The organism is Psychroserpens sp. (assembly GCF_036960315.1).
In the GTDB taxonomy this organism is placed as follows: Bacteria; Bacteroidota; Bacteroidia; order Flavobacteriales; family Flavobacteriaceae; genus Psychroserpens.
The window spans coordinates 115,344-161,024 of the sequence record NZ_JBALVR010000009.1 but is presented as its reverse complement, the minus strand read 5'-3'; the positions used below and the strand labels follow the sequence as shown (position 1 = coordinate 161,024).

The 45,681-nt window shown below is 32.0% G+C and carries 41 protein-coding genes (1 of these 41 cut by a window edge); 17 read left to right on the top strand and 24 right to left on the bottom strand.

The features are described 5' to 3' along the window. The 22 genes from V7719_RS14970 to V7719_RS14865 all read right to left on the bottom strand — a co-directional run. The coding region (locus V7719_RS14970; protein ID WP_335730745.1) for a hypothetical protein at positions 1-408 on the bottom strand (408 nt) is incomplete at its 3' end. Between the two features lie 327 nt (positions 409-735). After that, entirely contained in the window at positions 736-1,401 is a 666-nt protein-coding gene (locus V7719_RS14965; protein WP_335730744.1) for a hypothetical protein, read from the bottom strand. A gap of 603 nt (positions 1,402-2,004) precedes the next feature. Continuing rightward, complete coding sequence (locus V7719_RS14960) at positions 2,005-2,973, bottom strand: DUF6371 domain-containing protein (protein WP_335730743.1); 969 nt, start codon at positions 2,971-2,973, stop codon at positions 2,005-2,007. 229 nt (positions 2,974-3,202) lie between these two features. Beyond that, entirely contained in the window at positions 3,203-4,453 is a 1,251-nt protein-coding gene (locus V7719_RS14955) for a VapE domain-containing protein (RefSeq protein WP_335730742.1), read from the bottom strand. A gap of 73 nt (positions 4,454-4,526) precedes the next feature. Continuing rightward, positions 4,527-4,814, bottom strand: coding sequence for a helix-turn-helix domain-containing protein (locus V7719_RS14950; RefSeq protein ID WP_335730741.1), 288 nt, complete (start codon positions 4,812-4,814; stop codon positions 4,527-4,529). Between the two features lie 107 nt (positions 4,815-4,921). Continuing rightward, the gene (locus V7719_RS14945) at positions 4,922-5,830 is read right to left on the bottom strand and encodes a hypothetical protein (protein ID WP_335730740.1); all 909 of its coding nucleotides are present in this window, start codon (positions 5,828-5,830) and stop codon (positions 4,922-4,924) included. 12 nt (positions 5,831-5,842) lie between these two features. Further along, positions 5,843-7,102 carry a tyrosine-type recombinase/integrase gene (locus tag V7719_RS14940; protein WP_335730739.1) on the bottom strand — a complete coding sequence of 420 codons (1,260 nt, stop codon included), beginning with the start codon at positions 7,100-7,102 and terminating at the stop codon, positions 5,843-5,845. A gap of 572 nt (positions 7,103-7,674) precedes the next feature. Next, positions 7,675-10,488, bottom strand: a complete 2,814-nt coding sequence (locus V7719_RS14935) for a M16 family metallopeptidase (protein WP_335730738.1) — start codon at positions 10,486-10,488, stop codon at positions 7,675-7,677. A gap of 158 nt (positions 10,489-10,646) precedes the next feature. Next, on the bottom strand, positions 10,647-12,071 hold the full coding sequence (locus tag V7719_RS14930) for a T9SS type A sorting domain-containing protein (RefSeq protein ID WP_335730737.1): 1,425 nt from the start codon (positions 12,069-12,071) through the stop codon (positions 10,647-10,649). 28 nt (positions 12,072-12,099) lie between these two features. Beyond that, positions 12,100-13,245 (bottom strand): cytochrome-c peroxidase, encoded by a 1,146-nt coding sequence (locus V7719_RS14925; RefSeq protein WP_335730736.1) that lies wholly within the window; start codon positions 13,243-13,245, stop codon positions 12,100-12,102. Positions 13,246-13,250: 5 nt separating this feature from the next. Beyond that, positions 13,251-14,732 carry a hypothetical protein gene (locus V7719_RS14920; protein ID WP_335730735.1) on the bottom strand — a complete coding sequence of 494 codons (1,482 nt, stop codon included), beginning with the start codon at positions 14,730-14,732 and terminating at the stop codon, positions 13,251-13,253. After that, entirely contained in the window at positions 14,719-16,167 is a 1,449-nt protein-coding gene (locus V7719_RS14915) for a RagB/SusD family nutrient uptake outer membrane protein (RefSeq protein ID WP_335730734.1), read from the bottom strand. Before V7719_RS14915 ends, V7719_RS14920 begins: the two co-directional genes overlap by 14 nt. Positions 16,168-16,170: 3 nt before the next feature. After that, complete coding sequence (locus V7719_RS14910; RefSeq protein WP_335730733.1) at positions 16,171-19,458, bottom strand: SusC/RagA family TonB-linked outer membrane protein; 3,288 nt, start codon at positions 19,456-19,458, stop codon at positions 16,171-16,173. A 22-nt stretch (positions 19,459-19,480) separates the two neighbouring features. Then, positions 19,481-20,599: a FecR family protein gene (locus V7719_RS14905; RefSeq protein WP_335730732.1), complete on the bottom strand. Its 1,119-nt coding sequence runs from the start codon at positions 20,597-20,599 to the stop codon at positions 19,481-19,483. Positions 20,600-20,614: 15 nt separating this feature from the next. Next, complete coding sequence (locus tag V7719_RS14900) at positions 20,615-21,082, bottom strand: doxx family protein (RefSeq protein ID WP_335730731.1); 468 nt, start codon at positions 21,080-21,082, stop codon at positions 20,615-20,617. Positions 21,083-21,182: 100 nt separating this feature from the next. Further along, positions 21,183-21,782 carry an RNA polymerase sigma-70 factor gene (locus V7719_RS14895; protein WP_335730730.1) on the bottom strand — a complete coding sequence of 200 codons (600 nt, stop codon included), beginning with the start codon at positions 21,780-21,782 and terminating at the stop codon, positions 21,183-21,185. 730 nt (positions 21,783-22,512) lie between these two features. Continuing rightward, positions 22,513-23,313, bottom strand: coding sequence for a CPBP family intramembrane glutamic endopeptidase (locus V7719_RS14890; RefSeq protein WP_335730729.1), 801 nt, complete (start codon positions 23,311-23,313; stop codon positions 22,513-22,515). Between the two features lie 533 nt (positions 23,314-23,846). Next, complete coding sequence (locus V7719_RS14885; RefSeq protein WP_335730728.1) at positions 23,847-24,620, bottom strand: formylglycine-generating enzyme family protein; 774 nt, start codon at positions 24,618-24,620, stop codon at positions 23,847-23,849. A gap of 39 nt (positions 24,621-24,659) precedes the next feature. Next, positions 24,660-25,559 (bottom strand): hypothetical protein, encoded by a 900-nt coding sequence (locus V7719_RS14880; RefSeq protein WP_335730727.1) that lies wholly within the window; start codon positions 25,557-25,559, stop codon positions 24,660-24,662. 84 nt (positions 25,560-25,643) lie between these two features. Next, positions 25,644-26,309 carry a hypothetical protein gene (locus V7719_RS14875; RefSeq protein ID WP_335730726.1) on the bottom strand — a complete coding sequence of 222 codons (666 nt, stop codon included), beginning with the start codon at positions 26,307-26,309 and terminating at the stop codon, positions 25,644-25,646. A gap of 82 nt (positions 26,310-26,391) precedes the next feature. Further along, the gene (locus V7719_RS14870; RefSeq protein WP_335730725.1) at positions 26,392-27,438 is read right to left on the bottom strand and encodes a DUF2911 domain-containing protein; all 1,047 of its coding nucleotides are present in this window, start codon (positions 27,436-27,438) and stop codon (positions 26,392-26,394) included. 222 nt (positions 27,439-27,660) lie between these two features. Beyond that, on the bottom strand, positions 27,661-28,149 hold the full coding sequence (locus V7719_RS14865; protein ID WP_335730724.1) for a hypothetical protein: 489 nt from the start codon (positions 28,147-28,149) through the stop codon (positions 27,661-27,663). Positions 28,150-28,237: 88 nt separating this feature from the next. On the opposite strand from V7719_RS14865, the gene V7719_RS14860 reads away from it, so the two are divergent. The 8 genes from V7719_RS14860 (at position 28,238) to V7719_RS14825 (ending at position 35,895) form a co-directional block, all read left to right on the top strand. After that, complete coding sequence (locus V7719_RS14860) at positions 28,238-29,344, top strand: sensor histidine kinase (protein WP_335730723.1); 1,107 nt, start codon at positions 28,238-28,240, stop codon at positions 29,342-29,344. A gap of 2 nt (positions 29,345-29,346) precedes the next feature. Next, positions 29,347-30,111 (top strand): LytR/AlgR family response regulator transcription factor, encoded by a 765-nt coding sequence (locus tag V7719_RS14855; protein ID WP_335730722.1) that lies wholly within the window; start codon positions 29,347-29,349, stop codon positions 30,109-30,111. Between the two features lie 155 nt (positions 30,112-30,266). Beyond that, positions 30,267-31,112 carry a helix-turn-helix transcriptional regulator gene (locus V7719_RS14850; RefSeq protein ID WP_335730721.1) on the top strand — a complete coding sequence of 282 codons (846 nt, stop codon included), beginning with the start codon at positions 30,267-30,269 and terminating at the stop codon, positions 31,110-31,112. A 123-nt stretch (positions 31,113-31,235) separates the two neighbouring features. Continuing rightward, positions 31,236-32,018, top strand: a complete 783-nt coding sequence (locus V7719_RS14845) for a CPBP family intramembrane glutamic endopeptidase (RefSeq protein WP_335730720.1) — start codon at positions 31,236-31,238, stop codon at positions 32,016-32,018. Between the two features lie 46 nt (positions 32,019-32,064). Next, positions 32,065-32,949, top strand: coding sequence for an NmrA family NAD(P)-binding protein (locus tag V7719_RS14840; protein WP_335730719.1), 885 nt, complete (start codon positions 32,065-32,067; stop codon positions 32,947-32,949). A 231-nt stretch (positions 32,950-33,180) separates the two neighbouring features. Beyond that, entirely contained in the window at positions 33,181-34,323 is a 1,143-nt protein-coding gene (locus V7719_RS14835) for an NmrA family NAD(P)-binding protein (protein ID WP_335730718.1), read from the top strand. 7 nt (positions 34,324-34,330) lie between these two features. Next, positions 34,331-35,155, top strand: coding sequence for a class I SAM-dependent methyltransferase (locus V7719_RS14830; protein ID WP_335730717.1), 825 nt, complete (start codon positions 34,331-34,333; stop codon positions 35,153-35,155). Positions 35,156-35,202: 47 nt separating this feature from the next. Beyond that, a complete protein-coding gene (locus V7719_RS14825; protein ID WP_335730716.1) occupies positions 35,203-35,895 on the top strand; it encodes a hypothetical protein in 693 nt (230 codons plus the stop codon). Between the two features lie 180 nt (positions 35,896-36,075). Here V7719_RS14825 and V7719_RS14820 read toward each other — a convergent pair whose 3' ends face one another. Next, complete coding sequence (locus V7719_RS14820) at positions 36,076-36,846, bottom strand: hypothetical protein (RefSeq protein ID WP_335730715.1); 771 nt, start codon at positions 36,844-36,846, stop codon at positions 36,076-36,078. 506 nt (positions 36,847-37,352) lie between these two features. Between V7719_RS14820 and glgA the strand changes: the two genes are divergently transcribed. Next, positions 37,353-38,558: a glycogen synthase gene (gene glgA / locus V7719_RS14815; RefSeq protein WP_335730714.1), complete on the top strand. Its 1,206-nt coding sequence runs from the start codon at positions 37,353-37,355 to the stop codon at positions 38,556-38,558. A gap of 3 nt (positions 38,559-38,561) precedes the next feature. Then, positions 38,562-39,827 carry a glucose-1-phosphate adenylyltransferase gene (locus V7719_RS14810; RefSeq protein ID WP_335730713.1) on the top strand — a complete coding sequence of 422 codons (1,266 nt, stop codon included), beginning with the start codon at positions 38,562-38,564 and terminating at the stop codon, positions 39,825-39,827. Positions 39,828-39,844: 17 nt separating this feature from the next. On the opposite strand, the gene V7719_RS14805 is transcribed toward V7719_RS14810, so the two are convergent. After that, the gene (locus V7719_RS14805; protein WP_335730712.1) at positions 39,845-42,154 is read right to left on the bottom strand and encodes a transglycosylase domain-containing protein; all 2,310 of its coding nucleotides are present in this window, start codon (positions 42,152-42,154) and stop codon (positions 39,845-39,847) included. 478 nt (positions 42,155-42,632) lie between these two features. Here V7719_RS14805 and msrB point away from each other — a divergent pair, with 478 nt between their 5' ends. The 7 genes from msrB to V7719_RS14770 all read left to right on the top strand — a co-directional run. After that, on the top strand, positions 42,633-43,097 hold the full coding sequence (gene msrB / locus V7719_RS14800) for a peptide-methionine (R)-S-oxide reductase MsrB (RefSeq protein ID WP_335730711.1): 465 nt from the start codon (positions 42,633-42,635) through the stop codon (positions 43,095-43,097). Next, positions 43,094-43,645: a peptide-methionine (S)-S-oxide reductase MsrA gene (gene msrA / locus V7719_RS14795; protein WP_335730710.1), complete on the top strand. Its 552-nt coding sequence runs from the start codon at positions 43,094-43,096 to the stop codon at positions 43,643-43,645. Before msrB ends, msrA begins: the two co-directional genes overlap by 4 nt. A 104-nt stretch (positions 43,646-43,749) precedes the next feature. Beyond that, a complete protein-coding gene (locus tag V7719_RS14790; protein ID WP_335730709.1) occupies positions 43,750-44,235 on the top strand; it encodes a peroxiredoxin family protein in 486 nt (161 codons plus the stop codon). A 5-nt stretch (positions 44,236-44,240) separates the two neighbouring features. After that, on the top strand, positions 44,241-44,504 hold the full coding sequence (locus V7719_RS14785; RefSeq protein WP_335730708.1) for a glutaredoxin family protein: 264 nt from the start codon (positions 44,241-44,243) through the stop codon (positions 44,502-44,504). A 9-nt stretch (positions 44,505-44,513) separates the two neighbouring features. Further along, positions 44,514-45,365: an alpha/beta fold hydrolase gene (locus tag V7719_RS14780; protein WP_335730707.1), complete on the top strand. Its 852-nt coding sequence runs from the start codon at positions 44,514-44,516 to the stop codon at positions 45,363-45,365. 5 nt (positions 45,366-45,370) lie between these two features. Continuing rightward, a complete protein-coding gene (locus V7719_RS14775; RefSeq protein WP_335730706.1) occupies positions 45,371-45,649 on the top strand; it encodes a hypothetical protein in 279 nt (92 codons plus the stop codon). Next, on the top strand, positions 45,650-45,681 hold the 5' end (the start) of the coding sequence (locus V7719_RS14770) for an aldo/keto reductase (RefSeq protein WP_335730705.1). 907 nt of this gene lie beyond the right edge of the window; only the first 32 of its 939 coding nucleotides appear in the window; it begins with the start codon at positions 45,650-45,652; its stop codon lies off the right edge, out of view. It abuts the gene before it with no gap.

The following is a 45,681-nucleotide window of genomic DNA, read 5'->3' as shown; positions in this document are numbered from 1 at the left end:
GTCAAAATAATAATCCAAGTGTTTAGCTTCGTATCCATTTTTAGCAATTACGCTATATGCTCCAGCTTTAGCACGAACTCTATTTTTTGCTTGATTATTTTCGACTAATTTTAAAATCTCTTTTTCGTACAATTCCGTTTTCTTTAGATATTCAGTTCCTTTATCGGAATGCTTACCATTGGTAAAAAAAGGATTAACATTATTTTCAGCGTACTGCTTTTCAATTCCGCTCAAATACTTTAAATAATCTTTCGTGAGTTTATCGTATTTCTGAATTTTAACTAAACTTAAACTGTCATAATCATTTCGCAATATTTTTGCGTGAATATCATCCAATAGAAATCCAATAGATTGATCGGATTTCGAGCTTAAAACTCCAAACATTCCATCAACAGCTTTTTCAGGCATTGAGTTAGATTTCGTTTTTTGATTTGAATTACAGGAAGTGATTATAATTAATAAAAGAAAGATTGTAATGTATCTCATAGGTTTTCTCATCTTACTGCCAACTTGTTATATAGTAAACAAACATACTTATATCTTATTCTAATATCTGGATAAGCAAACTTATCGTGCTTTTTTATAATTTCTAAAATTACTAAAACCTATGCAGTCATATATACGTAGTTCTACGTATATTTTAATAAAAATAAGATAGTCAGAATAGCTGAAAATATGGTTTCCTGAGTACACACAGAACCATCAATTGATTATACACCTTGTTGTACAAAGGGCTTATAAGTTATGAAAAATCCAATTTATCTTTTGTTCTTCCTGTTTCTTGCGTTTTTCGATCTTATCGATAAATGCCCTTCTATGCCCTGAACCAACAAAAAGAAGAGCTTGTTTATATGGATGTTTCTTGCTGTAATTATATATGTTATTTAATATTTCGTTTTCACGTTTTTCAATCACATCTTTTTCCAATTGAGCAATATTATACAGTTTTTCATTATTAATTTTCTTCAACAATTTATCTTTAAGAATGTCTATTTGCTCAAAGATTTTATTGTTGATATCGCTATTTAAAAAAGGGAAACCGTTTGAGTAAATTAATGACGAATGTTTGTCTATTAAATTTTTTAATTCAAATGACTCTTGTAACATGAAACCATGGAGCAATTTGTCAAGCATATAATCTATATTATCATAATAATGATTAGGCATATCGAAGGTATCAACTGGAATATGCACTATGTCTTTATTCTTTAAGTGCTTTTTTATTGCCGTTGTTTCTAATGTAATTAAAGTCTTTGCATTATAGACTTTATCATAATTAGCATGAGAGAGTTCTTCGAATATTATATCTGGACTTATTATCTCTATAATTTCATACAATGCATCTGGGTTACATTCACCATTCGGTTTATGTGTTGTAAAAATCAGATTTAAATTACGCATAGTAATTGTTTTAACGCCTTACGCATAAGGTGTTCGTGTATGGCAAGTTAAATTAGTAAAAGAAAACGAACCAAGTACCTACAGACTTAACAATTAACTATACACGTCTTAAATTTCAATTCTCATTCTCATCAAAAAGGAATTTTATAAGTATTAATTAAACAACACATTGTTGCGAGTTGTTGTCTATTATTGTTTTTACACAATTACACTTTTTATAAGGTTAATATGAGTTTTACCCATTCAACAACAAACAACACGTTGTTGTCTATTGTTGTTTTTACACAATCACACTTTTTATAAGGTTAAAATGAGTTTTACCCATTAAACAACAAACAACAACTTGTTGTTTGTTGTTGTTTTCATACAATCGCCCTATTTAAATGGCTTCAAAGGAGTTTTATCTAGCAAAAAACAAGTTGTTGTCTATTGTTGTTTTCACACAATCACTCTTTTTATAAGGTTAAAAGGGGTTTTACCCATTAAACATATATCAAACAACACCGTGTTGTTTGTTGTTGTAATATCTATAACTGCATTGTTGCTACAATAATAATATTAAGGCTATTAGCATGTTCACACTCTAAATATACTGTCGTATGATTAAATTAAAATATCATTATATACTTCTGATGTCATATTCCTTAAGATATCCTCAATATCATCGTTATAGATGCCTTTATTTTTCCTTTCCTCATCTGTCATTCCATTTGTTAAGTCCCACATTTTAATGTCAACTCCTATGTTTCTATACTGATGTATATTTTTTTGCATTACATTTATAGCGTTACTGCTAAAGTCAGGTATAACAAGTACTTTTTTATATCCTTTCAGTACTTCTACTTTAGATCTAGTTAGACCATTTAAACCCCCATATGCTAACCAGGTATATTTAGGCAATACTATTGCGCCTACTAGCGCTGTTTTTTCACTTTCAACTAAAACTATTCTTTGGATATTCTTATACTTATCTTTTAATAAGTGCTCACCAAACAAGCAATAATGAAAACCATTTTCATTATTGTATGGTACCCCAAATTTGTTTTGTCTTTTACCATCTAAACCGTAATGGACCACTTTTAATTTCTGCACTTTAAAATCCTTATTGATAGTCCAGAACATTGTTCCAGAATCATCATAAGTTCCTAGTGCATACATTTCTTTTACTTCATTTACAATTTGATTACCATATGTCCTTCTTAAGTATGTCAGCAACTTGTTTTCAGGGTTAACATTGAAGTATTTCCATATGATCTTCTCATTAATAAAATTTTTTTTGGCTACGGGTTCATCCTTTTTTTGAAAGTTATCGCTAGACTTTAAATTGAACGCTTTGACTGAGTCAAAACTCTTCACATTTTGGTTCTTAGCACGATCATTACCATACTCATCTTGAAAAATCACTCTTGGTAGGGTAGTTTTTCCGCAATAGTTACAAAATCCGAACCGACTATCAATTCCTTTCCAATTCACAAAACCACCTGTTCTATTAATTTTACTACAGCAAGGTGTAATGAGTTTATAATCTCTTTTGTTATTAAAAATAAGATTACTTTCTATTTTTCTTAGCATTTGTTTTAGTTTTTTGCCTTTTTTAAAATACATCTTACCAACTTACCTAAACAATTGTTTATCAATTGATTATTGTCATTTTTATTTTACCCAAAAGTATTTTAATCCTACCCAAACAGAAGGAAGTTGAGTTTTGAGTATAACTTAGGTAAGTCTGATATTTTTCAACTTAGAATAGTCTATATACTTTAATATATGGTTATTGAATTGATTAGGGTAGTTTGGGTAATTAATAAACAATACTCTTCTTCATCATATAATAACCATATCTTCCATATGCTTTTTTTCTGGTATACTTACATGCCTTCAATGCTTTTCCCATTTGTATTTCATTTACATTTAAGGTTGAATAGATTTTTATATAATTCCTAATATCGGTTGATGTCATAAATTCATTCCCTTCCGTACTTGGGTTTTCAAAATATTTCTCAAGTAATTCCCTTTCGGTACTTAAGTATTGAAATTTATCATTTCTCCTTTCGTTTTCGGCAATATCTTCGCGCGATAACTCAGCTATGAAGTTATCGTCCTTTGAAAGAGCATAAGCCTGAGACCAAAGTTTATCCACATTAAACTCTTCCTTATATTTCCAATCAATTCCATCAATAACGAAGCATAGCCATCTTACACTACCAGTCTCGTCATGAAGAAATGTTGACATGTTTGTTGATCCTATAAAGGACGCTACTCTAGGTATAATTGTGTTTTTTGATGCGTATGGAAGTCTGTCATTAATCTGATCCTTAGAAAATAAAGACTTTAATTGATTAATTTCTTTCTTTGATAACGCTGCTAATTCATCCATATTGATTAAGAAATTTTTACAAATCAATATTCTCGTATCCTTGTCATTATTACTTATATCCTCTGCTATATACTCTGATAACGACTTAGGGCAAAGGTTTCTGCACCAAGTGGATTTACCAATATTTTGTCCTTTACCATCATCTGTTAGTACAAAAGCTTGCTTATTAAAGTAGTTTTTTATTAGAGCACATTTTACAGATCGAACACACCATTTTTTGAAGTGGTAGAGGAATTGATCTTTATTTTCCTTCGCTTCAAGTTTAATATAATTTGCATACTGAGATATATAGTCTGTTTTACGATCCCATTCTTGGATATTCTTAAAGTAACTTTCTAATGGATTGTAATTAGCCATGAAGTCACTTTTTAAGATAGCTTTTAAAGAATTTTGACCAATCCTAATCCCGCTTTTTTGCATTTCAACCCACAACGAATTTTCATTACAAGAGATCCATTGGTCACCTTCTAAAGTTTTGGATTCAATATCCAAAGACAAGGTGTTAAACCTTAAATTATACTTCGAGGATATATATTCTTCAGCTTGGTGAAATACAGTAGTAATATTTGTAGATTTATCCGAATCACCCACCATTTCGGAATCTAGATCATTAGTTGACAAGTGTTTACTGTCAATTACTTCTTCAATCTTTGATAAAATCGTTTTATTTTGCATCTGTTACTTGTTTAATGATATTACAATACTTATAACCCCATTAGATCGCTACAATCTAGAAGGGTTTATCTTTTTATGAACGTTGATATTTAAGGGATTTCACTTCTTTAAGTGCTGTATCTAAATCTGCTCTTTTTATGAAGACTCTTCTTCCTATTTTAAACGCTGGAAGTATTCCTTTCTTGATGTAATTATGTACTGTTAATTCTGCAACGCCTAATTCACCAGCAACTTCTTTAATTGAAAGTTTTTCGTTTACATCGATGTTCGTAAGAATAGACAATTTCTTATCTATTATGTTTTCTAAATGTTCAAAAAGCTCTGATTTAGAAATGTTTTGAAGTTGAATTATGTGTTTCATACAATATGTTTTTATTAAACGATACTGTAAAACTATAGAACTAGCCTAGTTTAATTATAACTTTTACTTTTACCAGTAAAGAAGTAAAACTAATCACTTAAAACAAACTATAAAAAGTTAGTGAATCCTAGAAATTTGTCATGATTGGGAGATTCTAATAGAGAGTAATAATTTTGTTTCGTGATATTGGAATTACAAAACAAATTATTAAGAGCATGAACTATATCTATATCATTACAAATTTTTAAGTAATTTTTGTTATGAAGATTATTTCCTATTGCACAAATAAATAACTGACGACCTCTTTTTTTATATTTATCAGGGATAATGACAATATAACCTTCATCTGAATCAGAAATAACTTCCTTTTGAATTAAAAGATCAATTACATCATCAAACTTATCATCCTTTTGGAATAATTCTTTTAACGTTTTTACATTTGAACTTAAACTATTCTTATTTGTTTCTTCTGAGGATTTTAAATTTTCAAATTCATTTAGTTTAGATTTCATCCAATCTAATCGATACTTTATTCCAGAATACCTGCCCCAAGTAGTTAATAAATCAGTAACATCGCTCAAATGTTCATAAATACTAGATTCTCTCAAATCTGAATAGAAATTATAAAATCGATAGAAGTTTTCAGAAATAAAAGGGTTTTTTTTCCCATTGGAGAAGGGCTTTATCCGTTCAAAAAATAAAACAACAAAATCTGGATTATTAATTAATAGAATTCCAAAAAATCTATCCCAAGTCTTAATTGCTGACCCTTCTCCTAAATAAGTAGAAAAGTGCGATAAATCATTTTCTTCTTTAGGGTATATTTCTGTGTATTTATTTTTTAAAAAATCAATTTTATCCTTAGTTTCTAGAAAAGAAGATAGTCTTTGATTTAGAGCCAAAACTCCTTTATCTGGATATTTATATTGAATTTCATTTTCTTCAAAATATAAATTGATAAACTTGTAAATAAGATCTAAATTATTAGTGTTCTTGAGGAAATCTGTATTGCTCATAATAATGATAAATTATGCTTTTTTAAGTTTAGGCAATTCCATCCCACTAAAAACTGCTTCAACTGCCTCTTTTCTTGCCTTATCATCCACTTTGTGGTACATATTGAATGTTTTTATGTCTCTATGTCCTGTGATGCTCATTATAGTTTTATCAGCAATCCCTTTGTTTCTCATAATAGTAATAAAAGTTCTTCGAGCCGTGTGTGTTGAAACTCGTTTGTAGAATGGCTTTATTATTAGTTTTTGCTCTACACCCTTAACTCTTGTGTATTCAACATCATCAGTGAACTCGGCATCCTTGAGCAGTACTTTAATTAACTCATTTTGCTTTTGGTTAGAGATCAAAGGTAATTTATAATCGTATTTTTTGAGAATGTAATTTGAAATTTCAAAAAGAGGCACTTCCCTTTCACTCTTATTCGAATCCTTTTCTTCTTTCAATAGTATTCGATTATTATCGACGTTTCGCTTGTTTATCTTTTTCATCTCGCCATACCTTAAACCCGTTAAACATTGAAAAACAAAAACATCTCTAACTCTTTCCTGACTTTCAGATTCACATTCAAAGTTAAAAATCACTTCTACATCTTCCAATGAAAGAGCAACCTCCTTAGTAATTGCTTTCTCAGGTTTTTTGAATTCTTTAAAGGTGTCCTTATAGGTGTAGTTGTTTTTATAAGCCCAAAACATAAAAGTCTTAAACAGACCAACGTTTCGTGCTAAAGTATTGGTATAATGATCTTGTGTCGTATAACAGAAATCAGTAAATAGGCTATAAAAATTTTCATTTATAGAACTGAACGTTAATTTATATGACTTATCCTCTTCAAATTTTATAAGATGATTTTTAATATTGTAATACCTTTTGACTGTAGCTGGCTTCCATAGTTTATGCATCTGTTTTTCTTGCATAAACTTATCATATGCTCCAAAAAATAAATTTTTCTTAGTTGATGATTTTTTAAACCTTGAATCAAATGAATCTTTTAAATAATTTGAAGTGAAATCTTCCTCCATCTTTTTACATTCAGATTCTATTGCCATAAAGGTTTCAACATAGCGACCTAATTGAATATTGATTGTTCCAGCATCATGAGCTTTTGAAGCCCCCTTCAACTTAGGTTGATTATTTTCTTTACTCCAATGGATAGGTTTTATCTTTTCTCCTGTTGAATACACAAATTTTTTATTTTCCTCTTTAAAATAGCATGAAAAATAAATAAGTGATTCTTTTAATGAGTTAGGCTGTTTTAAGTAAAATGTGCAAGTCATATTTGGGGTATTAATAGGTGACAATATCGGTGACAATTATCATATCATTAGATATGTTTTCATCTATAAACAAACATAAAAATAAATGTAGGAAAACCCCTTAAACTTGCGGTATAGTTATAAACAGCTGTAATGAGGAATAAAACTGATTATTCTCTCCGACTCCACAAAGTAGAACCCAAAACCAATTATGGTTTTGGGTTCTTTTATTTAATCTTATAATGCTTTAATTTGTACTATTTTAATAGTCTGTGATGGACCACCTTAAATTCGTTGAAACTCCTGTAAATAAAGAGGTTTTAAATCGCTAGTTTTTGACTTATCCAATCATTTAATTAGCTGTCGACACCAAATTCATTTGAAGCATTATGTGAGTGATCATCCTCATTACTTTTATCATTACAACTGAAGTATAAAAGCAAGAAATTAATTAATAGAAGCGCAACAATTAATGTTAACAAAATCATACTGTGATTATTGAGATAGAAAAATATGAATATTCACTAATTTGAAAAACCCCGTCATAGTTACTTCTGTAGTCATAGATTTGTAATTGTATAACTTTAAGATTTCTACTGTTCTGGTTTAAATACGATTTCAAAAGAGGCTGAATTGTTAGTCAATTCAGAAGCAAATTTCTGAATGTCCTTAGGGGTTATTGAATTCACAATATCTTCATAATTTTCAGGAGAATTCATGTTGTATCCTTTAAGAAAATAGTTGATTAAAAGACTCATATCATAAGAATTAAATTCTTTACTTTCTTTACGATTTTTTAAATAATTAGTGATGGTTTTGTCAATATCTTCCTGAGGTATCTCGCCTTTTTTAATCTTCTCTATTTCCTTATAAACAATTGGAATTAAATTCTCTACTTTTTTAGCATCACAATCGAAAGTAACACTCAGGACTCCTTTATTTACGGGCTTCTCGTTTATAGATGCATTTACACTAGCTCCATAGGTCCCACCTTCTTCTTCTCTTAAACTGGATGTATATCTTAATTTCAAAATATCGGCTAATGCTTTTGCTAAAATTGTATTCTTCAAACTATATGGCATCTCATTTACAAATTTTACGATAACCGTGCTTTTAGGAGTTTCCATTTTAACATGGATATCTTGATCAATTTTATCTGCAATCCAGTTCACTGTATTATCTTTCCAAGTTTCATTTCTAACTATATCAGGAATACTTGCAATGTATTTTTCCAACAGGGGCCTTAAGACATTAACCTTTACGTCTCCAACAATAAAAAATTCAAAGTCAGAAATGTCATTAAAACGATCTTTGTAGATATCTTTCATTTTATCAAAAGAAAGGTCATTTAAAAATGACTGGGTCATTAAGCGCCTTTTTGGATTTTGGTCTCCATAAACTTCAGTAATAAACTTATCTTGCATTATAGCATTGATGTTTTTACTTCTTTTTTCTAGATTATTTTGAAGGTCAATAAATAGTTTATCATACATTTTTTTATCGAAACGAGGGTGTGTGAATTTCAAATACACCATTTGGAGCATTGTTTCAATATCTTTTGTTACACTACTACCTTTTATTACTTCTGACAAACCATTTATTCTCATCGAAACGTTGGCTGTTTTTCCTGTATTAATTTTTCTTAAGTCAGTAGATGTAAACTCACTTATTCCTGACCTACTAGCCAAGCTAGTTGCATAACCTGCCGAAGGCAAATCTTTATCTGATAATATTGAAGTGCCTCCATAACTAATGGCATTCAGTGCTACCATGTTTTTATTTTTATTTGCATATTTATAATGCACTTTTACTCCATTGCTCAAGGTAAAAGTAGAACTTTCAAGAACCTTATTAGTCTCTTCAGACACAATGATTCCAGGCAAAATAGTTATATTAGACATTAAGGACTTTCCATCAAAACTATCGACGTAAGGGCTCAAATTTGGGTCATTTTCCGCTTTATTTATTATTTCTAAGGTTGCATCTCTTGTCAAATTTTCTTCACCCTCTACTCCAGTAACTAAAATGGTTCGGTTTTCAACGGTATATAAATCATTTAAAATTTCCTGAAGCAGTCTCGAATCTATCTCAGCAAAAATTATTTTGGCTAATTCAAACTCTTTTACTGGATCTGTCATGTGCTTGTTTTCCAAATAATTTGCCTTCACTACTTTAATGATTTCCCCATGTCTAATCTCTTCCAGTCTTTTTATGAGATTTTCATAAGATGAAGTATATTGAGTAATGGCCCTATTGATTTCTCCTTTAGAAAACCCAAACTTTTTTGCTCTGATAATTTCTTGTAATACAATTTTAAATGCTTCAGATTGCTTATTTGGTTTTGGGCTAACGACTACCCTAAAAACATTAGTCAATCTTGCCAATTTGGAATATCTTATACCACCATTATTAAATGGAGAATTCGAATCTTGAGTAAGTTCATGAATTCGAGAATTGACAATGCTTGTTGTGATTCCTGTTAATAATGACTTTCTTAAATCAGCTACTTTTTCGTCTTCCAATGAATTTGGATGTTTAATCGTAAAATCTATTTTTGAGTAAGGGACTTCTTTATCCATACTCAATTTGAATAAAGGGGTTTTGTTGTTCGGTACTTCAACTGTAAAACGTTCTCTTCTATTTATTTTCTCAATTGCAGGAATATCGGTAAACTTTGCTATTATTTTTTGTTCAATTTCATCAACATCCACATCTCCAACTATAGCTATAGCTTGTAAATCTGTCCTGTACCAATCATGGTAAAAATCTTTCAATGCTTTGTACTTAAAATTATCAACTACATCCATCTGTCCAATTGGCATTCTAGTGGCATATTTGGCATTGTTGTATTTAGTTGAATTAGATTCCATAAAGATTCTCATTCCACCATTTTGACGTGTTCTCCACTCTTCTTTAACCACTCCTCTTTCTGAGTCAATTTCATCATTCGATAGTGAAAGATAGTTTGACCAATCATGCAAGACCAATAAGCAAGTATCAATTAAGCCATCAACATTGGTAGGTATATTGTCTAAATTGTAAACAGTTTCATCAAAACTTGTATATGCGTTGATGTTTTTACCGAAAATAGCTCCGTGTTTTTCAAGTGTATTTAAAATGCTCTTTCCTGGAAAGTTCTTAGTCCCATTAAATGCCATATGCTCCAAAAAATGCGCCAAGCCTTGCTGGTCTTCATTCTCTAAAATTGAACCTACATTTTGTATAATATAATAACTTGCAGCATCTTTGATTACATCTGTTTTATAAATATAGTAAGTAATGCCGTTTTTCAAAACCCCTTTTCTAATACTGTTGTCTTGTGGTAAAGGCGTGTTTAACTCTAAAGTTTGAGCATTAGCTTTAACACATATAGCGAGAAGGCATACAAGTAATAAGATATTTTTCATTTTATGTTGTTTATATTTAATATAGGGCTGGTTTTAAAATATAATCCCTAATAAAGATTAAAAAAAAAGCCTCGAATAACGAGGCTTTCAATTTAGTATTTTGAATGTTTAATTTAAAAACCCTTCAAAAAAATTGCTATTAAAATAATAGGGATATATTATTTAATAATAATCTTTTTTGTTACTGTGCTTAATTCAGTTTCAACTTTGAATAAGTATAAGCCACTATTTAAATCTAAGTTAATTTTCTCAGAATTAATAGTACCTTGTTTTACTGTTTTTCCAGTAATATCATAAATAGCATAACTTGCATTCATTAAATTATTTGAAACTAGAATATAATCAGTAGCTGGATTTGGATATACACTAACAATTTCTAATTGATTCTCGCCTACAGATAAGGAAGCTGGATCAAATTTATAAAGCTCGTTACCTGTTGTTCCATTATCTCCTTCAAAATATAAAACGTTACTTAATACTGCTAAATCATCTATATCTTTAATTGAGCTATCTAGTCTAGTAGATGTTGTTCCATCAGTTCTAAATAAATATTGTACCGTCTCATCCGAAACTTCACCAGCATAATAAAGAAAACCATCTAATTCAGCATAATCTGAAGGGTCATGGTTATTACCTCCGGTAGCAACGCTTCCTGTTATGTTACTCACATTAGTTATAGTATCTCCTAAAGGGTCGTATGACCACAATTGGTCATTAGAAGTACCGTTATCACCTTCAAATAAGACTTTTCCATTAAATGCAACTAAATTCCCTACTCCACCAAGAGATACTGCTGCTGCTACCGCTACAGTTCCAACTTCAGTTCCATCTGTTTTCCAAAGTGCTCCTAAAGCTTCAAAGTATAATTCACTACCCATAACAGTAAAGTTACTAATACCTGAATTCGCATCATCACCTGTAATATCTTTTATAAGCGTGAAAACATCTGTTGTAGGTTCATAACTATAAAGCTCATTACCGATGGTAACATCGTCGGTTGAATAGTTCATATAACAAAATATCTTGCCATTGAAAACCGTCAATACTGCACCACTTAGGTTTTCAGCACCAGCGCCTGCGTCTGTTACATTAACTTGGGTTGTTCCATCAAATTCCCATAAGCCATTAGAATCTGTTGTATTTACATAATATATTAACCCATTTAATTCAATAGGGTTAAAAACAAAGCCACCACCTGTAGATGTTGTTCCAACTGCTGTTCCATCTGTGGAATGTAATACATTTCCAGCGCCAGTATTTGCTGAGAAATATAGTGTGCTGTTATATTCAAAAAAGAAAGAAGGTGAGGACGAAGCCGATCCTGTTCTTAAATCCTTAACAAAAGTGGTTCCTCCACCAGTACCATCTGTAATCCAAAGTTCTTTCCCTAGATCTGCGCCTCCAGGTGTATTAGAGCCATTGGAATCATCGGCACCAAAGTAAATTATTCCACCAAACTCTGTAAGATTCGCGGGTAAGGAACTTGAGGTTCCATTGTCGTTAATTTCTTTGACAAGGGTCACTTGAGCATTCATCGCAAAAGCGCTTATTAATGCTGTTAAAATTAGTAATTGTGTTTTCATAATTCTTAGTTTTAAAAATGTTAGTGATTTATTTTGGTAATTCTGGTAATAATATGCGTCGGTTTGCTGTACTCAAGGTTTCTATAAACGCCAGTATAGCGGCTATTTCTGGTTTATCTAAATGTAATTTTCTTGATAAAGGCGAAGGGTCTGGAATTAAAGAATCACGGGCTGTTCCTAAATACTTTTTCTGTATAACAACTGGGTTCCCTAAGTTATAAAACTCTACAATATCTAAAAGAGAAGGGAAGTGTCCATTATGCATCCAGGGCCCTGTTCTAGATACTTCTCTAATTGTGGGTGTTCTAAATTTTCCAATGTCTTCCATGTTTTTAGTAACATTGTAACGTCCAAAGTCTTCATTTTTGGATCCAAATAAGGTTTGGCCATCATTATGAAATTGGTTATCGCTAAAGTAGGGAGTATTATGACAATTAATACATTGTGCTTTGGTTCTAAACAAGTGTAATCCCAATACTTCTTGGTCGTTAAATTTGTCTGCTTTCCCACTGATGAATTTGTCAAATTTACTCTTAGGACTTTTTAATGTTCTTTCGAATGTTGCAATGGCATATTGAATACGTTTTAAAGAAATAGAATCGTTCCCAAATGCCTTTTCGAATAACGGTTTATAGCCCTCAATAGTTGCAATTTTATCTACTGCAATAGTTAAGTTTTCATTCATTTCTAAAGGGTCTCCAATAGGGAATTGCGCTTGATCTTCTAAACTGGAAGCACGGCCATCCCAAAATAAAGTATGGGCATAACCTGAATTTACAATGGTCATAGAATTACGACCACCTGTTTGACGGTCATGTCCAAAACTACGAGTCAAATTATCGGTCCATCCTAATTCTGGGTTATGGCATGATGCACACGCTATTTGTCCGCTAACTGAAAGTCTTGGGTCAAAGAACAACGTTTTTCCTAGTTTTGCTTTTTCTTTAGAATAGGCATTGTCTTCAGGATAGGTCATTGCTGGAAGTACACCAATATCTTCAAATGTACTTTTATCAATAAGGCTGTCTAATGTGGGTTCCGGCCATGTTGACGCATCTCCACTTGAATAGACCTGTCTTAAATTTTCAATACTTATGTACGCATCTTGTTTATCATTTTTACAAGACAAAAGGCATGATAGAACCGCTAATGGCACTAGGTGTTTGATTTTCATAGATATTATAATTCGATTTCAGTTATACAAGTATTAGTTGTTAAAGGTTCTGGTTCTGTATATGAGTTATTGCTGTATATTTTATATTCAGAGGTAACGGTGCCACCAAAAAGTGCATCATTGGTTAATTCTAATGCTATTGAAATCTCAAATAATCCAGCACTTATTTCCAGATAGGTTCCTTCGCCGGATATGGCAATGTTATAACTGTTTCCATTACTACTGGCAATGGTTAAGAATTGAGGAATAATGACCGCGATTCCGTTTGTGGTACTATTACCATTTTCAGGAAAAAACTCAATAGCAGAGGGAATATTAAAACCGGGTGAGTTGACCGAAGAGCCTGATTCGTTAGAAAAATACCTTTTTAAATCGAATGAATTTGTTGTAGCTGTCGGATTGGTAAAAGCATTAAAACCAATTTTAAATGCATGGTGATAGATATCATCTAAAGGATCTGAGGTTCCCATATCATCATAAAGTATAGCATTTTCATCATCGGCACTTACAACAACAGGGTAGGTAAAGGCAAAATATGCCTGCCAAGTACAAATGCCATCGTTATTAAAATCACTCCAATGTTCACCATAAGTTCTGTGAAATTGATCGGAAAGATCGTGAAAATTAAAAGCGGTATTTGTTGCCAATTCTCTAATCGTATTAATAGGCTTTACAAGTTGTAAAATAGTGTTTCCGGTGGCCGTATATGCATCGGTGTCTAATAAGGAAATAATTGTTTGATAAAGTACATCATCATTTTGAATGTCTTCATCTAATGTGATTTTATAGTTTATAGAGTTTTCATCGCTATCAAGATCATTTCGTGTGAGTGTATAATCAAAACCGTTTAAGAATTCAAAAATAGCATCATCATTTATTTCTTCAGGGAAGAATCCTAGAGGGAAATTAACCTTGAATTCAATTTCTTCACCTTGTTCACCAGTGATTTCTATTCTATTTGTTTCAAAAGTATATTGAAGTGAAGGTTCTAGAAAATCTATAAGTAATTCATCATTGGAATCTAGGTCATTTTGTATACCGATGGCAATATTAGGATCACTTACACTAATGAGTTTTAGTTTAAGTTGTTGTATTTGTGAAAAATCCCAACGACTATTTATCTTAACAGAAATGGTATCTATCAGTTTTTCTGGAGTAAAACTAAGGGTTTCTAGAGGCGAAATATCTAAATCAATATCTCCAATTAAACTGGTTTCAAAAGTGGCCGTCGTGTTTCCATCCAAAGAAGCCGATGTAATTGCTACAGGTATTTTAAGCGTTTTTACATCGTGTTTATCGTAAGCAGAAACGGCAACGAGTCCACCGCTTATTTCAGGAAATTCCAAGACTTCGTTATTGGAATCTACCAATAGAAAAAATCGTATAAATTGGCCTTCATTATTGCTGAAGAGTTTGCTATCGTCGTTATTACTGCACGATATTATTAAGAATAAACAGATAAGTGTTAATAGTTTAGTAGCCTTCATTTTGTTGTATGTTTTCGTTTAAATCTGTACTGCTTGCTGGTATTGGTAAAACAAAGAAATTTGACGGGTAACTAAGGTTACAAGTATTGGCTATACATCCCAAATCTCTATTAATATCTTTATTATATCGTACAATGTCAAATAATAAGTGTCCTTCAAAAGCGAGTTCTCTTCGGCGTTCTAAAAAGATACTTTCTAATACATTTGCAGTCATGTCTAAAGGCTGCAAATTAGAGCGTTCCCTAATGGTATTTAAATCTGTTAGCGCGCTGCCCATATTTGATAATCGGGCATTGGCTTCTGCACGGATTAAATACATTTCAGAAAGACGAATAAAGCTTGTACCTGCATCTCCTTGGAATTTTTTAGTAAAATAATAAGGCAAGTCCATTTCAATGCTATTAGTAATTGTTGGTAGATTAACTTCTAAAAACATGTTAGTTCTGATATCACCGGGCTCATAAAGATTTAATAAATCCCCAGATGCCACATATTTAGCATAACTGCTTAGTGAGTTATAAATAAAATGAGCAGAGATACTCGAAGACACATCGCCCTCTGATGTTCTTGGTGCTGAAAATTCTAATAGTATTTCGCTAATAGGTGCTTCATCCAATTCCCACTCATCTATATAATTTTCTTTAGAGGTCAGTGCAATTCCTGAAGTCGTTATTACCGAATTTGCAGCGATAAATGCTTGTTCCCAATCGTTCATTTGTAACGCCATTCTAGCATAGAGTGCCTGTGTGGTATTGGTGTTAAAATACGAATGGCTTGGGCCTGCTAGTGCCTGTGTGTTTGTGTATAAGTCTAAGGCTGTATTTATATCGGAGGTTATAAAATCATACGTTTCTTTAAGGGTTGACCTTGAAGGAAAATCAACTCCCGCTGTTAATGTTCTGGTATTATAAACAACACCTAAATGAGAGGCATTTGATGTGAAATTGTAAGGTTGTGCATAATGGATGGCTACCTGATAATGAGCAAAGGCCCTAATGGTTAGAAGTTCTGCTTGTAATTGATCTTGTTCATTTTCGGTGAAGAATGAAAAGCCATCAAAATTTGACAAAATAACGTTTGCTTGATTTATAATTTCATATAAGCTCTTGTAATAGCCTGCATAATCAGACTCATCTTCCCGATCAGAAAACTCATAACTATTTTCAATAGAACTTGGTGTTTCAATGAGCTTATCATTAGTGGCAGGGGTAAACGTCATATTGCCACCTTGTACATCGGCATAAATAACCTCTCTGGAAGAAAACAAAGCTTCGATATCTCTGTATATACCATTAAGAGCCAATAGAACACCATCTTTAGAGGCGAGTTGCTCGGTTATAGATATCTGTCGGTCAGGTTCCTGATCTAAAAAATCGCTGCATGTGTAGAATGTCATGCATAATAGTGATACTAGATATATTGTTGTTCTTTTCATAGCTTAAAATGTCGTGTTAATCCCAAGTGTAAATGTGCGCATTTGAGGGTATTGGTTTCTAAATTCGGCAACTCCGTTTTTCCCCTTAGGACTCTTGTCTTTAAACCAGTAATGTAAATTAGATCCGTTTAGGACAAAACTTAACGATTTTAAGGGTAGTTTATATTTGTTTACCGGAAGGTTATAAATTAAGCTAACCGACTTCAATTTAATATGTGAGGTGTCAAAAAGGTATTTACTGGAATTTGAAATAATTCGATTGCTATTTGCTATCACGGGGTGTATGGCATTATCACCTGCATTAAACCAGGCATCTTCAAAAACATTTACGCTTATATTTCTATTCGATAAAACACGGTAGTTATCATAAAGTGTACGGTCAACCAAAAAATCTGCTCCATAGGTATATGACATAATGATATTTAGATTAAAATCTTTATAGGAAATAGTATTTCGCATACCGCCATAAAAGTCGGGTTGTGAGTCACCTATAGGTGTCCAATCTGAATTATCAAATTGACTGGCAACAGTAGCGGAATCGTAGATTTGACCATCGATATTAAATAATTCACGTCCTGTAGCCGGGTCGATACCTATAAAATCATAACCCCAAAGTGCTGAAGTAGGATAACCAATAGTTTGAGAACGTGCCGACTCAGCACTTGAAAAATCTGAGCCTAAGCCCGTCAACGCTGTAACTTTGTTTTTAATTTTAGTGAAATTAAAACTGGTCTTCCATGAAAAATCTTCGTTTTTAAACCATTGTGATTGTAAACTAAACTCTACACCTTGGTTGTACATTTCTGCACCATTGATTTGTGCCGTACCAAAACCCGATTCTATAATAACATCTCTAGTTACAATTTGGTCTATAATCTCGTCTCTAAAAAAATCTGTAGTGAATTTAAATTTATTAAGAAAATTAAAATCTATCCCTACATTAAATTTCTTGTTGGTTTCCCAGCCTAAATTAGGGTTAGGAGCGGATGATAAATTGCCGTAATTTAATCCATTATACCCTGTTCCAGTATCACTTACTGTATATAATCCTAATGCACGGTAAGACCCAATTCTAGAGTTTCCTGTAGTACCATAACTAGTTCTTAAGCTTAAAAAGTCTACAAAATCACTATATTCTAAAAAAGACTCATTACTAATTTTCCAACTTGCTCCAATACCTCCATTAAAAGCGGTATCATTATCTGACCCAAAAGCAGAACTTTGGTCTATTCTAAAGTTTACTAATAAAAAATATTTTTTTGCAAAGTTATAATTTACCTGTGAAAAGAAGGATCTTCCAGTAGTTTCGGAACTATCACTTTCATAGTCTTGTTTTTCGGCAGTTTCAACAGGTTGAGGTATTGTGAAATTTGCAAAGCCATTACCTTTAGCATACGAGAAATCTACTTTTTCTTGACGTGTTTCAATACCAACCAAAGCATCAAAGGAATGATTTTCTGAAAATGTGTTATAATACAGGGAGGCATTCCAATTCCAACGTTGGGTGTCGCGGTCTCTTAAAAATCGTCTACCAAGTGTGCCGTCATTAAAATTACCAGAACCATTTAAACCAGAAAAGAACTTGTCTTCATCTTTATTAGAAAAATCCATTCCAAAAAGCGTTGAAAATTTTAAATTTTCTAAAATGTAATACTCTAGATTAATACTTCCTAAAACGGCAAAGGTTTCAGATTCTGATTTGTTTTGAGTGGCTACTGCCAATGGATTTCCGAAAGTATTAAAGAACGTGAAATCGCCATTTTCGTCATAAGGCGATATATTAGGAGGTAAAGCAAAAGCATATAGTTTGTTAGGATCGTTTTTTAATGCAATAGAAGGGGAAAAACGGAGACTTGCTTTAAGTTTATCGCCTCTATAATCTAAAGATAGAGATGAATTTAATTTTTCATAGGTGTTTTCTTTCTGTGCTTCGTCTGTAGATTGATAACTAATATTTGCTCTATATCCCCAATGTCCTGAACCACCAGAGGCCCCGAAATTATACCTATTAAATTGTCCCATTTCATTTAAAAGGTCAAACCAATCTGTATTAACACCATTCCAGTTTTGTACACTTCCTAAATTGCCATTATTAGTGTTGTATTCGTTTAAGACGGTTTGATATTGTTCGCCATTTAAGTATTTTAGACCGCTAAAAGATGTAGTTACACCAGTAGTAATAGATGCTTTATATCTAATAGGGCCTTTTTTTCCTGATTTGGTGGTGATAATAATAACGCCATTGGCTGCATCGGCACCATAAAGACCAACCGCTGCGGCATCTTTTAAAATATTAAAGCTTTCAATATCTTCTATACCAACTCGAGCTAACGGATTTAATATATTTTCTGAAAGATTTCCTTCTCCAACATCAAAAAAATTGTTACCATCTAAGCCTGTCTCTTCAGATAAAATAATGCCATCCACAATAATTAAGGGTTGTGTAGAAGTGCCGACCCCAGAGAGTGGTGTTAAAGAGCCTTGACCTCTAATATTTATTTTTACGGGTTCTCCAAGTTGCGGATTAGTTTCTATTAATACTCCTGAGATTTGGCCCTCTAATAATTCGTCAAAGGTTGTAACGGCTTGCTCTATTGCTATATCTTTAGGATTTACAGAGACAATGCTTCCAACTACTTCTTCTTTTAATTTCTTTGTGCCATAAGATGAATTAATAACTACTTCTTTTAATGCGGAAATGTCTTCTTCTAAAAATATTTCAAAACTGGATTTTGTTCCGACTTCAACATCAAGGGTTTTGTATCCCAAAAAAGATATTGCCAACGTGATTTTATTAATGTCTGGACCTTTCAATAAATAAACAAATACGCCATCAAAATCAGTAATAGCACCTGCTGATGTGCCTTTTACTAAAATAGTTGCTCCAGCGAGAGGAAAATTATCTACAGCGCTAAATACGAATCCTTTAATAAGTCGCTGCTGAGTTTGAGGAGCGGCATTTGTGGTTTTAGGAAGGCGTTTAGTGAGTAACACTTGATCATTTTTTATTACATAAGAAATGTTTGTTCCTTTTAATAACAAGTCAAATGTATTCTCCAATGTACCGTTGTTAATATTAATACTAACTTTTTTAGAATCATCGATTTTCGATGCATTATATACAATGCTATAAGTTGTTTGTTGTTCTATAGATTTAAGGACAAGGTTTAATGGTTGATTGTTAAAATTTAGTGTAATGGCTTTTGCCTGTGTAAATCCTATTAAACTACAAAGAAGTATAGATACAAATAGGAAAGCTTTTTTAAATTTTGGATGATCAATAAGCGTCATATGTTTTTAAGAGTTTTCTCTATTAATTAGAATTGGTTATTTTAATGGTGTTTTTGTGTTTTGAATACTTAAGTGGTGTATCTAATTTAAGTATGTCTAATATATTGTCTATGCTAGATTCTTTTACTTTTATAGTTCCTGTAAACTTTTGATTTGCTAAAGAATCATTATTATTAATGATCTTCACGTTATAAGAACGTTCTAGTTTTTTAGAAATAGCAGAAAATGTAGCATCTTTAAAAACAAGTTCTCCGTATAACCAGGCTGTATAAGCGCCTGCATCAACATTTTCTATGTCGAAACTTTTTGTTTTTTCATTCCATGTTGCTTTATAATTTGGAGCTAATAACGTATTACTTGATTTAGTTGATTTTTCTGAAATACTTACTAAACCTTCCACCAATACAGTATGCATGTTTTCATCTTCTGGATAGGCAGTAATATTAAATTTAGTTCCTAGAACTTCTACAGCCACGTTATTAGAATGCACTACAAAAGGACGTTTTTCGTCTTTTGTCACTTCAAAATAGGCTTCTCCAGTTAAGTATACATTTCTTTTAGTTTCGTTTCCAAATTGTTCTGGGTATTTAAGAGTTGTTCCAGAATTAAGATGAACAATACTACCATCTGATAGGGTTACTTTAAAGGTTTTACCCAAAGGAATTTTAAGAGTGTGAATTTCAGTAACTCTTTTAGTAGAACTAGCTTTATAGACAATTTCATTGTTATGCTGTTCTGCAATAATATCGCCTTTAATGTCTAAAAGGTTTTTTTCTTGTTCTTCGTTAATGTAATTAATGTTTCCGTTACTCGACTCCAAAACCACCTTATCATTATTAGTAATTTTATTAGGATTGTAAATTAGAGATATAGTCTTCCCGAACCCAATAAGAACAACTATAACCGCAGCATATTTCCATAACTTAGAACGCTTCTTTTGTTTAACTTTCGATAATTCTATTTCAATATTCTTCCAAGCTGAACGTTTAGCACTTTCGTCTGTTGCTGAGATTGCCCAGGTTTTTTTTAAAGCAATAAATTGATCTTTGTTTTCTTTGGAGTCTTCAATCCATTCAAAAATCGAAGCAACTTCATCTTCAGAAGCTTCATTATTTAGGTATTTATATATTAAGTCTAACATTTTATTTAATCAAAATTAATAAGTTGAATTTGTGGTTATAGTTTGATTTTGAGAGGATTTATACGTCCGAACTAATAGACTGATGATTACACTAATTATAATTATGTTTTTAACTATGTATTGACCTAATAGTGTTAGCGAAAAAGGTAAGTCATTAAAGGTTAGCTCTGGAAAAACAAAAAAAGGAGTAAACGTCAATGAAATATGGGCCAATGCGAAAAACAGTGCTAATTGCTGGTAATAATTAATGATAAGCAGTAGGCCAATACACGTTTCCCAAAAGGCTAATAAAGTTAAAGACCAGTTAGACGAAATAGTCTCAAGAAATAGTATACTTATGGTGTCCTTAGCAATGTCCTCGGCAGGACTCAAATGTGGATAAAATTTCAATAACCCAAACCATAAGTAAACAATTCCTAAAGAAATCGCCATAATGTTATTTCTATTTAGTCGCCTAGATAATAAAATAGAAGTTTTTGTCATACTTTGAGATTACTTAAAAAGAACAGCAAAATTTAGCAGCCCTTTAAGTAAGTACAATTCAAAATGGAAATACCCTATGTGATTATGTGTCTTTTTAAAATTAATACAAATAAATATTAATTAATATTGAAGGAAGATAGAGAGAAAGCTTATTTTTTAAAACCTTTAAAGCTGTAGTCATATGCGCTTCAACTGTTTTTATGCTAATTCCCATTTCTTTGGCGATGTCTTTATTTTTTTTATTTTCAAAACGTTTTTTAATAAAAATTTGCTTTGTTGTATCAGGGAGTTCTTCAATGGTTTTATCAATTAAATTTTCTAACTCGGTAAATTCCAGAGAATCAAATTTCATTTCTTTTAAAACTTGAATGTTTAAAAGTTTCTCTTTTTTGTTTAATGTATCGTTTGTGTATTTGTCTTTAACTTTTTTATGTTTTAAGACGTTAAGGCATTTTGATTTGGCATAGGTGTATAAAAACGACTTGATACCATTGATAGTTGAAATTTTTTCTTTATTTAGCCAAAGATTAATGAATGCTTCTTGGGTAACGCCAGTGGCTTCTTCTTTGTCATTAAGGAATTGAATGCAAAAACCTAATATATGTTTATAATAAGCATTAAAAAAAAACTCAAAGGCAAGTTCTTTTCCTTTTTTAAAGTTATTAAAAAAAACTAACTCAGTTTTTACGATTTTGCTCATTTAGAATTGTGCTGAATACTTTAACTTCTGAAGCAAACAAGTTTTTATCCACAAACAAATCTATATGTTACGGTTCCCTTAGCCAAATTAAAAGAGATTATATTGCTTAATTACAAAGAAAACCTCTTAATATACTAAATTGCTTCATGTTTTTATGAGAAAATACACACGCAATTATTACAAAAGTAATTAAAAGACCATTAAGAGATTGTGGGCAAGACATAAGATGAATTATAGCCATTTTATGTTTACAATCTCTAATTTTAGATACCCAATCCGAAAGAACAACGGGAAGATTATATAAATGAATAGATTGAATAATTTCAATTGGTGCTCAAACCTTTATACATCGATACTGCTCCATATTACTCTTCTCAATCAACCAAAAACTCCGTATTACTCCACAACAATCCATATTGCTATACAACATATAGGCACAAGTGGGGCCACTTTAAATACTTACAAAGTATTAATATGACACAAACACTCATCAAGATAGTTCGACTTTTGCCTCGTTGACTCCACAATTAACCCTTGTATTTACAGTAAATACAAGGGTTTTGTTTTTTAGTAGATATTTCCGTTGATATTTTTACTATTAAAATCGTTAAATTATGACAGCATAATTAACGACGAAGGAAATCTATATTAAAGCAAGTTTAAAAGAGCTACCAATAGATTAGCATATCGCTTTATTCGCCATTAGTATCTTTCCGCGGAATCGAAATATTTAATCTGTTGGTTTAGGGTTTTTTAATGAAATGTCTAATGTTTCGAGTTCTAATTTATTTACAAAAAAGCACAAAATAACACCGGTGATAATTATAAAAAGAACATAATATAGTTCCCAATCGAACCCTGCAAGATGAGGAAATATAAATTCGATGATCTCATCTCCACTGTTACTGGTTGCATGAAGGAATATAACAACCCATAAACTTTTAGTTTTTAAGAAAACGTACGTAAAAATAACACTCCAGGCCAAAACTGCCAATGTTAATACCGCGACTATTACAAAACCTTGTGAAATCCAAATAGGATAATGCCAAAGTGCCCAAAACACACCTATGATTAATGCTGCCTTCAAAGGCTTTATATGCTGTAAAAGTAAGGGAAGCAGATAACCTCGTAATCCAATTTCTTCTCCAAGACCACCTCTAAAAAACATATAAAATAAAATACCACTTGAAGATGAAAATCCAATAGTATAAATCCATTCTTGTAAAGAATTATCGTGGTTTAAGCTGAGAGACTCTGTTGGAACACTTAACAATGCAGACAATAAATAGGCCACTAAAGGCAGCAAGCCAATCCATAAAAACTTCAAGCTTTTAACACTATAAAAATAGGATAGGATTCTTCTAAAACTAACACGGTCTTTAGTTAAGACAAGCATAATAATACCACTTATGGTAAAACCAAATTTAATTAGATATCCAATAAATGTTCCTTCTGAAGATCCATATAAAAAGTACAATGACCATGAAATAAAGTAAGCTATGAAAAAGAATAATACGGTTTTTTTAATCATTATTTTAATTGGTTTGAGCGTTACTAAAGTTCAATTATTTTGAATAATCCTTACTCCTTACTTAACCATAAATATGTATAAATCATTTAACAACAACGTTGGCTGTGTAGATATTTCCATTTTGGGCTATTTTAATACTTTCGAGATTCAACTTTATATGAATTCGTCCATTAAATTCATCATACATAATAATATCGTTAACATTTTTTTCAAAACAGTCAACACATCTAAAAACTTAATAGAAGCAGAGGAAATACCTGCGCCAAAAGCCATAATTGAAATCTCTCTGAAAAAATTGTAAGTACTCCGATTATCCTTAGAACCGATATCAGGCTCATAAAACCAATCAAAAAGTAAAAAATCATTTAGTTACTAAAGATAATTATTTAACCTTTAGTAACCAAATACCATTGAGCGCCCAACATCGCTATTATCAATATTTTCAACTTAATTGATTTGTTTTGCATACAATACGTTTATTTATGTAGCGCTAACTTTCATAATACAGAATTCAGCATTGAGTTTTTATAAATTCAATTTTTTAATGGATCATGAGCTAATCGAAAACCAACCCAAAACAACCTTTTATTTGGAGACGACCACTGTCTGTTAGAGGCTTCGGTATGTATTATCCGACCTGTAAACTGTCCTCCCCGTTGTACGTGATATATTCCTGTTTCTGGACCAATAGGATCTGTTTGATCCTTTGTGGTATAAATATTTTCCTGATACCAATCAGAACACGATTCTAATATATTGCCTTGCATATCATAAAAGCCCCATGGGTTAGGACGTTTTTGTTTTACCTCATGCGATTGTCTACCTGAATTACCACTATGCCATACAGAGAGATCGCGATCACCGTAATAGGTTCCTTTCGTGCCTGCTCTGCAGGCGTATTCCCATTCGGCTTCAGTAGGTAATCGAAATTCTCCTCCTTGTTCATTTAGTCTTTCAATAAACTTCATAATATCTATAAATGAGACCTGATCAACTGGTAAATCATTGCCCTCATGATAGCTTGGATTCCTTTTCATTACACTCTCCCACTGTACTTGTGTTAACTCTGTTTCTGCTAACCAAAATCCCTTAGTAATATTAATTTCAGACTGTTGATCCATGAGAGAATTACCCATCATAAAAGATCCAGGTTCCACCCAAATCATTTTTATCCTAACGCCTTCTGTTAGGTTAAATTCTTTTACATTTTGCACTTGGTCTACTTCGTATTTGTCTTTAGCAGGCAATACCAAACAAATTGGTATAACGAAAAATGCTACAACTTTAATAATTATGGTCGTCTTCATTTTCTACTGAATTTATTTTCTTTTATTAATCTACTAATTCTACCATGTAGGCATAGCATCAAAATCCGAATTCTTAGTTAACTGAATTTCAGTTTTATTCTTCAAATTTATCTTAAACAGCTCTTGATTGCCATTAACCATACCTGCAAACAGTATCTCGTTTCCATATTTTGACCAAGATGAAGCAGAATATGAAATCACATTTTTCGCTATTGTTTCTATAGAATCACCAGTTGGAGACATTACAATTAAATCATATCCTTTATCCTTTTCTATTTTCCTATTAACTGCAATCTGAGTGCCATCTTTTGAAAAAGCGGGTTGTGCATAAGAATGATTGGATGGAGATATTTGTGTTATTTTTTTAGTTTGCAAATTCATTGAATACAGAATTTTTTCTCTGATGTATGAATACAGAATTGATTTACCATTGGGATGATAACAGGAAACGGCTCCCCAAGTTGGTTGCTTTTCCTTTTTGAAGTTTTCAGAAATATTTTTTTCTTCATGACCATCGACCGATATGGTTAAGATTTCCCATATACCATTTCGTCTTCCGCTAAAAACAATACGTTTCCCATCTGGACTCCAATTGGCATATAATCCTTCTTTTTGAGTGATTCTAGTTTTATCACTTCCATCTATATTCATAGTCCAAATTACATATTTATCATGCCTATCAGGATCACTGTGAAAAACTATTTTTACACCATCTGGTGACAATTTAGGACTATTATGGTGCGGATAATGATTAGAACCATTGTTAGATGTTAATTTCGTCCTTGAACTTCCGTCTTCATTTATTCGTACAATGTCTCTCCCTTCAGAATTTGCTCCTGTTGTAAAATAAATATACTTGTTTTCCTGATTTTTAGTATTATAATTCCAAAAATTAGATGACATCCATGTAAACAAAAGAAAAATGAATACTGTTTTCATACGATTAGTTTATTGATCAACTCTAATTTAATATTTTGTTTTACATAAAATTTCATCAAAGCAAAATAGATTATGCATAATCAATTATTTTCTTAATCGTTCCGCTCTGTCTAAAAACCCTTTTCCAATTAGAGGTTTCATAACATGTTGTCCGTTTTTAATGATTTCTATAGTGCTTTCAACTCCCATATCCAGTAATAATTGATGACTTCGTTTTGCAGAGCCCATCCAATAGTTGTCTTTATCTCCAACAACAAACTGCACTTTCACGCCTTTTAATTGTTTTAGTTTTTCTTTATTATTTGCACTAGGGTTTCCTGCCATACCAGTGATACCCGCAAAGTATTCGGGCATCTCCATTACTAAATCAAAAATACTAGCACTATTAGCACTAAAACATACGGTATGAAATTTATCCCCTTCTACTTTATATTTAGATTTTAAATGATTTAATAGGGCTTTAATTTCATCAATGGATCCAGTAGCATTATAAATTTTATATCCGATAAGTATCCAACCTTGACTATCTTTAGTTCCTCTCCAATAAAAACTCTGATCACTAGCAGAAATGGTATCTGAAGGCCCTACCATAACAGGATAGGTTTTAGTAGAATCAAAATCTAAAGGTAAAAGAATGGTATAATTTAAACTCTTCCCGTTATAATTAAACGTATCCAAATTCTGTTGACCAAAAAGGTTTGTCACCCCAAGAGAGAATGTTATTACCAATATTATTATATATTTTATCATTATATGTTTTTTTTAGAAATAAGCATAGCATATATAAATACACTATGCCTAATTGGTTAAATTGATTGATGATACTATGTTATTATTTAATTCCAGCAATAACACCATCTAAATAACTATGCTGATTTTGTGGTGCCTTAGTTTTTGCTAATTTGTAGTATTTTAAAGCCATTTCTTTATTCCCATCCTTTAAATGAGCTTCACCTAAACTATCCATAAAACCCCAAATAAATTGATGGTCTTGATTTCTTTCTACATTTAAGGCAAATACCTCAACCGCTTTTTTAGTTTTTCCTAAGCCCAATAATTGATAACCATAATTATTTAATTGATTAGGACTACCTGTTGGAACAGCTTCATTCATGATTTTTTCGGAACCAGCAACATCTCCCTTTTTGAATAAAAGCCCAGCCTTTACCTGAAGATTACTAAACCCTTTAGAACTTGCAATAGATTTATCTGCCCATGTCATCGCTTCATCTAAGTTGATATCGTTTTGTAAGCAGAAACTAGCCGCTTGCATATGACCTCTCCATCCAAACCCAGCTACTCCTTTTAATTCATGACGAAAGTTGTCAACAACAATCTTATTAACATCATATTCAATTTTAAAAGGAATCTGTGTTTTTTCCCATTGTAATGTTGCCGTAATGCTTTTGCTTCCTCGATCTGTAAAATCATAACTCAGCCATTCCTGAAAAGGAATTGTTTCAGGTTTTACAGTAACCTTTATAGCTAAATCTATTTCATCTGGCACATTAGTTCCCCATGATTTATTATACTTTGAAAATAATAGTATTGCACTATCTTCCTTAGGCACAATATATAAACCATAAGTGCCAGCTGGAATTGTTTTTCCTTCAACTTTAGCATCGTGTGTAAATTGAATTGTTGTGTTTTCATTTGCTCCAGCTCTCCAAATTTGATCATAAGGAACAATGCCTCCAAAAACCTGACGCCCTTGTACACTTGGACTATGGTATGTAATTGTAACATCAGAAAGTCCCAATCTTTGCGTAATTACCGATTTCTGACTAACATTAGGTAAAGTAACATTTTGCGCAAAAGTTACTGTAGAAAGTAGTAGTGTAAATAACAGTACTGCCATTTTTGATTCTAGTTTTTTCATCTCTTAATTGATTTAAATTATTGAGACAAAATTAGACATGATCATCCTTAATTAAAATCAAATTGTGTTAGGCCGTTCGTTTTGTGATAACTGGTTTCTGAATGACTTAAAAACCCTTTAAAAAAGACTAAAAGACTAAATACTTAACCATTCATCACAAAGGAAACGAAACAACACATGACGCATTGTTAAAGGATACAAACCTTATAGATTTGCATAAATTTAATTGCTGTTAAAGCCTGCGGAAGTAATCTCTTTTTTTATGTTATATGCTTTACCATTATAACATAGTTTAGAATTACCAATAGAAATTTTTTCGCTTGGTGGTAATTGATAAGCCCTGAGCATTTCCTTGTTTGGATTGCCAGGGAAATTGAAACTTGACTTTAAAGCCAATGTTATACTATCTTTAGACGTATTAGATAAATACATTATGTTTCCACAAGAACTAGATTCTTCTGAAATAGACAAATATGAAACAGCATCTTGACCATACAAATCACCATGAGCATCAAACCCACCATTATTATCAACAAAAAGAGCGCGATAAATCTCAATATAAGACAACTCGCTTATATCTTTTAAATTGGTATCCGTTATATTTGACTCAATTACATTTGAATCTGTTTGATTTGAATCTGTTTTATCGTTCTTACATCCCAAAAATAAAATCGCAACAACTAAAAACAAATAATAATTATTTAATTTCATAAGGAAAAATTTAAATTTTAAATAGAAGATAAAGATATTAAATGTTAGAATTAAAACTTTAAAATAAATTACCTTCAGTTGAATTATAATGCTAAAAAAGATTCATTCATATTACTCTAATTTACCCATATCTGTCAATAAGATACTATTGGCGAGTCTATTAATTAGCCTATTTTTTATACTAAAAGCTTATACAAATCATTTAATAAATGACTATAATTATCCTTTTAGTTGGTTATTAACTACTCTAAAAATATGCATTACTTATTTACTTTGGGTTATTTTAACACCTCTGGTTTATTTTTTAACTAAAATTATTCAAAATCCAGTTTCACCTAAACTTTATACAATTTTTCAGTTTCTATTAGGCTGTATAATTCTAGCCTTGGTTCATCAACTAATCGCATCTAGATTAGATGATATTATTAATTATATAAATAGTGGGTATCTAAAATCCTTTATGGGACATAACAGTATGGTTGGTCTTGTTATTGGTAGCTTTTCAAGTTTTATAGAGCTTTTGGTTATTATCGCTGTCTTTCTTGCATTTGATTATCAAAAGAAATTCATAGCAAATCAAAAAGCATTAATTGCATCACAATTAAATGCATTACGTATGCAACTACAACCTCACTTCTTGTTTAATACCTTACATTCTATAGCAGCTATGATAGATATAGATACCAAGAATGCTCAAAAAATGCTGAGTAAATTAGGTGCTCTGCTAAGAAACTTGTTAGAATACGATGCGGAACAAATGGTTACTGTTAAAGATGAACTTCATTTCATAAAAGATTATTTAGATTTAGAACAGGTACGATATCAAGATCGAGTTACTATAACATATAGTGTTGCTGAAGAAGCTATGCTTTTAAAAATACCAAATATGATATTTCAACCATTGGTTGAAAATGCTGTTAAATATGGAATAATTCCTACCGTGGATGATGGTGAAATTAGAATAAGCATTCAATTAGAACATAACAAAATACTAAACGAAGACGCCTTAGTCCTTCAAATTTCGAATACCTTTAATAATCAAAGAAATTACATAAAACCTTTGGGTACGGGCACTGGCTTAGTAAATATTAAAAAAAGGCTTACACAGTTTTATAACAACAAATTTTTGTTTAACTCTGATTTTGAAACACCAAAACTGTATAAAGCAAAAATGATTTTACCAATTATTAAATAGCAATGAAATTAAGATGCCTTATTATAGATGATGAATTTTTAGCAAGACAACGTTTGCTCAAACTCTTAGAACCCTTTGAATCTATTGTCATCGTTGGCGAATGCAAAAATGGTAAAGACGCCTTAGAAAAAGTAAATATAAAAGAACCTGATTTAATTTTTTTAGATATTCAAATGCCCGATATGGATGGGTTTACTGTCTATGATAAACTTCAAAAAAAACCATATGTCATTTTCACAACTGCTTATGATACGTATGCATTAAATGCATTTAAAATCAATGCCGTAGATTACTTATTAAAACCATTTGATGAGGATCGCCTAGCTATTGCAATAGAAAGAATCTTAGAGATTAAAAAAACAAGTAAAGCTTCACTATTAGAAGAAAACATAAAGAAACTCTTACAAAACATTGAAGAAGAATCTAACCAGTTTTTGACCCAAATACCGTTATCTATAAAAGGAAGAGACTTTAGTATTAATGTTGATGATGTTATCTACTTTAAAAGTGATGGTAATTATGTTCAAATCATAACAAGTGAAAAGTCTCATTTACATAGACAGACAATGAATTTGATTCACGATAGATTAGATCCTTCACAATTTTTAAGAATCCACAGATCAATAATTTTAAACAAATTTTATATTGAGAACTGTATTTATATCAGTAATAATGTTTACAAATTCAAATTAAAAAATGGTATCGAAATTTCATCTTCAAGATCATTTAGCTCTCAAATAGCACACTATTTATCATCTAATAAATAATTATTTCAGAACCCATATCTTAAAATCCACGCCTTCATTGTTTCAAGACAACCAGCCACAAATGTGTTGTTATCGGTTTGTAAGATTAATCGGAATACATCAAACAGAGTAGACTTTGTGTCTGCTTAACTGATTTTATTTTGTAATTTAATCAAATGATATTAAAGCATCAGACCATTGATATTTTCGAAAAAATGATTTTCGAAACCGCTGTAGTTAAACCGCCATTTAAAAGTTTACATCAACTTGATAATGAAGCATGTTTTCTATATATCCTTGAAGGCAGTAACAATCATTATTCTGAAGAAGGACATATTAATCACAATAAAGACGAAGCAGTATTAATGAAATGTGGAAACTTCATTTTTGATGTAATTCCAAATGAAACAACTGGAAAAGGGGGTATTGTAGCGATTCATTTTTATCCAGAAGTATTAAAAAAGATATATGAAAATGATGTGCCTGATTTTTTAAAATCTAAGAAACAAATTCCTTTCCATTCCAATATGGCTCTAGTTAAGTCTAGTTTATTAATTAAAAAGTATATAGAAGGATTAATTTTTTATTTTGAAAACCCTACTCTAGTCACTGAAGAATTAATGATATTAAAACTTAAAGAAATCATTCTATTGCTGCTCAATACTGAAGATGCTCCGGCAATAATTGAGATAATGCATAACTTATTTTCTCCTAGAGAATACTCTTTTAAAGATATTATAGAATCACATATTTTTTCACCTATTTCTACCAGTAATCTTGCCGAGTTAACAAACTACAGTCTAGCTTCATTTAAACGTGAATTTAAAAAAATATATGACGATAGTCCTGCAAATTATATTAAAAACAAGCGTTTGGAAAAGGCAGCAAAACTATTGGTCGTTTCAAACATCCCAATCAGTTCTATTGCCTATGATTGCTTATTTAATGACGTAGCTCACTTTTCAAGTTCATTTAAAACAAAATACAAACAGACACCTTCACAATTTCGTTTGAGCCAATAATACAAATTATTGAGCTTTTTCTAAAATACAATCCTCTTCTTATAAGATAGTTTTGCATTGTAATCATTCAATATTTAAAATGAAGATTAATCTAAATATTGTAAAACTTAAATATTAGAAAAAATGAAATCAAAATTTATTGTATCGGTATTACTAATTTTTACATGCTATTTTATAATAGACGACATGTACTTTAATGATTTTAGAAGCTTTATTAATCAATATATAAACCAAAAAGGAATAAGTCATATTATTTCATATTTGGTTTTCGGAACACCTCTTATTATTGGAACTTTATTAATCCATCGCTTTAAAAATTTCTTTGGAAGCCTAGGGCTCAATAGTTCTATTTCAAAAGGTTTTTTAATTCCTTTATTGTGGACTATACCCATGCTAATTGGTTACGCATCATTATTCAGCTTTAATTCTGAAGTAACTTTAAATCAAATATTGTTCTCTGGAATTGCAGCCGCCTTTTTTGAAGAAGTTTACTTTAGAGGATTTCTCTTTGGACAATTATATCGCTATACAAAACTTGGATTCATACCATCTGTAATTGCCGGTGCATTATTGTTTGCAATTATCCATTTATATCAAAGTCAGGAGTTTTCAGAATTATTAGGCATTTTTCTTGTGACATTTGTGGGTGCATTGCTCTTTGCATGGTTGTATATAGAATGGAAAAATAATATCTGGATTCCAATATTTCTACATTTCTTCATGAACATATTCTGGCTATTCTTCTCTGTAGGAGACAACGCTTTAGGTGGGGTTTATGCAAATGTTATTAGAACACTTACAGTAGTATTAGTGATTGTATCGACAATCATTTATAAAAGACGGAAAGGTATTCCTCTTGAAATAAACAAACGTACACTTTGGTTGAAAAAAAGTAATAATATTTAATAAACCTCATATTAAAAAAACATATAAACTTAATAATTTTAATAAAATGAAGAAAAACATTTTAATTACCGGTGCAACCGGAACAACAAGTCAACATGCCATTAAACATTTATTAGACAAAGATGTAAATGTGAGAGCAATGGTTAGAACAATCGACACGCGCAGTAAAAAACTTGAAGACATGGGCGTGGAAATAATTCAAGCCGATTTTCTGGATATCAATTCGTTAAGACCAGCTTTAAAAGGTATTGATAGAGCCTATTTTTGCTATCCTTTTGATGATTATTTACCTAAAGCTACAGGATTTTTTGCTAAAGTAGCCCAAGAAGAGAACCTAGAAATGGTCGTATCCATGTCACATATGGGAGCCACTTTGCATTCACCAAGTGAATCAGCACAAGACCACGCCATCGCTGAACATATAATGGATTGGGCAAATATCGGTGCGGTGCATATAAATCCAAGCATATTTACTTGGAGCTATTTAATGTTTGCCGCACCCACAATAGCCGATCATAATAAATTTTATTTTCCAGAAACCAATACCAGGTTTTCTATTGTTCACCCTGAAGATGTAGGAGAGGTAGTTGCTGGAATTTTGGTGGATGAAGATAAGAAAAAACATATCGGTAAAAAATATTCACTTACCTCTGGAACTACACATTCTAATTCAGAAGTTTCTAAAGAAATTAGTGAAGTAATAAATGAAGACGTGGAGTATGTACCAATTACAGTAGAAGTATGGATGGAATCTATTAACAAGGATCCAAGAATTAACTCACTTTTGAAAAAACATTTGAGTAAATTTAATGAACAAGTAGCAGATGGTCGATTCAATAGTACTACCTCAATAGTTAAAGATATCACGGGGCATGAGCCTAGAACATTCAAACAATATATAGAAGAAAACATTGGTCATTTTAAAAACTAAACTATAGCAGTTTTTTTTTGAGCATATAGCTTCTGAAGTATAAACACCCTCCTATTATTAAGTAATGATAGAAGGGTGTTTTAATTGAGCCAATTTCACAACCAATTGAGCTTTTATTGAAATTGAAGCATCTAATTACAGAGTAGTTTTGACCTATGAATATTTAAAGAAAATAATTTCAGTTCAAATTAAATAATCATTCAAAACAATATAAACTTAAAATTAGAAAAAATGAACTTTTCAAAAAAAAATCATGAACACCTTAAAACAAATATGGATGAGGTGAGTAAAACTAAAATTTTAGTAACTGCAGCGAATGGGCACACAGGGTTTCCTGCTGCAAAAGAATTGTTGAATCTTGGATTCGACGTGAGAGCCATGGTTAGAAATCATAAAAGTAAAACCGCTCTAGAACTAAAAGAATTAGGTGCAGAAATCTTTATTGGCGACATGAACGATGTTAGAGATTATCGATTAGCTCTTAGAGATGTACAAAGAGCGTATTTCTGTTCACCTTTTGGAAAGAACACTTTATTTCAAACAGTAGCTTTTGTTTCAGCAGCCGAAGAAGCAAAACTAGAACATGTTGTTTATATAACAGAATGGCTAGGAACACAAGATCATCCAGCTATGAACACCAAAGAACATTGGTTATCTAAAGAAGTCATTAAATTACATAAAACTGTAAATTATACGTTTGTGAGCCCAGGGCTATTTGAATTTATTAATTATTTCACAATTGAAACAGCTGCACAATTAGGTCTAATGCCTTCTACAATAAAAGGATCAGCTACTTCAAATCAAGTAGGCTTAAATCCTTTCCCATCAGATTCAGATACGGGCAAAGTAATAGCACATATATTAAAAGATCCAGCGAAACATACTGGAAAAACGTATCGTCCAACTGGTCCAAAATCACTTTCCCCTATGGACATAGCCGAAGTTTTTGGAAAAATTCTTAAACGAAAAGTAAAAGTCATGGAGGTCTCAGAAAATATGTTGTTAAAATCTATGAAGCAAATGGGGTTCTCCATGTTTGATATGGCCAATGTAAAATACTACATACAAGAATTAGATAAAGGTGCTTTTGATGTTAATGGAGTAACAACAGTAGTAAAAGACATTACAGGAAATGATCCAGAAGATTTCGAAACTATGGCCAGAAAAGCACTGGTAAATATGCCAGAAGCCAAAAAATCGTTTAAAAACAAGTTAAAAGCAGTAAGCAATTTTATTGCAATGTTATTTACGCAATTACCAAAATTGGATAAATACGAAGCAGAACAAGAATTTCCTCAATTTAAAAATGGATTCAACCATGTACAGGAAAATAAAGAATGGCTAAGAACTCATGAAAACCAACCAAACAAATAATCTGATCATGCAAAAATTAAATATCCAAAAACAGTACAAGCAAGATAACCTCTATTTTAAAATTTTAGACGCAATGTCAAGATCAGGTTTGGAAACTAATAAACTTACTCGTGAAAACTTTTCAGAAATGGATGAATTTCATACTATGGGTCACCTAGGCACTAAATTATTAGCTCAGGCAGTTGAACTAAAAAGTGAAATGAAAGTTTTGGATCTAGGATGTGGTATTGGAGGTGCTAGCAGATTTATTGCTAACACCTTTAATGCTGATGTCACAGGAATTGATATTACAGCCGAATATGTGCAAACAGCAAAATTAATATCTAAAAAAGTAGGTATAAATAATGTAACATTCGAACAAGCAGATGCAACAGATTTACCTTTTGACGCCAATACTTTTGATGTGGTTTGGACACAACATGTACAAATGAACATTGCCGATAAAAAGACCTTATTTAAGGAAATTTCAAGAGTATTAAAACCTGGAGGGAAGATTGCCTATTTTGATATATTAAGTGCTTTTAATGACGAATTAATCTATCCATTACCTTGGGCGGAAAATGTTAATTTAAGCTACACCTGTTCTAGTATTGAATTGGATCAATTATTTAATACGACTGGGTTTTCTTTAGGTAATAAAATGAATTTAACACAAGAGGCCATAAGTTGGTTTAAAAAGTTTTTAAAAAATGCACAGTCTCAAGGAGGAATTCCTATACTGAGCCCAAAACTTTTAATGGGAGAGAACACACCAATAAAGCTTAAAAATCTATTTCGTAATTTAATTGAAGAAAAGTGTGAAGTTGAAATGGGAGTGTTCATTAAGAAATAATTAGCTAATTAATCTTTATTTTATATAACTAAATACATTCAAATATCATGATATCAGATCTACCGATTTATGTTTATGTTACTTTTTTTATAGCTCTATTTTTTGTATTAACGACGTTCTATTATGCTAGTAATAAAAATATAAAACTTATTATAGGAATTATTTTATGGGGAAGTCTTCATAGTGTAATTGCCTTTACAGGCTTTTATGAAAACACCAAAACAATTCCACCACGATTAATGCTGATAGTATTTCCTATCGTACTGATTATAATATCTTCCATATTTTCAACAAAAATAAAAAAATGGTTAGGTTCTTTAAAATTAAAACAACTCATGTACCTACATGCAGTACGTATTCCTGTGGAACTAACACTCTTTTGGTTATTTACAGCTATGTATGTCCCAGAAATAATAACCTTTGAAGGACGTAACTTTGATATTATTGCAGGAATTACAGCACCTCTGCTTACACTCATTGCGTTTAGAAAAAATAAAATCAGAAAAACGCTATTATGGATTTGGCATGTTATGTCTATTATTCTTTTAGGCAATATTGTAATACATGCTTTGCTGTCTACACCTACAGTATTTCAGCAGATTGCTTTTGAACAACCAAATGTGGCAATCTACAAGTTTCCTTTTCTCCTTTTACCAGCAATTATAGTTCCTCTTGTATTAATATCTAATATCGCCGGTTTTGTAATATTAAACAGACCGAGAAGTGAAACCTCTATATAATAATATGTATCATGGCATCTAATAAAACCGAATGTAACTGTACAAGTAGACACCTTTGTAAACAGTCATAAATTATTATTGTCATTCAAATCCTCAATAAAAAAGTTCGCCTTTTGTCCCGTTGAATCCACAAAAAAAACCGCTCATATAGAGCGGTTTTTTAATTTGATATATATAGGATTAATCGCCACTTAGGTTTTTATTATACTCCCAAACCTCATCCCATCGGTTACTAAATGTATCATCTCTTGTATCTAGAAAAGTATCCCACGAATTTTCACCATATAACTTTTCATAGGCATCTTTAAAACTTGGTCCATCTTTATCAAATTCGGCCCAATTTTTATAAAAACTAACTGTGGCCACATGACGACCTAAATCACCTTGTAAAAAATCATTGTAATATAAACCCCAAGGATTATCTCCTTCCATAGATTTAAGAGTTTCACTGACTTGCTTAAAGTGATTATTCATTGTATAGCCATGACCTTCTTCAATTTCAAAATACCTGATAAATAAAATTGGATGCGTAACTTCTTCACCAGCTAACATACTTACATTTGATTTTTTAGCATCTTCAGACCAGTACTCTACAGTATGTATCTTTTTAATATATGGCATTACATTATCACGCCAGTCTTCATCATGACCACCATCACTTGGACGTGTATCATTGTGTTTGAACATCATAGACCCCATTTGCCAAATCATTTTACCTGCATTTGGTCCTGTTGTAATATTGTAAACCATTGCGTTATAAGGACCTTCCTTATGATACGTTTCATTGTGTTTTCGCATGTTTGTACCCAAGGTCTTTAATTGTGTGTAATCTGGTGTAAACATCATGTCCTCCCACATATTGTAATCTTCAGATTCTTGAGCATTTACAGTAGTAGAAAACGCAAATACCATTGTGAGCATCAGTACTGATGCCATTGTTTTTGTCAACATAATTAATTGATTTTGTTTGGTTAGTTGTGCACTTTAATTCATAGAAGTGCGTTAAAGTAAAAAATTGAAATAGCCTATAATAAATGGAGCAACATGCTCACATTTAAGATGAAAGATCAGACTTGAAGGTGTATAAAAGTAATTAATAATTAAGCACTTAACAAATTTTAACAGGAAAAACCGCTAAAATAGAACTTGGCAAACTAAGTTATGAATCGTTCTAGAGTAAACATAAAAAAAATTACCAGGGTTACTCCAGATTTAGTGAAGATGACCAAATTATTTAATTAGAATAAATCGGCTCCAAAATAGATGGTTTTTTTAGTTCATAACATAATGGCGTAAAAACTATAGAATTTCAATAGAAAACTTTAGAAACTTCTCATAAAAATAACCTCGCTATTGATAAACTAATAAATATCAATCACTTTAGTCTATATTTTAATATAAACTAGATAATATTCCTTCAATTATTACGAACTTTGAAATAACTAAACTCACCAAATATGAAAGTCGTTTTTTACACTAGAGAATTCCCACCCTATGTTTACGGAGGTGCAGGAGTTCATGTAGAATATTTAGCTAGCGAATTAGCAAACTTAATGGACGTTGAAGTTAGATGTGTTGGAGATCAAGATGTCAATTCAGAACATCTAAGCGTTAAAGGCTTTTCGTCTGAGGTTCTTGATTTATCAAATACCAAAGAGAATTTAAAACCTATTTTCAAATTCATGGAAACCTGTATTAGAATGAACACAGGAGCTTTTGATGCCGATGTTGTACATTGTCATACATGGTACGCCCAATTTGCAGGTATTCTTTCTAAGCTTTGCTATGGAACTCCTTTGGTGGTGACAACGCATTCATTAGAACCGCTTAGACCATGGAAAAGAGAACAGCTAGGTAAAGGCTATGATGCGTCGTCATGGATAGAGAAAACGGCTATAGAAATGGCAGATGCTATTATTGCCGTTTCCGAAGAAACTAAAACAGATGTCCTGAATTATTTTGATGTACAAGAAGATAAAATCAAAGTCATCTACAACGGTATTAATCTGGATGAATATAAAGTCACTTCTGATACTTCTGCGCTAGAACAATATCAAGTAGACCTATCAAAACCTTACGTTCTTTTTGTTGGTAGAATAACACGGCAAAAAGGAATCATCCATTTAATTAATGCCATAAAACATATCGATAAAGACACTCAAGTTGTCTTATGTGCTGGTGCTCCTGACACAAAAGAAATAGAAAAGGAAATGCAAGAGTGTGTTGCAGACATACAAAAAGATAGGGACAACGTTATTTGGATTTCTGAAATGTTAAACAAAAAAGACATCATTCAGTTTTATTCTCATGCTGATGTATTTTGCTGTCCGTCAATTTATGAACCTTTTGGCATTATTAATATAGAAGCTATGGCGTGTGACACCGCAGTAGTTGCAAGTGCTGTTGGAGGCATTAAAGAGGTTGTTGTTCATAATGAAACTGGCTTACTCATTCCTGTAGAGCAACAACAAGAAGCGCCTTTTGAACCTGTAAATCCTGAGAAATTTTCTAAAGATTTAGCCGATGGTGTTAATCAATTAATTAGTAACTTAGCTTTAAGGAATTCAATGGCAAAAAAAGGACGTCAACGTGTTGAAGATCATTTTGATTGGAAAGCCATTGCCATTCAAGTAAAAGAATTATACCAATCCGTAATAAAATAACATATGATAAATAATGATGCTTTAGCAATAATTTTAGGTGGAGGACAGGGCTCAAGACTATATCCTTTAACAGCCGAACGTTCAAAACCAGCAGTTCCAATTGCCGGAAAATACAGGTTGGTCGATATTCCTATTTCGAATTGTATCAACTCAGAAATTAAAAGAATGTTTGTATTGACACAATTTAATTCTGCATCATTAAATCGCCATATAAAAAACACTTATCACTTTAGTTTTTTCAGTGCTGCTTTTGTAGACGTCTTGGCTGCTGAACAAACTCCAGGCAACAAAACATGGTTTCAAGGCACTGCTGATGCTGTACGCCAAAGTATGCATCATTTCTTAAGTCATGATTTTAAGTATTTCTTGATTCTTTCCGGTGATCAATTATACCAAATGGATTACCAGAAAATGATTAGAGCACACGAAGAAAGTAATGCCGAAATATCTATTGCAACCATACCAGTAAATGCTAAAGACGCTCCGGCATTTGGAATTTTGAAGTCAAACGATAATAACGAAATCACGTCATTTATAGAAAAACCTGAAACAAAATTACTTCCTGATTGGACTTCTGAAGTGAGTGACGAAATGAAAGATCAAGGCAGGCATTATCTTGCCTCTATGGGTATTTATATTTTCAATAAAGATTTACTTACTAAATTGATGGAAAACCCAGACACGAATGACTTCGGAAAAGAAATTATTCCACAAAGCATCACTGAACACAAAGTTATGAGCTATCAATATGAAGGCTATTGGACAGATATTGGAAATATCGACTCCTTTTTCGAAGCCAATATTGGACTCACTGAAGACATTCCTCAATTCGATTTATACGATAAGAAAAAACGAATTTACACTAGGGCTAGAATGCTCCCAACCACTAAAATTGCTGGTACCACAGTCGTAAAATCTGTGATAGCAGAAGGTTGCATTATTAGTGCTGCAAAAATTGAAAAATCAGTTATTGGAATCCGTTCAAGAATTGGCAAAGAGTCTACAGTGATTAACACTTATATGATGGGAACAGATCATTATGAAACACTTCAAGAAATTGAAAAGAACAAAATCAAAGTACTTCTAGGCATTGGCGAACGTTGCTTTATCAAAAACACCATCATCGATAAAAACTGTAGAATTGCTGATGATGTTCGTATCAATGGAGGAAAACATTTAGAAGATACAGAAACGGATACGTATTGCGTAAAAGACGGAATTGTGGTAATTAAAAAAGGAGTGACTATTCCAAAGGGATTTGTGATTTAAGAATTACAAATCCTTTATTAATTCTTTTTCTTCTTCTTCAAAAACCCAAACAAGCCTTTTTTCTTTTTGGTTTCTTGTTCTTCGGAAGGTGTATCGAATTCACGCTTTTTTAGGTCTTTTTTGAAGATACGCTTTAAAAAGCCATCTCGCTTTTCGGCTTCACACGCTAATGATTTTATGACGTCTTCGGAAGGGGTCTCAAATTTAGCAGTCGTAATCGAATTAAATTGCTGATCTTGATTCATTTGCTTTAAAAACAACGCCGCAATTGGCAATGCCGAATTCGCACCTTGACCAATAGAAGTATTGCTAAAACCAATGCGATGGTCATCGTTACCAACCCAGGATAACATCACTAATTTCGGACTAATGCCTAAAAACCAGCCGTCCTTGTTATTTTGCGTAGTTCCAGTTTTTCCGGCTAAATCATTTTGAAGTCCGTAACGCGAACGTATGCGTATTGCTGTACCAGAATTGATAGTAGATTTCATCATTTCAATCATGGCTTGTCTCGTATCTTTTGAAAAGGCTTCAGGTCTTGCTTTTGCTTTCAGACTTTCATAAATAACCTTACCCGTTTTATCAGTAATTTTTGTAATGTAAAACGGCTTTGAAACACGACCTTCATTAGCAAAACTAGTATATGCTTGAATAAGTTCGAGCATCGACAATTCAGCTGTACCTAAAGCTAAAGAAGGCACTTTTGGCAATGCTGTCGTAATCCCCATTTTTTGCGCTTGTTCGATAACAGTACCAATACCAACATCTTCCAACACTTTTACAGCAATAGTATTCACCGATTCGCTAATCGCTTTTTCGATTGAATAATTAAGATGTCTATCGGTTTCTTTTACGCCTCCATTTGTGGGTGTCCATCCCTTTTGATTCGTATAGGTGATTTCTTTAACGGGATAATAGGAACACGGTTCAATACCATTCTCTAAAGCTGCAGTATAAACTATCGGTTTGAATGTAGAACCAACTTGACGTTTTGAGACAGCAACATGATCATATTTGAAATGTTCAAAATCAACACCTCCAACGTAAGCTTTTATGGCCCCAGATTTAGGATCTACAGCAACAAATCCAGCATTTAAAAACTTCATGGTATGTTTTAAACTATCAATTATAGACACCTCTTTTACGACATCGCCTTCCCAAGAGAATAAACTCAATGTTCGTTTAGTACTCAAACTATCTATAATCTGTTGGTTACTCCATTTTTTCTTTTTTAAAGCTTTGTATAACTTCAAATCTTTAATGCGATTATCAATTAAGGATTTATTTTTTAACCAAGGTGCATTTTTACCGTAAGCATTTTCAAATTGCGACTGTAACGATTTCATATGCTGTTGCATAGCCGTTTCAGCATAACGCTGCATATCGATATCGATAGTGGTATGAATTTTTAATCCATCTGTATACAAATCGTAGGACACATCATTCACTTTATTTAAACTATCTAACAAAGTCCTTACTTCCAATCTTATTTTTTCTCTAAAGTATGGAGCAACACCATCATTGTGATCAAATTTTCTATAATTAGTCTCTAATGGAATTTCACTTGTTGTTGTTCTTGTTTTGGCATCGATATAACCATTCTTTTCCATTTGTTGCAATACGACATCTCGTCTCAATTGGCTTCGTTCTGGAAATAGTCTTGGATTAAAACCATGAGTTGCTTTTAAGGTACCTACCAAAGTTGCAGATTGAGCCAAATTAAGGTGTCTTGTTTCAGTATTGAAAAATCGTTGAGAAGCACTTTCTATTCCGAAGACATTCTCACTAAAAGGAACCGTGTTTAGGTAAAGTGCAATGATGTCTTGTTTTGAATAGATAGCTTCAAAACGCTTGGCTACAATCATCTCCTTGACTTTATTCACAGGCATAGAAAACCAACCATAATCTTCCCTTCCGTATATGTTTTTAACCAACTGCTGACTAATAGTACTTCCGCCTCCAGCAGAATTATCTTGCATCAATATAGATTTGAAAAATACGCGAAATAAACTTCTGTAATCGACGCCACTATGTTCGTAAAAACGTGAATCTTCAGTAGCTACCAATGCATCTACTAAATGCTTCGGAAGATCTTCATACTGTAAAATTTGTCTGTCAAAAATAAAATATTTACCGAGTAGTTCACTTTCAGAATCTAATAATAAAGAGGCTTCAGCCTGTTGGATATCTTTTAAATCGTCTTCGGAAGGTAGCTTTCCCCAAAGTCCGACATACACCGAAAACCAAAATAGTAGTAACAATGACAAAGCAAGCAATGAGGCTTTAAATAGACGTTTCAGCCAGACTGACTTTATATTGAATTTCATAAATAGGATTTAATAGATGGTCGTGTTTTATATACGAACGAAATAATGGAATCGATGTTTTATATATTAAAAAGTTTAGCATAGAACACTTAATTTTTTTAACTTATATTTAAACTTAACTTTTTTATCACTTAAAGATGGATGACAACAAGCCACAAACAAATTCTGATAAAATAAAGTTTATAGAATTATATAAGGGTTTAAGTAAGAGTGAAGCATTAAAAGAGATTCTATACAATCAAAGCTTAATTTTGACTAAGCTGGAAAAAACACAACTATACTTATTTGGGTTATTATTATTCTTCCAATTTTGATTTATTTAATTATGGTTCTAATTGGTTTAATCTTTCTATAAATAGATATCTGATAAAACCATACATCATGATTATGGGATGTAAGAAAGCCTTTTTAATTTCGACTAACATTTGAAGTTAATTATATAGTAATTATTAATTAAAAACAGAAAGGACCAATAACTATGTTAACTTGGAAAGAAGTCATAAACTTCGCAGTAAAAGGAAACCCTACGCCAGACCGTAGAGTTAAAAAAACGGATGCCGAATGGCGTCAACAATTAACTCCAGAACAATTTAGAATCACACGCCAAAAGGGGACCGAACCCGCACATAGTGGTGCACTATGCAGCATTTATGACGAAGGCCAGTACAACTGTATTTGTTGTGACACACCTTTGTTTGATTCTAGCATTAAATTTGAATCTGGATCCGGTTGGCCGAGTTTTACCCAACCTATTAAACCAAATGCGATTAAGTATCACAAAGATTCGTCTTTTGGTATGGTTCGCGTTGAAGTGATGTGCAATACTTGTGATGGCCATTTAGGACATGTATTTCCTGATGGACCAGAACCAAGTGGATTGCGTTATTGTATTAATTCTGAATCTATGCAATTAGATTCTAAAATAGAGGAGACAAAGTCATGACAAACAGTAAATTAGAACAACTCACCGTTGGCTCAGGATGCTTTTGGTGTATCGAAGCCGTTTATAATGAAGTAAAAGGTATTGAAAAAGTCGTATCTGGTTTTAGTGGCGGAACCGTTCCTGGAACACCTACTTATAGAGAGGTGTGTTCTGGTTTAACTGGACATGCCGAAGTAGTTCAAGTCACTTTTGATCCAGATGTGATTTCCTATGAAGACTTGCTAGTCATTTTTATGACCAGTCATGATCCAACCACGTTAAACCGTCAAGGTGCAGATGTTGGCACGCACTATCGCTCTGTTATTTTTTATCATAATCATGCTCAAAAAGACATTGCAGAGGTTGTGGTTAAAGAAATGGCACCTTATTACGAAATGCCTATCGTGACTGAAGTAAGTCCGTTAACGACATTCTTCGAAGCCGAAGCTGTACATCAAAACTATTATGCCAAAAACCAAACACAAGGCTATTGTAGTTTTGTAATTGCTCCTAAGCTTACAAAGCTCAGAAAATTACATACCGACAAGTTAAAAAGTCATGTCGCATAACTCATTCCCATTTTGATGTTATTAAATGGTAGTCAAATAAACGATTGCCATTTAATACATCCCATTTTTAAATTTTAATTCTTAAAAAAGAAAGGACATAAATTATGTCAACTCAAGCAAAAGAACACGTATTTAAAGCTCCAGAATTTCATGTAAAAGACTGGATCGATGCCTTCGGAAATAAAATAGACCCGATTAAATTATCTGATTTAAAAGGACAATTTAAAATACTCTATTGTTTCCAAAGTTGGTGTCCTGGTTGTCACAGCAAAGGCTTACCAGATTTAAAAAAAATGGTAGACGCATTAAAGGAAAAAGACCATATTTCTTTTTTAGCAATACAAACTGTTTTTGAAGGACACGAATCTAATACTTATCAAAAAATGGTTGAGACTCAAAAACAATATGACTTGAAAATTCCATTTGGTCATGATGCTGGTGATGATGGGAAATCTCGCTCAAATATGATGACTAATTATCAAACAGGTGGTACGCCTTGGTTTATTTTAATTGACAAACATGATAACGTTGTTTTTGCAGATTTTCACTTAAATGTGGATGCTACCATTTCATTTTTAAATACGTTATAATACAAATGAATAACAGTCCATCAATTAAACTCTATGGCGCAAATCGATGTCATAAAACGCAATTTTATATCAATTTCTTAAATGAAACTGGATTGCCTTATGAGTTTTTGGATGTTGAAATCAATGAAGACCACGCGGAAACATTGCGTGGTCTTTATGAAAATAAAAAGCTTAACTTTCCTACAATTACTATAGGTTCTAAAAAATTACGAAATCCACACACAAAAGAGTTAGAAAAATGGTTGAATAAGTTAATTCCGAATTACTAAATAAAACATATGACCTATTCTGAATTTAAAGCCAAACAGCAATTTCTAGAATTGCCAGAAGGCAAACTTGCATTTATTGATGAAGGTCAAGGTGAACCCATTATGCTCTTGCATGGCGTTCCAACATCAGGTTGGTTGTATCGACATATATTTCCTGAATTAGCGGAAAAAGGCTACCGTGTGATTGTTCCAGATATGTTTGGTTTTGGCTCTAGTGATTCACCTAAAGGTTATGACCAATATCACGAAAAGCTTCAGGCTGAACGTTTGTTAAAATTAATGACGCATTTAAAAATTGACCAATGGACACACATGTTTCATGATGCAGGAGGCCTGTGGACTTGGGAATTGTTACAACTAAAACCAAACGCTATAAAGCAATTGGTGATTCTAAATACCATTATTTTAAAATCTGGTTTTACACCTCCAATGCGATTTGGAAATAACTTTATTACCAAGTTTGTGATGAGTATGTATGCTTCTAAATTAACAAACGGTATGTTAATGAAAGGCTTATTTAAATCTGGATTATTAAACAATAATCTATCTGAAAAAGATATTGAAGGTTATAAAACGCCTTTATTACAAGGAAAAGTTAAAGGCATGTATTATTTCTTTTCAAAAACCTGTAATAATTTGCCAGACTATTCGAGCTTGCTTCCAACACTAAAAAAACCCGTATTGGTCATTTGGGGTAAACATGACGACTTTCTAAAATGGGAACCACAAAAAGACCAAGTAAAAGAGGCGCTCCAAATAAAAGACTATAACATTCACCGTATTGAAGGAAAACATTTTATTCAAGAGGAAATTCCTGAAGAAATCATTACTTTAACACATCAATTCATTCAAAACTTATAACACTTATGTCGTTAATAGATAACATCAAAAACTACTTTGATAAAAAGAAAAACAATGAAGAAACTGGACTGGCTCCAGAAGGTATTTGTCCTAATTGTTGGGGCAAGCAACAATGGGAAGGTGAGTTTTACGATTTTTTGAAAGGGAGTAAAAATGACAAGCGAGATGAAACTTATAATAACTTCATTAACAAAGTCGTAGAGACTAACATCTCAGGAATAGCAATAGATAAAGACACATTTACTTGCAAAACGTGTCAAGTAAAATATGATCATTCGTACTAAATGGCAGCAACTCAAATAGGATTAGGATTAGC

Bases quoted from the DNA above. Each gene is read 5' to 3' on its own strand.
- V7719_RS14945 (WP_335730740.1), bottom strand. From the start codon at position 5,830: ATGAGCAATACAGATTTCCTCAAGAACACTAATAATTTAGATCTTATT.
- V7719_RS14785 (WP_335730708.1), top strand. From the start codon at position 44,241: ATGAATAACAGTCCATCAATTAAACTCTATGGCGCAAATCGATGTCAT.
- V7719_RS14780 (WP_335730707.1), top strand. From the start codon at position 44,514: ATGACCTATTCTGAATTTAAAGCCAAACAGCAATTTCTAGAATTGCCA.
- V7719_RS14855 (WP_335730722.1), top strand. From the start codon at position 29,347: ATGAAATTAAGATGCCTTATTATAGATGATGAATTTTTAGCAAGACAA.
- V7719_RS14875 (WP_335730726.1), bottom strand. From the start codon at position 26,309: ATGATAAAATATATAATAATATTGGTAATAACATTCTCTCTTGGGGTG.
- V7719_RS14935 (WP_335730738.1), bottom strand. From the start codon at position 10,488: ATGAAAAATATCTTATTACTTGTATGCCTTCTCGCTATATGTGTTAAA.
- V7719_RS14850 (WP_335730721.1), top strand. From the start codon at position 30,267: ATGATATTAAAGCATCAGACCATTGATATTTTCGAAAAAATGATTTTC.
- V7719_RS14845 (WP_335730720.1), top strand. From the start codon at position 31,236: ATGAAATCAAAATTTATTGTATCGGTATTACTAATTTTTACATGCTAT.
- V7719_RS14955 (WP_335730742.1), bottom strand. From the start codon at position 4,453: ATGCAAAATAAAACGATTTTATCAAAGATTGAAGAAGTAATTGACAGT.
- V7719_RS14965 (WP_335730744.1), bottom strand. From the start codon at position 1,401: ATGCGTAATTTAAATCTGATTTTTACAACACATAAACCGAATGGTGAA.
- V7719_RS14775 (WP_335730706.1), top strand. From the start codon at position 45,371: ATGTCGTTAATAGATAACATCAAAAACTACTTTGATAAAAAGAAAAAC.
- V7719_RS14790 (WP_335730709.1), top strand. From the start codon at position 43,750: ATGTCAACTCAAGCAAAAGAACACGTATTTAAAGCTCCAGAATTTCAT.
- V7719_RS14825 (WP_335730716.1), top strand. From the start codon at position 35,203: ATGATATCAGATCTACCGATTTATGTTTATGTTACTTTTTTTATAGCT.
- glgA (WP_335730714.1), top strand. From the start codon at position 37,353: ATGAAAGTCGTTTTTTACACTAGAGAATTCCCACCCTATGTTTACGGA.
- V7719_RS14890 (WP_335730729.1), bottom strand. From the start codon at position 23,313: ATGATTAAAAAAACCGTATTATTCTTTTTCATAGCTTACTTTATTTCA.
- V7719_RS14820 (WP_335730715.1), bottom strand. From the start codon at position 36,846: ATGTTGACAAAAACAATGGCATCAGTACTGATGCTCACAATGGTATTT.
- V7719_RS14900 (WP_335730731.1), bottom strand. From the start codon at position 21,082: ATGACAAAAACTTCTATTTTATTATCTAGGCGACTAAATAGAAATAAC.
- V7719_RS14910 (WP_335730733.1), bottom strand. From the start codon at position 19,458: ATGACGCTTATTGATCATCCAAAATTTAAAAAAGCTTTCCTATTTGTA.
- V7719_RS14880 (WP_335730727.1), bottom strand. From the start codon at position 25,559: ATGAAAACAGTATTCATTTTTCTTTTGTTTACATGGATGTCATCTAAT.
- V7719_RS14920 (WP_335730735.1), bottom strand. From the start codon at position 14,732: ATGAAGGCTACTAAACTATTAACACTTATCTGTTTATTCTTAATAATA.
- V7719_RS14905 (WP_335730732.1), bottom strand. From the start codon at position 20,599: ATGTTAGACTTAATATATAAATACCTAAATAATGAAGCTTCTGAAGAT.
- V7719_RS14960 (WP_335730743.1), bottom strand. From the start codon at position 2,973: ATGCTAAGAAAAATAGAAAGTAATCTTATTTTTAATAACAAAAGAGAT.
- V7719_RS14930 (WP_335730737.1), bottom strand. From the start codon at position 12,071: ATGAAAACACAATTACTAATTTTAACAGCATTAATAAGCGCTTTTGCG.
- V7719_RS14895 (WP_335730730.1), bottom strand. From the start codon at position 21,782: ATGAGCAAAATCGTAAAAACTGAGTTAGTTTTTTTTAATAACTTTAAA.
- V7719_RS14950 (WP_335730741.1), bottom strand. From the start codon at position 4,814: ATGAAACACATAATTCAACTTCAAAACATTTCTAAATCAGAGCTTTTT.
- msrA (WP_335730710.1), top strand. From the start codon at position 43,094: ATGACAAACAGTAAATTAGAACAACTCACCGTTGGCTCAGGATGCTTT.
- V7719_RS14840 (WP_335730719.1), top strand. From the start codon at position 32,065: ATGAAGAAAAACATTTTAATTACCGGTGCAACCGGAACAACAAGTCAA.
- V7719_RS14925 (WP_335730736.1), bottom strand. From the start codon at position 13,245: ATGAAAATCAAACACCTAGTGCCATTAGCGGTTCTATCATGCCTTTTG.
- V7719_RS14810 (WP_335730713.1), top strand. From the start codon at position 38,562: ATGATAAATAATGATGCTTTAGCAATAATTTTAGGTGGAGGACAGGGC.
- msrB (WP_335730711.1), top strand. From the start codon at position 42,633: ATGTTAACTTGGAAAGAAGTCATAAACTTCGCAGTAAAAGGAAACCCT.
- V7719_RS14830 (WP_335730717.1), top strand. From the start codon at position 34,331: ATGCAAAAATTAAATATCCAAAAACAGTACAAGCAAGATAACCTCTAT.
- V7719_RS14940 (WP_335730739.1), bottom strand. From the start codon at position 7,102: ATGACTTGCACATTTTACTTAAAACAGCCTAACTCATTAAAAGAATCA.
- V7719_RS14835 (WP_335730718.1), top strand. From the start codon at position 33,181: ATGAACTTTTCAAAAAAAAATCATGAACACCTTAAAACAAATATGGAT.
- V7719_RS14885 (WP_335730728.1), bottom strand. From the start codon at position 24,620: ATGAAGACGACCATAATTATTAAAGTTGTAGCATTTTTCGTTATACCA.
- V7719_RS14860 (WP_335730723.1), top strand. From the start codon at position 28,238: ATGCTAAAAAAGATTCATTCATATTACTCTAATTTACCCATATCTGTC.
- V7719_RS14865 (WP_335730724.1), bottom strand. From the start codon at position 28,149: ATGAAATTAAATAATTATTATTTGTTTTTAGTTGTTGCGATTTTATTT.
- V7719_RS14870 (WP_335730725.1), bottom strand. From the start codon at position 27,438: ATGAAAAAACTAGAATCAAAAATGGCAGTACTGTTATTTACACTACTA.
- V7719_RS14805 (WP_335730712.1), bottom strand. From the start codon at position 42,154: ATGAAATTCAATATAAAGTCAGTCTGGCTGAAACGTCTATTTAAAGCC.
- V7719_RS14915 (WP_335730734.1), bottom strand. From the start codon at position 16,167: ATGAAAAGAACAACAATATATCTAGTATCACTATTATGCATGACATTC.